44 protein-coding genes, 1 tRNA gene and 1 pseudogene (1 of these 46 running past the window's edge) are annotated in these 57671 nt (G+C 59.3%); 30 read left to right on the forward strand and 16 right to left on the reverse strand.

Annotated features, from left to right (window positions below; genetic code table 11):
- Positions 1–282: 282 nt before the first annotated feature.
- The 5 genes and pseudogenes from DWW12_RS05500 to DWW12_RS09750 form a co-directional block, all read right to left on the reverse strand.
- Positions 283–1431, reverse strand: a pseudogene (locus DWW12_RS05500) (tyrosine-type recombinase/integrase); the annotation flags it as partial.
- Between the two features lie 45 nt (positions 1432–1476).
- Positions 1477–2127, reverse strand: a complete 651-nt coding sequence (locus DWW12_RS05505) for an ABC-2 transporter permease (protein ID WP_117855396.1) — start codon at positions 2125–2127, stop codon at positions 1477–1479.
- Positions 2120–2980, reverse strand: a complete 861-nt coding sequence (locus DWW12_RS05510) for an ABC transporter ATP-binding protein (RefSeq protein WP_004611597.1) — start codon at positions 2978–2980, stop codon at positions 2120–2122. The genes DWW12_RS05505 and DWW12_RS05510 overlap by 8 nt, the downstream gene beginning before the upstream one ends.
- Complete coding sequence (locus DWW12_RS05515; protein WP_015564335.1) at positions 2973–3356, reverse strand: GntR family transcriptional regulator; 384 nt, start codon at positions 3354–3356, stop codon at positions 2973–2975. Before DWW12_RS05515 ends, DWW12_RS05510 begins: the two co-directional genes overlap by 8 nt.
- Positions 3357–3383: 27 nt before the next feature.
- On the reverse strand, positions 3384–3860 hold the full coding sequence (locus DWW12_RS09750) for a hypothetical protein (RefSeq protein WP_147345469.1): 477 nt from the start codon (positions 3858–3860) through the stop codon (positions 3384–3386).
- Positions 3861–4135: 275 nt separating this feature from the next.
- On the opposite strand from DWW12_RS09750, the gene DWW12_RS05520 reads away from it, so the two are divergent.
- Positions 4136–4567: an Hsp20/alpha crystallin family protein gene (locus tag DWW12_RS05520; protein ID WP_055251783.1), complete on the forward strand. Its 432-nt coding sequence runs from the start codon at positions 4136–4138 to the stop codon at positions 4565–4567.
- 81 nt (positions 4568–4648) lie between these two features.
- Here DWW12_RS05520 and DWW12_RS05525 read toward each other — a convergent pair whose 3' ends face one another.
- Complete coding sequence (locus DWW12_RS05525) at positions 4649–5458, reverse strand: MBL fold metallo-hydrolase (RefSeq protein WP_089573686.1); 810 nt, start codon at positions 5456–5458, stop codon at positions 4649–4651.
- A gap of 48 nt (positions 5459–5506) precedes the next feature.
- Between DWW12_RS05525 and tilS the strand changes: the two genes are divergently transcribed.
- The 5 genes from tilS to DWW12_RS05550 all read left to right on the forward strand — a co-directional run bounded on the left by tilS (position 5507) and on the right by DWW12_RS05550 (position 12236).
- Positions 5507–7048 (forward strand): tRNA lysidine(34) synthetase TilS, encoded by a 1542-nt coding sequence (gene tilS / locus DWW12_RS05530; RefSeq protein WP_199407901.1) that lies wholly within the window; start codon positions 5507–5509, stop codon positions 7046–7048.
- A gap of 147 nt (positions 7049–7195) precedes the next feature.
- Positions 7196–7744, forward strand: a complete 549-nt coding sequence (hpt, locus tag DWW12_RS05535) for a hypoxanthine phosphoribosyltransferase (RefSeq protein WP_055251779.1) — start codon at positions 7196–7198, stop codon at positions 7742–7744.
- Between the two features lie 61 nt (positions 7745–7805).
- Positions 7806–9875 carry an ATP-dependent zinc metalloprotease FtsH gene (gene ftsH, locus DWW12_RS05540; protein WP_255413281.1) on the forward strand — a complete coding sequence of 690 codons (2070 nt, stop codon included), beginning with the start codon at positions 7806–7808 and terminating at the stop codon, positions 9873–9875.
- A 189-nt stretch (positions 9876–10064) separates the two neighbouring features.
- A complete protein-coding gene (locus DWW12_RS05545; protein ID WP_117736948.1) occupies positions 10065–11249 on the forward strand; it encodes a pyridoxal phosphate-dependent aminotransferase in 1185 nt (394 codons plus the stop codon).
- A gap of 126 nt (positions 11250–11375) precedes the next feature.
- Complete coding sequence (locus DWW12_RS05550) at positions 11376–12236, forward strand: phosphatase (protein ID WP_233544241.1); 861 nt, start codon at positions 11376–11378, stop codon at positions 12234–12236.
- A gap of 77 nt (positions 12237–12313) precedes the next feature.
- Here the strand turns inward: DWW12_RS05550 and rlmD are convergent, their stop codons facing one another.
- Positions 12314–13528, reverse strand: coding sequence for a 23S rRNA (uracil(1939)-C(5))-methyltransferase RlmD (rlmD, locus tag DWW12_RS05555; RefSeq protein ID WP_369832421.1), 1215 nt, complete (start codon positions 13526–13528; stop codon positions 12314–12316).
- A 578-nt stretch (positions 13529–14106) separates the two neighbouring features.
- Between rlmD and DWW12_RS05560 the strand changes: the two genes are divergently transcribed.
- From DWW12_RS05560 to DWW12_RS05575, 4 genes are all read left to right on the forward strand, one after another.
- Positions 14107–14967 carry a transporter substrate-binding domain-containing protein gene (locus DWW12_RS05560; RefSeq protein WP_117855403.1) on the forward strand — a complete coding sequence of 287 codons (861 nt, stop codon included), beginning with the start codon at positions 14107–14109 and terminating at the stop codon, positions 14965–14967.
- A 139-nt stretch (positions 14968–15106) separates the two neighbouring features.
- The gene (locus tag DWW12_RS05565; RefSeq protein WP_233544242.1) at positions 15107–15760 is read left to right on the forward strand and encodes an amino acid ABC transporter permease; all 654 of its coding nucleotides are present in this window, start codon (positions 15107–15109) and stop codon (positions 15758–15760) included.
- A 188-nt stretch (positions 15761–15948) separates the two neighbouring features.
- Positions 15949–16698 carry an amino acid ABC transporter ATP-binding protein gene (locus DWW12_RS05570; protein ID WP_192934565.1) on the forward strand — a complete coding sequence of 250 codons (750 nt, stop codon included), beginning with the start codon at positions 15949–15951 and terminating at the stop codon, positions 16696–16698.
- Between the two features lie 319 nt (positions 16699–17017).
- Positions 17018–19093 carry a translation factor GTPase family protein gene (locus DWW12_RS05575; protein ID WP_117855408.1) on the forward strand — a complete coding sequence of 692 codons (2076 nt, stop codon included), beginning with the start codon at positions 17018–17020 and terminating at the stop codon, positions 19091–19093.
- Between the two features lie 130 nt (positions 19094–19223).
- Here DWW12_RS05575 and DWW12_RS05580 read toward each other — a convergent pair whose 3' ends face one another.
- Together DWW12_RS05580 and DWW12_RS05585 are read right to left on the reverse strand one after the other, a co-directional pair.
- Complete coding sequence (locus DWW12_RS05580; RefSeq protein ID WP_117855409.1) at positions 19224–20201, reverse strand: DNA/RNA non-specific endonuclease; 978 nt, start codon at positions 20199–20201, stop codon at positions 19224–19226.
- Positions 20202–20330: 129 nt separating this feature from the next.
- Positions 20331–21341, reverse strand: a complete 1011-nt coding sequence (locus tag DWW12_RS05585; RefSeq protein ID WP_233502874.1) for a LacI family DNA-binding transcriptional regulator — start codon at positions 21339–21341, stop codon at positions 20331–20333.
- 415 nt (positions 21342–21756) lie between these two features.
- On the opposite strand from DWW12_RS05585, the gene DWW12_RS05590 reads away from it, so the two are divergent.
- The 6 genes from DWW12_RS05590 (at position 21757) to DWW12_RS05615 (ending at position 27749) form a co-directional block, all read left to right on the forward strand.
- The gene (locus DWW12_RS05590; protein WP_117779441.1) at positions 21757–23229 is read left to right on the forward strand and encodes a PTS fructose transporter subunit IIC; all 1473 of its coding nucleotides are present in this window, start codon (positions 21757–21759) and stop codon (positions 23227–23229) included.
- 144 nt (positions 23230–23373) lie between these two features.
- Complete coding sequence (locus DWW12_RS05595) at positions 23374–24642, forward strand: class II D-tagatose-bisphosphate aldolase non-catalytic subunit (protein WP_117646321.1); 1269 nt, start codon at positions 23374–23376, stop codon at positions 24640–24642.
- Between the two features lie 125 nt (positions 24643–24767).
- Positions 24768–25451, forward strand: coding sequence for a fructose-6-phosphate aldolase (gene fsa / locus DWW12_RS05600; RefSeq protein ID WP_006235616.1), 684 nt, complete (start codon positions 24768–24770; stop codon positions 25449–25451).
- 64 nt (positions 25452–25515) lie between these two features.
- Positions 25516–26346 carry a transketolase gene (locus tag DWW12_RS05605; protein WP_089573497.1) on the forward strand — a complete coding sequence of 277 codons (831 nt, stop codon included), beginning with the start codon at positions 25516–25518 and terminating at the stop codon, positions 26344–26346.
- Positions 26346–27284, forward strand: a complete 939-nt coding sequence (locus DWW12_RS05610; protein WP_117855411.1) for a transketolase family protein — start codon at positions 26346–26348, stop codon at positions 27282–27284. The genes DWW12_RS05605 and DWW12_RS05610 overlap by 1 nt, the downstream gene beginning before the upstream one ends.
- Before the next feature lie 12 nt (positions 27285–27296).
- Entirely contained in the window at positions 27297–27749 is a 453-nt protein-coding gene (locus tag DWW12_RS05615) for a PTS sugar transporter subunit IIA (protein WP_117646319.1), read from the forward strand.
- A gap of 128 nt (positions 27750–27877) precedes the next feature.
- Here the strand turns inward: DWW12_RS05615 and DWW12_RS05620 are convergent, their stop codons facing one another.
- Positions 27878–28756, reverse strand: coding sequence for an ATP-dependent sacrificial sulfur transferase LarE (locus DWW12_RS05620; RefSeq protein WP_117655773.1), 879 nt, complete (start codon positions 28754–28756; stop codon positions 27878–27880).
- Between the two features lie 173 nt (positions 28757–28929).
- Between DWW12_RS05620 and DWW12_RS05625 the strand changes: the two genes are divergently transcribed.
- On the forward strand, positions 28930–29580 hold the full coding sequence (locus DWW12_RS05625) for an HAD family phosphatase (RefSeq protein ID WP_117655774.1): 651 nt from the start codon (positions 28930–28932) through the stop codon (positions 29578–29580).
- A 234-nt stretch (positions 29581–29814) separates the two neighbouring features.
- Here DWW12_RS05625 and DWW12_RS05630 read toward each other — a convergent pair whose 3' ends face one another.
- On the reverse strand, positions 29815–30948 hold the full coding sequence (locus DWW12_RS05630; protein ID WP_233502682.1) for a LacI family DNA-binding transcriptional regulator: 1134 nt from the start codon (positions 30946–30948) through the stop codon (positions 29815–29817).
- 558 nt (positions 30949–31506) lie between these two features.
- Here DWW12_RS05630 and glmS point away from each other — a divergent pair.
- Positions 31507–33354 (forward strand): glutamine--fructose-6-phosphate transaminase (isomerizing), encoded by a 1848-nt coding sequence (glmS, locus tag DWW12_RS05635; RefSeq protein ID WP_117582939.1) that lies wholly within the window; start codon positions 31507–31509, stop codon positions 33352–33354.
- A 287-nt stretch (positions 33355–33641) separates the two neighbouring features.
- On the opposite strand, the gene DWW12_RS05640 is transcribed toward glmS, so the two are convergent.
- Positions 33642–34343: a GntR family transcriptional regulator gene (locus DWW12_RS05640; RefSeq protein WP_233540229.1), complete on the reverse strand. Its 702-nt coding sequence runs from the start codon at positions 34341–34343 to the stop codon at positions 33642–33644.
- A 193-nt stretch (positions 34344–34536) separates the two neighbouring features.
- Here DWW12_RS05640 and DWW12_RS05645 point away from each other — a divergent pair, with 193 nt between their 5' ends.
- From DWW12_RS05645 to DWW12_RS05655, 3 genes are all read left to right on the forward strand, one after another.
- Positions 34537–35571 carry a YeiH family protein gene (locus DWW12_RS05645; protein ID WP_117855414.1) on the forward strand — a complete coding sequence of 345 codons (1035 nt, stop codon included), beginning with the start codon at positions 34537–34539 and terminating at the stop codon, positions 35569–35571.
- A 273-nt stretch (positions 35572–35844) separates the two neighbouring features.
- The gene (locus tag DWW12_RS05650) at positions 35845–37062 is read left to right on the forward strand and encodes a helix-turn-helix domain-containing protein (protein ID WP_117855416.1); all 1218 of its coding nucleotides are present in this window, start codon (positions 35845–35847) and stop codon (positions 37060–37062) included.
- A gap of 84 nt (positions 37063–37146) precedes the next feature.
- Positions 37147–37722 (forward strand): hypothetical protein, encoded by a 576-nt coding sequence (locus tag DWW12_RS05655; RefSeq protein WP_147330885.1) that lies wholly within the window; start codon positions 37147–37149, stop codon positions 37720–37722.
- Positions 37723–37785: 63 nt separating this feature from the next.
- Here DWW12_RS05655 and DWW12_RS05660 read toward each other — a convergent pair whose 3' ends face one another.
- The gene (locus tag DWW12_RS05660) at positions 37786–38307 is read right to left on the reverse strand and encodes a nitroreductase family protein (protein ID WP_117638091.1); all 522 of its coding nucleotides are present in this window, start codon (positions 38305–38307) and stop codon (positions 37786–37788) included.
- Positions 38308–38601: 294 nt separating this feature from the next.
- Here DWW12_RS05660 and DWW12_RS05665 point away from each other — a divergent pair, with 294 nt between their 5' ends.
- From DWW12_RS05665 to DWW12_RS05680, 4 genes are all read left to right on the forward strand, one after another.
- Positions 38602–38892, forward strand: a complete 291-nt coding sequence (locus DWW12_RS05665) for a hypothetical protein (RefSeq protein ID WP_055251737.1) — start codon at positions 38602–38604, stop codon at positions 38890–38892.
- 180 nt (positions 38893–39072) lie between these two features.
- Positions 39073–39573: a MarR family winged helix-turn-helix transcriptional regulator gene (locus tag DWW12_RS05670; protein WP_117582944.1), complete on the forward strand. Its 501-nt coding sequence runs from the start codon at positions 39073–39075 to the stop codon at positions 39571–39573.
- Complete coding sequence (locus tag DWW12_RS05675) at positions 39573–41297, forward strand: ABC transporter ATP-binding protein (protein ID WP_117855417.1); 1725 nt, start codon at positions 39573–39575, stop codon at positions 41295–41297. The genes DWW12_RS05670 and DWW12_RS05675 overlap by 1 nt, the downstream gene beginning before the upstream one ends.
- Position 41298: 1 nt before the next feature.
- The gene (locus DWW12_RS05680; protein ID WP_199570711.1) at positions 41299–43305 is read left to right on the forward strand and encodes an ABC transporter ATP-binding protein; all 2007 of its coding nucleotides are present in this window, start codon (positions 41299–41301) and stop codon (positions 43303–43305) included.
- A gap of 111 nt (positions 43306–43416) precedes the next feature.
- Here DWW12_RS05680 and cysE read toward each other — a convergent pair whose 3' ends face one another.
- The gene (cysE, locus tag DWW12_RS05685) at positions 43417–44121 is read right to left on the reverse strand and encodes a serine O-acetyltransferase (RefSeq protein ID WP_117855419.1); all 705 of its coding nucleotides are present in this window, start codon (positions 44119–44121) and stop codon (positions 43417–43419) included.
- Positions 44122–44345: 224 nt separating this feature from the next.
- Here cysE and DWW12_RS05690 point away from each other — a divergent pair, with 224 nt between their 5' ends.
- Entirely contained in the window at positions 44346–44993 is a 648-nt protein-coding gene (locus DWW12_RS05690; RefSeq protein ID WP_117582947.1) for a DedA family protein, read from the forward strand.
- Positions 44994–45281: 288 nt separating this feature from the next.
- On the forward strand, positions 45282–46334 hold the full coding sequence (locus DWW12_RS05695) for a branched-chain amino acid aminotransferase (RefSeq protein ID WP_117855420.1): 1053 nt from the start codon (positions 45282–45284) through the stop codon (positions 46332–46334).
- Between the two features lie 560 nt (positions 46335–46894).
- On the opposite strand, the gene DWW12_RS05700 is transcribed toward DWW12_RS05695, so the two are convergent.
- Complete coding sequence (locus tag DWW12_RS05700) at positions 46895–47446, reverse strand: LemA family protein (RefSeq protein ID WP_082421874.1); 552 nt, start codon at positions 47444–47446, stop codon at positions 46895–46897.
- 211 nt (positions 47447–47657) lie between these two features.
- Here DWW12_RS05700 and DWW12_RS05705 point away from each other — a divergent pair, with 211 nt between their 5' ends.
- Positions 47658–48242 (forward strand): TetR/AcrR family transcriptional regulator, encoded by a 585-nt coding sequence (locus DWW12_RS05705; protein WP_158564413.1) that lies wholly within the window; start codon positions 47658–47660, stop codon positions 48240–48242.
- A 3-nt stretch (positions 48243–48245) separates the two neighbouring features.
- On the opposite strand, the gene DWW12_RS05710 is transcribed toward DWW12_RS05705, so the two are convergent.
- A tRNA-Ser gene (locus DWW12_RS05710) sits at positions 48246–48335 on the reverse strand.
- 51 nt (positions 48336–48386) lie between these two features.
- Here DWW12_RS05710 and tadA point away from each other — a divergent pair.
- Positions 48387–50168 (forward strand): tRNA adenosine(34) deaminase TadA, encoded by a 1782-nt coding sequence (tadA, locus tag DWW12_RS05715; protein WP_117855422.1) that lies wholly within the window; start codon positions 48387–48389, stop codon positions 50166–50168.
- Positions 50169–50569: 401 nt separating this feature from the next.
- Positions 50570–57671, forward strand: the 5' portion of a protein-coding gene (locus DWW12_RS05720) for a Spy0128 family protein (protein WP_117855424.1). Its footprint extends 512 nt past the window's final position; only the first 7102 of its 7614 coding nucleotides appear in the window; the start codon lies at positions 50570–50572; the stop codon falls past the right edge of the window.

The raw sequence follows: 57671 nt of genomic DNA on the forward strand, positions 1-57671 counted from the left end.
GCAGAAGGGGGAGGCCGCGAGGCCTCCCCCTTTTTTGCGTTTACGGGGCGTGAATGACTCAATTACACCAGACGATCTTGTTGTTTTCGGTATTGAGCCTTTATTTAAATAATTTAATAGATTTCTAATTATCTCTTTAGATGTTCTTATATGCCGGTATAGCCCGTTACTTCGGGCTTTTCCGGCACTTTTCATATCGGAAGAACCTCACAAATCTTTTTATTACCCCTCATGTTTTCACTCTCAAAAGTAGTAAAAGTAGTAGTAAATTCTGCGTACTACTTATGCCGCCTTGGTTTCCTCGGCGTTTTCCGCCGCAGTTTCCGGCTTGGCCTCTGTGGTGGTTTTTGCCTTGGCTTGCAGCCGTTCCATTTCCTCCTGTGCGGAATGGAAAGTAGCGTGGGCGTAATAGTTCAGCGTCATTACAATGTTGGCGTGTCCCATGATGTACTGCAATGCTTTGGGGTTCATGCCCGCGTTTGCCATTCTGGTACAGAATGTATGCCGCATGGTGTGCGGCGTCATCACATCGGGCAGCGGCTCCTTGTGGCACTTGTTGTACTTCTTGGCAAGGCACTTGAACATGGCGTCATAGTTGACGGCGGTTTTGGGCAGGCCATCCCGGTTCAGGAACAGGAAGTCCTTATAACCATCAACCTTAATGCACCTGCCGTCCCTGCGCTTCTTCAACACGCGCTCAAACGCTTCATAGGCGGCTGCGCTCATCGGCACTTGACGGAATCCGCTTTCTGTTTTTGGCGCTTCGATATAGTAGCCGTCCTCGGTGCTTCTCAAAAGCTGGTGGTCTACATTCACAAAGCGCTTCTCAAAATTCAGGTCGGCTGGCGTCAGGCCGCAGAGTTCGGAAATACGAAGCCCGGTTTCCAGCAGGATCACCACCTCGTCATAATACTTGGCATAGACAGGATCGTTCTGCATGAAGTCCAAAAGCTCGTTTTCCTGTGTAGGGGTAAGCGGCACCTTTGGTACGGTATCGTCGTTGATAACCTCATTGATCTGGAAGTCAAAAGGATTCTTGCGGAGGCAATCGTCCTGTACGGCCATATAAAAGATGGCTTTTAAGGAACGCTTGCTGTTGCAGATGGTGTTGTAGGCAACGCCCTTTTCCTGCATACGCAAGGCCCATTCTTTTGCGTCGGACAGCTTCACGCTGTCAATGCTGGCCGCGCCCAGCTTATCTTCGGACAGAAGTTTCATTAACTGCTGGCGGCTCTTTTGGGTTCCTTTCCGCACATTCCCGCGCTGCCGGGTGTACTTTTCATAAAGCTGGCACACGGTCATTTTCTTGCCGATGGTGTCTATCCCGTCGTCAAGGTCTTTCTGTATCTGCTTGATCTTCTCGCGCAGGGAAAGACAGGGCCGTTTCCCGGCAGGTACTTTGTCGGTAGGTACTAACTTCCATGAGTAAACAATCAAAAGCACAACTGCCAAAATTGTGAAATCCATACAATCACCTCACATTTCCTTATTCTTCATAACCCGAATGGACAAGAAGATTGAAACCGCATACATCACGACAATAGCAAAAACCGCAAGGAAAACGAGAAGTATCGGAGAAGATTCAACGACTGAAATAATTGAGTTCCCGATAGCTGGCATTTTAGAGAGAAGAAGTAAAGTCACCAAAAAACCGGCCACTGGAATATACATAAATACCCGTCCTTTGATTGAGCCGTACTTGTAATATCCCGGAATCTGGAACACGGTATAGAGTGCAAATAAGAATACTCCTGCAATAGCGGCAGTTACAATATCAAATACGCCAACTGTTTCACCCAGCACTTTCAAGACAAGCGGCTGTGCAATCAAAGAAATAATCAAGGAAAGAAGCCCCATTGCAAGGACAAAAACATAGCGTTCGATCACAAGCTCGCTTTTACGAACAGGTAAAATACCAAACAGACGATCCATGCTGTTTTTTTCTGTGATGGAAAAGGTATATCCCGTCGTCATGGCAATAAAGCACATAGCAAATGATACCCCTGTCAGCAAAGAACGATTGATTGCGGCAAACACAATCGGCAGGAGCAGGGTAAAGCAAATCGTCTTAAAATATGGTTTTACCAATGCAATATCTAATTTTGTGGATTTCAAAATATTACTCATAATCGTCACCTTTCTTGCTTGTAAACACTACAATTTCATCAATGGTGGCAGGATCAACGGTCAGGTTAGGGAAACCGCTAATATCTTCGGTTTTCATCAGAGCCTCAAATCCCGTAGGGAATGTACGAATACCAGCCGCCTTATTTTTCAGATCATCGGACAGTTCCTCAATTCCACCTTTTACAATGCGGAACATATCTACAAAATCATCTTTGCTGCCAGTAAAGTACAGCTCGCCATAACTGATGTAGGTAATATAATCGGCTGCACGCTCCAAATCGCCTGTGATATGGGTGGAGAACAAAACACTATGCTCGCCATCTTCAATATACTCTGAAAGAATTTTCAAAAGTTCATCTCTGGAAACCGGATCAAGTCCACTGGTCGGCTCGTCGAGGATCAGCAGCTTGGCGTCGTATGAAAACGCACAGGCAAGCATTAACTTCATCTGCATACCTTTGGAAAGTTCTTTTACCTTTTTGGTTGGTGCAATGTGAAATTTCCGTAACATATCCGCAAATTTCTGGCTGTCCCAATTTGGATAAAATACCGAAATGGATTTTTCAACCTGCGACACTTTCCAATCATCACTGAAATAATTTGTATCGAAAACAACGCCCAGCTCTGATTTTACTTTTTGTTCTTCTGCGATATTATCCAGCCCCATCACTTTGACTGTGCCACCGGTGCGCTTGAGCATATTCAAAATCAGTTTGATTGTCGTTGTTTTGCCAGAACCATTCGGGCCAATCAAGCCCATAATATATCCCTTTGGCAAAGTAAAGCTGATATTGTGAAGCTGAAAAGAATCAAAAGATTTTGAAAGATTCGTTACCTCTAAATAATTAGTCATCTGTTTTTACCTCCGTTAAAATGTCCAAAAGGCGATGTAATTCCTCTGTGGATAGATTTGCCATTCTTGCAGCTTTTATTGCTTCGGTGAGATTGTTTTCTACTTTGCAAATAAGCTGCTCCTTAATCAGTTCTGAACCAGACCCCATTACGAAACATCCACGCCCCTGCACATTTTTAACAAAGCCCTCTTGCTCTAATTCTGTGTATGCCTTTGTCACTGTTAAGACGCTGATCTTTAAGTCTTTGGCAAGTGTTCTAAGGGAGGGCAAAGTTTCTTCGGCTTGAAGCTCGCCAGATAAAATAGCCGCCTTGATCTGCTGTTTAATCTGCTCGTATATGGGGATGCCAGATACATTTGAAATAATCAGTTTCATTGCTGCATCCTCCGTGTGTTTTAACTGTTATGCTGTTTTGTATAAGAAAATAAATCGTATAACAAGGGCAACTGCTATGGCCGCAATGATCATAAGCAGGATTGTCAGCTGATGCTGCTTGCGTCGTTTACTTGACGAAACGAAGATTGATTTTCCCTGTTTTGGAGTCTCGAGATAGCGAGCCGAATGCGTCAAGGTTTGCTTGGGTCGAGGCCCTCTTTGTTGATGAGCGGCGGATGCTTTCATCGGCTCATCACTAGCTGCGCTGTTTTTAGATAATGGTGCGTCTTTCAGATATACAGGGTCTCCCGAGGCAACGCCCATATGTTTACGTCCCGTTTGGGCTTCTTCGAGCGTTTGATATCGGTTTCTTGTCACATATTTGGGCTCTGGGCCATTGATGGGCTCTTGCGAGATGTGGGGGCGATGGAATCGAATCGGTTGCGGGCTGGATGCTTCGTCCTGCTCCGGCATAAACGTGTTGTCCTGTTTTTGATCGTTCATGATGCCCTTAGCTCGTCATCAATATCGTGTATGCGCCCATTGTAAGCCAGCCGTCTAGTTTTGATGGGATTGCATACATTATTTAAGCCTTCGTTCAAATTCCGATTATTAGACAAAACCTTAGTCAACCAGACTTAGATATGCTTATATCAATAGACTCAAAAAACTTTATAGTCGATGTATATATAAGAAGCGGCTGGGCATATATAACAGCGTCAAAAGAAGTCCCAGTCACCTAGAAGATGACTCGGCAGTCCTTAAAAGGAGTGGTAAACATGGCAAGCATGGTTCCTTATCGTTCGGTTTTTGGCGTTCGTCCTTCTGCTAGCTCGCTGTTCGATTTGTTTGATGATATGACCGATCTTGCAAACAACTCGATTGCTTCCAAGGCGTTCCCCGTTGATGTCGAGGACAAGGGCGATGGTTATGAGGTCAAGGCCTATCTGACCGGCGTCGCTAAGGATGATATCGACGTTGAGCTTAACGAGGGTCGCCTGTCGATTAGCGTGAACGTTGTGGAGGACGAGGAGAACGAGGGCAAGAACTTCCTGCAGAAGGAGTTTAGCTCGTACAGCGCGACGCGCGGCGTGTATCTGAAGGACGCTTCGAGCGAGGGCCTTTCGGCTAAGTATGCTGACGGCATCCTGACCGTTACGGTTCCCAAGATTGTCGAGAAGAAGAACGTTACGAAGATCTCCATCGACTAACGATGGCTCTGCTTCAATCGAGAGTATGAGTTAAGGGGGCTGGGAAGTGATTCCCAGCCTCCCCTTTGTTGTCTTGAGGGGCTATTGAATGGTTGTCGGTTGATATTGGCTTGCAGGGCGTATCGAGAGCTTCCGCGGCCCTTGAAGACGGGTGGCAGAACTGCCGAGTTCATCATCGAGACTTGCATCAAGCGCGTTGGCATAGCTTTTGACGGTAAGGCTTGGACGATTATTGTCCTGGCTGATGTGCATGGCGATGAGTTGTTCGGTGCGATCGGTAACAAGTTCGCGCGCGGCTTCGGCGGCCTGGTTGTTGGAGAGGTGCCCCTTTGTGGACAGGATGCGCTCCTGAAGAAAGCGGGGGTACGCTCCTTCGCGCAACATAGTTACATCGTGGTTACTTTCGAGCGCGAGAACTCGACAGTCTTTGAGGATGCCTATGGCCTTGCTCGATAACTCTCCGGTGTCGGTGGCAAACCCAATGGAATCATCGAGAGCATTAAATCGATAGCCGACAGGATTGATGACATCGTGCGATGTTGAGTAGGTTTGCACGTGGATGCCGGCAATGGGGAGCGTGTCGCCGGGGTCAAATTCCTCTACGGGCAGGTGCGCGAGGTTTTCTTTGCATGAAAGGGTATCCCTGCTGGCAAAGAGGGGACCATGCCAGTGCTTGCACCATACATCGAGCCCCTTGATATGGTCACCATGCTCATGGGTGATTACAAGAGCGGCGACGTCGTCTGCCGAGAGGCCAAGCTCCGCCATGCGTTTAAGTGTCTCGCGGCGGGACAGGCCGTTGTCGATCATGATGAGCCCCTGAGGCCCCTCGACGAGTGCGCAGTTGCCTTTTGAGCCGCTGCCGAGGATATGAAGGTGCAGGCGAGACATAAGATTCCAAAGGATACAATGAGTGCGGACGAATAGAGGAGGAAGCGAATGCCAACGGTATCTCAGCACTATGGACATCATGCCGCGCCGAGGACGGATAAGAGCGTCCTGGCAACGCGGCAGGCCGCTGCCCCCGTAGTGCTCATGGTATCAGGCGGTGCGGACTCGACGGCGCTGCTCCTTATGGCTTGCACATCAAAGCTGGATATCCAGGACGGGCGCGGCGTCGCTCCCATTGCGCGCGAGCGATTGCACGTGCTGCATGTAAACCATCATCTGCGCGGGGAGGCATCCGATGGCGACGAGGCCTTTGTACGTGACCTGTGCGCGCAATACGGCTTGCCGCTGTGTGTTGAGCATGCCTATTTTGATGACGAATCGGGCAATATCGAGGCTGCGGCTCGCGAGGTGCGCTATGCCGCGGCACGGAGATATGTTCGCGAACTTTGTGCCGAATCGGGCGCACCGCGGACGGCGGCTCGTATCTGTACCGCGCATACTTCGTCGGACCGCGCGGAAACATTTTTGATGAATGCCATTAAAGGGTCGGGTCCCGCGGGTCTATCGAGCATTCCGCGCCGTCGGAACATTGTGGTTCGCCCCTTGCTCGACCTCACGCACGATGAGCTCGTGAGCTATCTGCAGGTGCACGGTCAGCCATGGCGGGAAGATGAAAGCAACGAGGACGTTTCGTACCTGCGCAACTATGTACGCCATCGGGTGATGCCGGTGGTGGCACAGCGCAACGCGAGCGTCTGTAAGACGATTGGCGCCGCTTGCGAAATTCTGGGCGACGAAGACGCCTTTCTTTCCCAGCTTTCGGCACAGGCGTTTCGAAGCTGCCTGCGCAAGGAAGCGGCGGGCGCACTTGTGCTCGATGCGCGCCGTCTTGCCGCCGCTGAGGTTGTGATTGCACGGCGTATCGTGCGATTGGCGATTAAGCGCATCGATCCCGACGCGCGACCGGAGATGCGGCACGTGGAGCGCGTGCTCGCCTGCGTCGCTGCGGGCTCGGGCTCGGTTACGCTTCCTGCGGGAATTGATGCCCGTGTGGAGTTTGGCACGCTGGCGTTCAAGGCCCCGGCGGCGCGCGAGGGTTTAGTGGCCGATTGGATCTCCGTTCCCGGTCGTCTGCCGCTGGGGGCGGGGCATATGCTGACAGCGGAGCCGATGGCTGTGGAGCCGGGGTGCAATATCGTGCACCGTGCCCGCGAGCTTGCTGCTGCCGGAAAGGTTGCGGCCTTGGTGGATGCGGCGGCCCTGGGGTTTGCCGACCGCGATAGCGAGCGGATGTTAGCCGGCTCGCGCGGGGAGATTCCCACCGAGGCACGATCGGCGCGCCTGTGGGTGGATAGCCCTGTGCCGGGAGACGTGATGTGCCCGTTGGGGATGAACGGCCGAAGCAAGAAAGTGTCAGACCTGTTGAACGAGGCGCGCATTCCTGTTTCAGACCGCTCTGGCGTACCCGTGGTAAGAACGGCTCCGGGAGGTGCCGTAGTATGGGTCGCGGGCGTTCGCGCGGACGAGCGTTTTAAATGCACGGCCGCAACGCGCGTGGCATATCTGCTTCGTGTGGTCGATGCGGAATAGCGCTTCGCGCCAGCTATTCTGTGCGACGTTGACGGTATTCCCGCGCTGATGGCGCACGTGCTGGTAAATATACCCCGTGCGCTGCTAGAATGTGTAGTTCGCGTCCATGCGGCGGTGCGTGGGCGATAAGCACAAGAAAGGGTTGTCATGGCTTCTCAACATCCGGATATCGAGAAGGTTCTGTTTACGCAGGAGGATATCGACGGTATCGTCTCTCGCCTAGGCGAGCAGATTACTCGCGACTACGCGGGTAAGGATCTGGTGCTGATTGCGGTCCTGCGCGGCGCCGTGGTCTTTATGGGCGACCTGATGCGCAAGATCGAGCTGCCGACCAACATCGATTTCATGGCTGTTTCGAGCTATGGCGACGGTGTGAAGTCCTCGGGCATCGTGCGTATCATTAAGGACCTGGATATCGACATCCGTGGTCGCGACGTGCTGATCGTCGAGGACATTCTGGACTCGGGCCTGACCCTCAAGTACCTGATGAAGAACCTCGAGAGCCGCAAGCCCGCTTCTCTGGAGGTCGCCGCCTTCCTATGGAAGGACGTTGAGGACCGTACCTCGGCCGTCACGCCCAAGTATGTTGGAACCCATTGCCCCGATGCCTTTGTGGTGGGCTACGGCCTCGACTATGCCGAGCGCTATCGCAACCTTCCGTATCTGGGCATTTTGAAACCGGAGGTTTATTCGTAAGATGCCCGACGACCGTAACGATAACAATTCCCAGACTCCCCGGGAGCCTAAGATCCCGGGGATGCCCGGAGGCAAGAAGCCCACGCGTACGGGCTGGCTGTATTTTATTTTGGCTTGCGCGCTTCTGGGCTACGCCTTCTTTAACATGGGCTCCGGCTTTGCCAGCTCCAGCAATACCGTTAAGCTCGCGACGAGCGAGATGGTGAGCGCCATTAAGCAGGATCGCGTCGAAGATTTGACCTATACGGTTCAAGACGGAAGCGTGGCTGGTCATTACTGGAAGACGAAAAAGGACAAGGGTGATACGAGCGAGCTCAAGAGCTTCTCCTCGACCTATGTCGGCTCCGATTCGCTTGCCGAGCTTATGGCGGAGCACCCTGACACCAAGTACATCGTCAACACCAACGACCCCGATTTTTGGGGCGACTTGGCGATGAGTGTGCTGCCGACGATTGCCCTGATCGCCATCATGTTCTACTTTATGCGCCAGATGATGGGCGCCAATAATAGGAACATGCAGTTTGACAAGACCAATGCCAAGACCAACGAGGCTACGCGTCCCAAGGTCAAGTTTGAGGATGTCGCTGGCGTGGATGAGGCGGTCGAGGAGCTCGAAGAGATTCGCGATTTCTTGAGCGACCCGGACCGCTATCGCAAGCTGGGCGCCAAGATTCCCCGCGGCGTGTTGCTGGTGGGCCCTCCGGGTACCGGTAAGACGTTGCTGGCCAAGGCCGTTGCCGGCGAGGCGGGCGTGCCGTTCTTTAGCATCTCGGGCTCTGACTTTGTTGAGATGTTCGTGGGCGTCGGCGCCAGCCGCGTGCGCGACCTTTTTAAGGAGGCCAAGTCTCAGGCTCCGTCAATCATCTTTATTGACGAGATCGATGCCGTGGGACGTCAGCGCGGAGCTGGCTTGGGCGGCGGTCACGACGAGCGCGAGCAGACGCTCAACCAGCTGCTGGTCGAGATGGACGGCTTTGAGGAAAGCGAGTCGGTCATCCTGATCGCTGCGACCAACCGTCCTGACATCCTGGATCCGGCATTGCTGCGTCCCGGCCGTTTTGACCGTCAGGTTACGGTCGACCGTCCGGATGTGAAGGGCCGCGAGCAGATCTTGCGCGTGCATGCCGAGAACAAGCCGATGGACGAGGACGTTAAGTTTGAGAAGCTCGCCCAGATGACCGTTGGCTTTACTGGTGCCGATTTGGCGAACCTGCTCAACGAGTCTGCGTTGCTGGCCGCTCGCCGTCATCGTTCCGTGATCTCGATGGACGAGGTCGAGGAGTCGATGGAGCGCGTGATTGCCGGACCGCAACGCAAGGGTCGCGTGATGACCGAGGCCGAGCGCACCACGATTGCTTACCATGAGAGCGGTCACGCTTTGGTGGGCCACATCCTGGAGCACTCCGATCCGGTTCATAAGATCTCGATCGTCAGCCGCGGTCAGGCCCTGGGCTACACACTGCAGCTTCCGCAGGAGGATCACTTCCTCAAGACCAAGAACGAGATGCTCGACGAGCTCGCCGTGTTCTTGGGCGGTCGCGTTGCCGAGGAGCTCATGTGCGACGACATCACGTCGGGCGCGAGCAACGATCTGGAGCGCGCGACCAAGATGGCGCGCGAGATGGTCACGCGCCTGGGCATGAGCGAGGAACTGGGTACGCAAGTGTTTGGTGAGGCGCAGCATCAGGTATTCCTTGGTCGCGATTACGCCGATCACCAGGATTACTCCGAGGAGACGGCGCGCCGCATCGATATCGAGGTTCAGCGCATTATGCGTGAGGCCCATCGTCGTGCGGTCGAGATCCTGGACGCCCGTCGCGATCAGCTCGATCTGATGGCGAAGGTGCTGCTTGAGCGCGAGACTGTCGAGGGCGATGTCGTGAATGCCCTGCTCGATAACGAGTGGGACGCCTACCTTGAGCGCGAGGGCGATATCCTGGCGGCCAAGGAGGAGCGCAATGCCAAGGCGGCCGGCATGCCGACCAAGAAGCGCGCGCCTCGTATGAGCGAGGAGGAGCTGGCGGCTGATGCCGCGGCCTTTGCGCAGGCGGCCATGCAGGAGGATGCCGAAGCCGCATCCGATGATGCTGATGATGGCCATGCCGTCGTCGATGCCGACGCCGACAAATAGCCTTTGTGGCGAAAGTCTCCGCGGGGAAACCTGCGGAGGCTTTTTCTTTTGAGCGATATGGGGCCGTCTGTTGATTGGGGACAGACTTAAATGAGCGTTTTCACGCATTTAAGTCTGTCCCCAATCAACATTGCTGCGGCACTTTGCTCAGCTAAAGCGTACAATAGCGCCTATGCGAAAGGGGAACAGATGATCAATGAAACTATGTATGCTCGCGGTGCGGAAAGCTCCATCATCCGTGAGATCTTTAGCTATGGCCTTGAGCGCAAGGCACAGATCGGCGCGGAGAACGTATTCGATTTTTCGCTGGGTAACCCGAGCGTTCCGGCACCTGCCGCCGTGGCTGAGTCCATTAAGAAGGCCTTGGAGCTGCCGAGCGACCAGTTGCATGGATACACGCCTGCGCCGGGTCTGCCGCAATGTCGAGCGGCCGTCGCCGACTCGCTCAACCGTCGCTTTGGCACGAGCTATGAGGGCAAGGACGTCTTTATGACGGTGGGTGCCGCGGCTTCGCTCACCTGCACGCTCAATGCCGTTACGAACCCGGGCGATGAGGTTGTTGTTATCGCCCCGTACTTTCCGGAGTATCGCGTGTGGATTGAGAAGGCCGGCTGCACGTGTGTTGAGGCGCTCGCCGATGAAGATACGTTCCAGCTGAGCGTGAGTAACGTGCTCAAGGCGATTACCGATAAGACGGCTGCCGTCATCATCGACTCGCCCAACAATCCGACCGGTGCCGTATATACACGCGACACGCTGACGCGACTGGCCAATGTTCTGCGCGAGGCCAACGCTCAGCGCGATCCCGAGAATCCGATTATGCTCATCTCTGATGAGCCGTATCGCGAGATTGTCTATGGCGCCGAGGTGCCTTGGGTGCCTTCGATCTACGAGCACACCATCGTGTGCTACTCGTATTCCAAGTCGCTTTCGCTACCGGGCGAGCGCGTCGGGTGGATCCTGGTTCCCAATACGAATCCTCAGGCAGCTCGTCTAATGCCCGCCGTTGCCGGTGCCGCCCGTACGCTGGGCTTCGTGTGTGCACCGGCGCTCTTCCAGCGCGTGATCATCGATTGCATCGATGAGCCGAGTGATGTCGAGGCCTATGCTCGCAACCGCACCGCGCTTACCGACGCACTAGCGGAGTACGGCTACACCTATGTTGAGCCGGATGGTGCATTCTACCTGTGGGTGAAGGCACTGGAGCCCGATGCGAATGCGTTCTGTGAGCGCGCGAAGAAGTATGAGCTGCTTGCGGTGCCCTCGGACAGCTTTGGCATGCCTGGTTGGTTCCGCCTGGGCTATTGCGTGAGTTACGAAACGATTATCAATTCGCTACCCGCTTGGAAACAGTTGGCGGACGAGTATCGTTAAAAGTAAAGCGCTCTGCTTACAATGTTTTACGTGAAACGGGGTTTGGTGTTAAGCCAGACCCCGTTGTCTATGCCGTTGTGTGATTGGGATGAAGCAGTTTTACGACTGCCGAAAGCTATGCGTACAATGAATATACGCGACGGCCATGCTGGACAAGGAGACCTGATGCCCTACCTGCTTTCCTGTGATATCCATACTCATACGATGTTCTCCGCGCATGCGTACTCAACCATTGAGGAGAACATCTATTGGGCGGCGGAGCGTGGCCTTCAGGTGCTCGGTTCCGCCGATCATTTCAGCTCGATGGTTACGCCTTGCCCCAATGACCTGTGCAGTTTCCAGTTCTTTATTAACCAGGATATCTGGCCGCGCATTTGGAGCGGCGTGCTGGTGCTCCGCGGCGCCGAGGCCGATATCGTTTCGCTGGACGGAAGCTTGTTTGGCGAGGACATTCCCGTTTCGCTCAATATCGCCGGCGATTCGTATAGTCGTGAGCATTCGCTGTTCGATTTGGTGACGCGTAATTTGGATTATTTGGTGGCAAGCGTGCATAACCCGCAGTTTGCCGAAGGCGCGACGCTCGCCCAAACGACCCAGATGTACATCAATGCCCTGGAGCACCCCAAGGTGTTCATGCTGGGGCATGCGGGGCGCTCGGGCGTGCCGTTCGATATCGACGAGGTGCTGTTGGCGGCTAAGGCCAAGCACAAGATTATCGAGATCAACAACCATAGTCTTGAGCACGGTGCCGACACTGAGCATTGGGCCGTATGCCGCAAGATCGCCGAGCGCTGCGCCGAGTTGGGCGTTGGCATTGGCGTGTCGACCGATGCCCACATTGGCATGGCCATTGGCAAGCTCGATCACGCGCGCAAGATGCTCGACGAGATTCACTTCCCGCTGGATTTGATCGTGACGCGCGATCGCGAGACGCTGCTGCGCGAGATGGCGGCAGCCGGCGTGTGCGACCTGCGCAAGGGCATGTAACGGCGTTCATAAACCAAGTAAAGGGGGCGGCCCAGATGGGTCGCCCCCTTCTTGTCCCAAAAATCTACTGGGGTGGATTAGCGGCGCTCGAGGACCACGACGGTTTCGGTGTGGTCGGTATGGGGGAACATGTCGACCGGTGTGATCTTGAGCAGGCGATAGCCTCCATCGAGGAGCTGGTGCAGATCGCGCTCTTGGGTCACGGGATTGCAGCTGATATAGGTGATGCGGCGTGGCTTGAGCGCGCAAGCGGCTTCGAGGAACTCGGGTGTGGAGCCGGCGCGCGGCGGGTCGATGGAGAGAACGTCAACACGCTCGTTGTTGTCGGCGGCATCGAGGATATGGTCAGTGGCATCGTCAGCCATAAACCACGCGTTACGGGTAAGGCCGTTGAGCTCGGCGTTGCGACGTGCGTCGGCAATGCCGGCGGGGTTGCGCTCTACACCGAGCAGCATAATGCCGGCACCTTTGTCCTGGGCATCTTTAGCTGCGCACAGGCCGATAGTTCCGCTACCGCAATAGGCGTCCATGAGTACGTCACCCTGCTGCAGATCCATACCGTCAATGGCGAGTTGATAGAGCAGTTCGGTCTGCTGCGGGTTGGTCTGATAAAACGCGGTGGGGGAGATGTCGAAGTCGCAGCCGAGCAGTTGATCGCGCATGCATTCGGCTCCATAGACGATACGGGTCTCCTCGCCCAAGATGGCATTGCCGGGGCGTCCGTTGATGTTTTGGGCGACGGTGACAATATGCGGATCGAGTGCGGCGACGGCCTCAAAGAACTCCTGCGCATGCGGCAAGTCGCGCTGAGCGGTCACGAGGGTGACCATAATCTGGTCGGTGCGCCAGCCGCAGCGAACGACGGCATAGCGAAGCAGCCCCAGATGCTTGTCTTCGTTAAAGGCGGGAATGTGCAGACGTTCGGCCTCGCGAGCGATGCCGTTGAGAATCTGACGAGCGCCCGGCGCCTCGACAGGGCACTCGGGTACGGCAACGATCTTGTGCGTGCCGCGCTCAAAGAAGCCGCAGCGGACAGCACCCTCCTTACCGGGAGCAAACGGAGTGGCAGCCTTATGACGAAAACCACGCGGCGCAGGATATTTACCCGGGTCTCCCAGGGTGACTCCCATACCGCGAATGGGGTCGACGCTAATGCCCTCGCGCTCGCAGAGCTCAGCAAACAGCTCCTCCATAGCAGCCTGCTTGGCCGCCAACTGCTTCTTATAAGGACGATTGAGTGCCGTACACCCACCACAAGCCCGCATGATGGAACAAGGCGACTTGGGATCCACAGCCTTACGCGCAGACGAAGCTGGATCTTTATGCGAGCGCTTGGAGCGAGTCTGAGATGCCTTATCCTCGCCTCGACGAGAGCCAGAACGCTTGGCCTTAGCCCTGCTCTTAGTCGATTTGCTTTTTGCAGCTTTAGAAGACTTGGATTTCGTAGAAGATTTCTCCTCCTTTGACCCCTCAGCCGCCTCGATCAAAGCACGACGAGCCTTACGCTCCGCACGAGATTCTGCCATCAATAACTCCACTAATTCATGAATTAAAGCTGCAAGTATTGTACCGTGCCAAGCCAGCAGACGATATACAAGCGCCCATTTCCTGTCAGTGATAAGCCCAACGTCGTTTGCCCGGCGCGGGCGGGGAGCGGCGCGTAATTAAGTTTATCGCGAGTTCCGCACGCAAAGGAAAGCACTTAATGTGCTTTCCGTCTTGCGCAGGACTGTAGAGCAGGAAACTTAACCCCCCCACACCCCTCACGCGGCGGGCAAACTCGCCTTGTGCTCTATCACGCTAAAGTGTATGATTCTGAACGTTACATGACTCACTTTACTTAACTAAAGTGCCATCAAGGGGGAATACCATGAACACCGATATGTCTCGTCGTCAGTTTGTTGGTCTAGCCGGCTCGCTCGCCGCGGTGCTTGGCCTTGGTCTTGTCGGTTGCGGCGGTGGTGCTGGCAAGGGCTCCGCTGCTGGCTCTGCCGCGGCCAAGGATGTGAAGGGCGCCGCGGAGTCCAAGAAGCTCGTGGTGGGCTTTGATAAGTCCTATCCTCCGTACGGCTTTGTGGGCGACGATGGCGAGTACACCGGCTTTGATCTCGATCTGGCCAAGGCTGTTGCCGATAAGCAGGGCTGGGAGGTCAAATACGAGGCCATCGACTGGGACGCCAAGGATACGCTGCTCAACTCCGGCGCCATCAACTGCATCTGGAACGGCTTTACCATGGAGGGCCGTGAGGACGGCTACACGTTCTCCGAGCCGTACATGCTCAACGAGCAAGTGCTCGTGGTCAAGAAGGACGCGGGTATCAAGAGCTGGGACGATCTCGCTGGCAAGACCGTGATCACTCAGACCGATTCCGCTGCGCAGGATGTGCTCGAGGGCGATCAGAAGGATCTGGCCGCGACGTTTGCCATGCTCGATACCATCGGCGAGTACAACACGGCCTTTATGCAGCTCGAGAGCGGCGCGGTCGATGCCGTGGCTTGCGACCTTTCGATTGCCCAGTATCAGCTTGCCGCCAAGCCCGATGCCTATACGCAGCTCGACAAGCCGCTGTCCAGCGAGCACTACGCCGTCGGCTTTAAGAAGGGCGACACCAAGTCCGCCGATGCCGTGACCGAGTCGCTCAAGGCGCTCTACGAGGACGGCACGGTCAAGGACCTGTGCGACAAGTATGCAGAATACGGTCTGTCCTTCGACAACTGGGTTCTCAAATAGCCGCAGCACCCAACCTTGCGGCTCCAACCCTCCTCGCGTACCAAAGTACGCTTCGTCGGGCTTGTCGCTCGCAATCTTGGGCACTGTGCCTATTTGAGAGTAAAAACCGCTGTACTGTTGCTGTGAAAGAGAGCTTAGGTTGTCTATTCAGGTCATGATGCAAATGCTTGGCCAGGGCTTCTTGGTCAGTTTGCAGTTGTTTGTGCTGACGCTGCTGGGGTCGATTCCGCTGGGAATCCCCGTGGCGTTTATGCGCATGAGCAAAATTGCGCTGCTCCGCTGGATTGCGCGCATCTACATTTCGGTCATGCGCGGTACGCCACTCATGCTGCAGATGTTTGCCATCTACTTTGCCCCGTACTACGTGTTTGGCATTTCGCTCACGCCCGATTCCAAGTGGACGGCGTGCGTCGTGGCGTTCATCATCAACTACGCCGGTTACTTTGCCGAGATCTATCGCTCGGGTCTGCAGTCCATTCCGCGTGGTCAATACGAGGCAGCCGAGGTGCTGGGCTACTCGCGCGTGCAGACGTTTCTGTATATCGTGATGCCGCAGGTCGCCAAGCGTATTCTGCCGGCGATGGGCAATGAGATCATCACGCTGGTCAAGGACACGTCGCTGGCGTTTGCCATTGGCGTGGGTGAGATGTTCTCGACGGCCAAGGCGCTGGTCGCCTCGCAGGTGAGCATGGTGCCGTTTGCGATCGCGGCGCTGATTTACTGGGTCTTTAACTTTGTGGTCGAAATGCTGCTGGGTGCCGCCGAAAAGAAGCTGGACTATTATCATGACTAGATCGTTCCGCCGTTCTAGCGAACGGCGGACTGCTCGACGCTGCGCGCGTGCCTGACGGCCAATCTGCTCCTCAAACCGTCGCTTGCGTACAGAAGTACGCGGCGCTCCTCTTTCGAAGCACATTGTCTCGTCAGCCACACGCTCGCTGACTTCTCAAACACATGGAGGTTCCCGTGTCCGGAACGGTAATGATGATAACGAACGCGCGCAAGGCGTTTGGCGGCAATGAGGTGCTCAAGGATATCTCACTCGAGGTCAAGCGCGGTGAGGTCGTGGCGATTATCGGACCTTCGGGCGGCGGTAAGTCCACGCTGCTGCGGTGTGCCACGCTGCTCGAGACACTCGACGGAGGCTCGCTCTCGTTTGGCGACCTTGCCGTTGCGACGGATGCGGGTTCGGGCGCGGTCTATGCGAAGGGCGATGTGCCCAAGCAGGCGCGCTCGCGATTCGGCCTGGTGTTCCAAAATTACAACCTGTTCCCGCACTATACGGTGATGAAAAACATCACCGATGCACCGATTCGCGTGCTTAAGCGTCCGCGCGAGCAGGCGGAAGCCCGCGCTCACGAGCTGATTGCGCAAATGGGGCTGACGGGCAACGAGAACAAGGTGCCGTGTGAGCTTTCGGGCGGTCAGCAGCAGCGCGTGAGTATTGCCCGCGCCCTGGCACTCGATCCGGAAATCTTATTCTTTGACGAGCCGACTTCGGCGCTCGATCCCGAGCTGACGGCCGAGGTGCTGCGTGTCATTAAGGACCTGGCGGCGCAGAATATGACGATGGTAATCGTGACCCACGCAATGCAGTTTGCGCGCGATGTTGCCGACCGCGTGGTCTTTATGGACGGCGGTCGCATTGTCGAGGAGGGACCTGCCGAGCAGGTTATCGACCATCCGCGCGAGCAGCGCACGCGTGAGTTCTTGAGCCGTATCGAGGGATAGACTCAGGTATTTACTCAACTATTAATTGAGGCAATTGAGGCGAAGCCGCCACAGGTCTTACGGTCTGTGGCGGCTTTTTGTTTACATCGACGGGGTTCAATAATTGCCTGAAAAGCCTGTCTCTTCCTCTCGCCGCCTGTATCCATACGCGTGCCGAAAGGTCTGCATGGACAGCCGCCCGTGAGGGTAGGGTGGTGGCATAGGACATTTGGAGGGTGAGTCGGCTCGGCTGCCGACCATGCTGCTCCCGGGATGGCACCGACCGCGAACTCTCCCCGTTGGCGTCGCGCATTGCGCGCGGCCCTGCAAGGAGGTCATCATGGGTGCTCCCAAGACCGGTAACGTAAGGAACGTGGTGCTCGTAGGCCAAGGCGGGGTGGGCAAGACTTCACTCGCCGAGGCCATGCTCCACCTTTCCGGCAAGACCGCCCGCCTTGGCGGCCACGACGGCACCAAGCCCACGCTCGACTATGACCCCGAAGAGGTCAAGCGTGCATTTTCCATTTCGACGACCATTGCGCCGATCGACTGGAAGGGCGCACGCATCAATGTGCTCGATGCCCCGTGTTATCCCGATTTTATCGGCGACGCCTTTGCCGCGATGAGCGTCTGCGAGACGGCCCTGTTTGTGGTCGACGCCGAGGCCGGCCCGCAGCCTACGACGGTTAAGCTCTGGTATGCCGCCGAGGATCTGCGCCTGGCGCGTGCGGTGTTCGTAAACCGCCTGTCGCGCTCCGAGGCCAGCTTTGCGACCACGATGGACCTGCTGCAGGAGCGCTTTGGCACGCGCCTGGGCGCCGTGACCCTTCCCTGGGGCGAGGGCGAGGACTTTGACGGCATCATCGACCTGGTGCGCATGAAGGCGCGCCACTGCAACGGCGCCGAGGCCGTTGAGTCGGAGATTCCCGATGAGTATCGTGCCCAGGCCGAGGAGGCCCATGACCATCTGTGCGAGCTGGTGGCCGAGGCTGACGACGAGCTGATGATGAAATACCTGGAAGGCGAGGAGACGCTGACGCAGGAGGAGCTTGAAGGCCTGCTGTCTAAGGCGATCGCCGAGCGCATCTTTGTGCCGGTCTTTGCGGGCGATTGCATTAAGGAGCAGGGCGTCAACTCGCTGATGGACGACATCGCCACGTACTTCCCGGCGCCGACCGACTACGGCGAGATGCCGCTCATCGACGGTGATTCGCTTAAGATTTCGAGTGACGATGACCGTCCGGTGGCGTTTGTGTTTAAGACGCTGGCCGATCCGCAGCAGGGCCGCATCAGCTTTATCAAGGTGCTGACGGGCACGCTTGAGCCGGGTCTTGAGTTGGTCAACGCGCGTACCCGCAAGAGCGATCGTTTGGCTCACCTGTATGTGATGTGCGGCCGCGACATGACCGAGGTCGGTCACGCCTATGCCGGCGACATTATCGTGGCGCCAAAGTTGGCGGCAGAGACGGGTGACACGCTCTCCATTACCGGTAAGGTCGAGGCAGCGGCGTTTAAGTTCCCCAACTCGCAGTACCGCATTGCCATCGAGGCCGAGAACCGCGGCGACGAGGAGAAGCTCTACACGTTTATCGAGAAGGCGTGCAAGGCTGATCCGACCATGAGCATCGATCGTGACGAGGAGACGGGCCAGACTATCATCTCCGCCGTGGGTGAGGCGCAGGTTTCGGTGCTGCTCAACCGTTTGGAGGATCGCACCAAGGTCGCCGCCAAGAGCGTGCCGATCCGCATTCCGTATCGCGAGACCATCCGCCGCACGGCGAGCGCCCAGGGTCGCCACAAGAAGCAGACCGGCGGCGCCGGTCAGTACGGCGACTGCTGGCTGCGCGTGGAGCCGCTCATTGGGCCCGACGGCACGAGCGACGGCTATGAGTTCGTGGACGAGGTCGTGGGTGGCCGCATCCCGCGCTCGCTGATTCCCGCCGTGGACAAGGGCGTCCAGGAGACCATGAAGGACGGTATTATTGCCGGCTACCCGCTCACGGGCATTCGCGTGGCTGTGTACGACGGCTCGTATCACAGCGTCGACTCCAACGAGATGGCGTTCCGCGCGGCGGCTCGCATCGGCCTGCGCAAGGCATGCGCCGATGCCGACCCGGTGGTGCTGGAGCCCATCGAGGAAATCACGGTGACGATCCCCGAGAGCTACGCCGGCGCCGTGATGGGCGACATCTCGGCCTCGCGCGGTCGCGTGACGGGCATGGAGACCGATGAGCGCGGAGACACCGTGGTCATCGCTCAAGCGCCGCTGGCCGAGCTGACGGATTACTCGACGCGTCTGCGCTCCATCACGCGCGGCACGGGCGACTTTACCATGAAGCCCGCCGGCTACGAGCAGGTTCCCTATGACGTTCAGGCCAAACTGGTCGAGCGCTATGAGGAGAGCCGCGCCAAGTAGCGTGGGACTTTGCCTGCAACATACATGCCGATGCAAGGGCCGCTCCGGGTAATCCGGGGCGGCCCTTTTTGATCCCTGGGGGGGCGGAGGAAAACGGATCATTTTAGGTTTTGGGGCAGCTTGGTCGGCCCTAGTCCCCCGAGGCCTGGTTGCGGCCGGTGGCGTAGTCGATCTGCACGTGCGGCTGCAGATTGTAGCAATATACGTGGAAGCAGAGGGCCTTGCCGTGGTCCTCGACCGATTGCGCCTCAAGGCGCACGCCGCGGCAGACGAGCTCCTCTTCGTTATACATGGGCGTGACGCGGTAGAGCACATGGTTGCCTGTGTCGTGGATGTAGTCGAGGATCTGCTCTTCAAACGGCAGCATACCCGTTTCGTTGAGATAGCGCGTGCCGGTGAGCAGATTCTTGCGGTTGGCGTTTTCGCCGCAGAGCGACCAGGCGATAAGGTGGCAGCGGTTGTAGAGGCTCTGACCCGGAATAAAGCCGTAGCGCTGCTGGTGCCACCCGGCGGGATGGATACGCGAGATATCGCCGCGCTTGCCCTGACCGAGCGATTCGGGACCCACGCAGGCGAGTGCCTTGCGGGTGCGGCCCAGGCTATCGAGCTTGGAGAACTTCTTAAAGCAGCCCTCTTCGGTAGCTCGCTCGTATTCGTCGAGCGTGAATGATGGCGTGCCCAACGGGTGCGTGCTGTCGGCGCGAAGGGCAACGTAGGGGTTGCCGGCGTAGTCGGGAATGCTGCTGAGATATACGCCGCGGGCGCGGTCGAGATCGGGGTTTTCGACCTCGTCGATGGGGGTGACGTTTGAAGAGGCATCGTCAGCGGTGTCGGTCGTGGCGGATTCAGAGCCATCGCCGGAGTCCTGATCATCTTCGGAGTCCGTGGAGCTCGCTGTTCCCGATTCGAGCCGGGCGACCAAGTCCGCTTCGTCGTCGGTGCGGTTGGGGCTCTCGCTTTGCTTCTCGGCCAGAGCAGCCGCCTGCTCATCGCTTTGCGGCGAGAGCAGCTTGGGCGCTCCGTCGAGCGACCCTGTGAACAGCGCAAACCCCAGCACCACGGCGGTGCCGATGGAAAGTACTTGCTTGTAGGCGGACTTGCGCGACATTGAGGCTCCTGGATGGACGGTTGGGAATCTACCAGTCTAGCAGGAGCCGGCAGAGGCCGTTCTGTCGAACAAATACTTAAGATTTGGGACAAACGCTACTGGTTCATTTGCTTCATATTTGACGTATGGCTAGATCGAGGTGGAGTCGAGCCAGTTGAGCTTGCACTCGAGAATGCGCTGCTCGCCGGGTTGGCTGCTGCCATCAAGCAAGGCGAGCAGCATCTCGGCCGCCTCCCTGCCTTCCTGGTCGACGGGCTCGATGATCGTGGAGACGGTCGGCGTGGTGAGGTTGGTCCAGTCTTCGCAGTTGAGTCCCAAAAGACCTATTTGCTGCGGAAGTAGATGGGCCATGGGTTGGAGGGCCTTGTAGACACGGGGAAGCGCCCATTGGTTTTGTACGAAGATGAGCGTGCGCTTGGCGGGGTTGAACTTGTATTTAAAGTATTCGGTAAGCTCGTTGATTGACGGCTTGTTGTGATCGATGGGGATGGCTTTGTAGAGCTGCCCATTCGCGGCCAATGCCTCGGCATATCCCTGAAAACGTTCCATGCGAGTGCGCATTTCGGTCATGTTGGCGGCGATGGAAAAGAAGTCTTCGTAGCCGGCGTCGAGAAGCGCCTGCGTGGCATTGTACACGCCGTCGTAGAGGTTGGTTTTGATCCAGCTGGTGCCTGGGCTGTAGATGGCCGCGTCAAAAAAGACGACGGGCTTGTCGGCGCGCTTGATGCGGTCGTGGACTGCCTTGAAATTTGCCGTGGGCTGGATGATAAAACCATCGACGCCCAGTGAGAGCATTTTGTCGACATACATGAGCTCGGTCTCGGGATTAAAGTTGCTCGTGCAAACGACCGTCTGGTAGCCCGCGGGGAGCATGACCTGCTCCATGCCGTTGAGGACGAGGCCTGCCCATTTGTTGGTGTTATCCAAGATGATGATGGCGATGACGTGGGTTTGCTTGCCGGTGAGCGTTTGCGCTTGGGCGTTGGGAACGTATCCGAGTTCCTTGATGACGCGCGCAATCTTTGCCTGCGTCTTCTCGCTAAGCTTTTCTCGTTTGTCGTTGAGGTAATACGAGACGCTTGCCGTCGAGGTTCCCGCCTCTCGAGCGACGTCTGCGATCGTAACGCGCTGTTTTGCCACAGCGACTCCTTCCGACAGATGAGCATTTTCCAACATGATGACTTTGAGTCTTGGTGAGGGATGCGCTTTGGTGAGCGACTTTTTCCTTTCATATGAGTATGCAACAAATGCGGTATATGGGTGGGGTCGAAATTTGTGACCGGCATGCGCATCTGCCGTCTACCGAGAAAATCAAATACTTCTTGACTTTTGAAATCGAGGGTAAAATCGCAGGATTCATTTTTAGTTAAACGCATAACTAAATAGCGTAACCATCGCTCTGACCTGCGCGTTTACCGAAATAAACTGGCATTAAGAAAAACGAGCACCTATATTGGTCTTGTCGAAAAGACAGCAAGTCCAAACGGCAGGGGATGCTCCGGAGGCCTCCGCAAACGGTGTCTTGCGCACGCAACTCTATGAAAAGAGGGAAGCAATGAAGATCGTAGGCGTTGCCGCCTGTACCGTGGGTATCGCCCACACGTATATGGCCCAGAAGGCGATTCAGGATGAATGCGCCGCTCGTGGCATCGAGTGCAAAGTCGAGGCTCAGGGTGGTCTGGGTATCGAGAATGAGCTCACGCAGGAAGACGTTGATTCCGCCGACCTGGTGCTCGAGTCCGTCGACGTGGGTGTCGAGAACGAGGACCGTTTTGAGCAAAAGATGGCCGAGGGCAAGTTCCTCAAGGTCGGCACCTCGGATGTAATCGCCGATCCGGTAAAGATTATCGACCAGGCTGTCGAGATCATCAAGGCGACGGGCGGTGCCGTTGACGCGTCCAAGGCCGAGGCCAAGGCAGAGAAGAAGGCCGTCTCCGCTGCCCCGCAGGCCCCGACACCGGCGTCCAAGCAGTCCATCTTTGCCGACCCTGGCAAGACGCTGCTCAATGCATTCAATACCGGCGTTTCCTATTTTATCCCCATCGTCGTTATCGGTGGCGTGTTCCTCGCCTTCTCGTTGGCATCCGGTACTGCCGGTGCTAGCGGCATGGAGGTCACCAACCCGTTGATGGTGAGCCTTAACACTATCGGCATGGCCGGCATCTCTATGATGATTCCGGTGCTTGCGGCATACATCGCCTACTCGATGGCCGGTAAGCCCGCACTTGCCCCCGGCTTCGTCCTGGGCTACTTGGTTAACAACGCCGTCGTCACCCCGAGCGGCAACAGCGTTTCGACCGGCTTCTTGGGCGCCATGATCATGGCTGTCATCTGCGGTTACTTTGTCCGCTGGATGAAGACCTGGAAGGTCAACAACACCATCCAGACCATCATGCCCATTCTGATCATCCCGATTCTGACCTCGCTCGTCCTGGGCATGGCTTACATCTACATCCTGGCCACGCCGCTTGGCTTTGTGATGGATTGGCTCACCAGCGTGCTCGGCAGCCTGCAGGGCGGCTCCGCCGTCGTCCTGGGCCTGGTCATTGGCGTTATGACCGCTTTCGATATGGGTGGCCCCATCAACAAGACCGCTTCGACCTTTACCATGGCCATCATGGCCTCCGGCATCTACGGCCCCAACGGTATGTTCCGCGTCGCCGTCGCCATTCCCCCGATTGCTTGCGGCCTCGCTGCGCTCATCGCCAAGAACAAGTTCGATGACGCTGACCGTCAGATGGGCATCTCTGCGCTGTTCATGGGCTGCATCGGTATTACCGAGGGCGCTATTCCCTTCGCGGTCAAGGATCTTGGCCACACCCTGCCCGGCATTTGCATCGGCTCTGCCGTGGGCGCGGCGCTTGCCGCCTTCCAGGGCATCGACTGCTATGTTCCGCATGGTGGCTTTATTGTCGCCCTGGCCACCAACAACGTCGCGCTGTTCTGCCTGGACATCGTGATTGGCTCCTTGGTCGCCGCTGCAATCCTGATTGCCATGAAGCCCACGCTCGATAAGCAGGCCAAGTAAACCTTTAAGGACTCCGGTTGTGCGGGGGGATGGATTTGACTCCGCACAACCGCCCCTACACAACAAAATCCATCCGCACTGATAGGGCCCACATCTGGGTCCCAGGGAACTTTTGTCAAAAATCCTCTGGAGAAGGAGAACAAAATGTCCAACCTCACCATCCGCCAGGCCGTTCAGGGCATGCTCAAGCTGCAGGACAGCGGCGATCACGCAACCATGGTCGGCATTGGCCCCATGAGCCCCAACCTGATTCAGGCCGTGTTCGAGCTTGCCAAGGACGAGGATTTCCCGCCCATGTTTATCGCTAGCCGCAACCAGGTCGATATGGACGAGATGGGCGCCGGCTACGTCAACGGTTGGGACCAGACGCGCTTTGCCGCCGACATTAAGAAGGTTGCCGACGAGGTGGGCTATACCGGTCCGTACTACCTGTGCCGCGATCACGGCGGTCCGTGGCAGCGCGACGAGGAGCGTAACGCCCACCTGCCCGAGGACGAGGCCATGGAGCTCGCCCGCAAGTCCTTTGTCGCCGACATGGAGGCAGGCTTTGACCTGCTGATGGTCGACCCCACCAAGGACCCCTATCAGATCGGCAAGGTTATTCCGCTCGACGTGGTGCTTCGCCGCACGATCGATCTTATCGACTATCTTGAGCAGTACCGTCGCGAGCATAACCTGCCCGAGGTTGCCTATGAGGTCGGTACCGAGGAGACCAATGGCGGCCTGACCTCCACCGACAAGTACGAGGAGTTCATTTCTCAGCTGCAGCCCGAGCTCGAGAAGCGCGGCTGCCCCATGCCCACCTTTATCGTCGGCCAGACCGGTACGCTCACCCGTTGGACCGAGCAGGTCGGTCATTACAACTTTAAGAATGCCCGCGAGCTCGCCGACATGGCCAAGCGCTACGGCGTGGGCCTGAAGGAGCACAACGCCGACTACCTGGACGACGCGACGCTGCTCGAGCACATCCCGGCACACGTGACCGCTTCCAATGTCGCCCCTCAGTACGGCACCGAGGAGACCCGCGCTTACCTCAAGCTCTGCGCTACCGAGCAGATTCTGGTCGACAACGGCCTGTGCGACGATCCCTCCGATCTGTATCACACGCTGCTGGTCAAGGCCATCAAGACCGAGCGCTGGCGCAAGTGGATGACCGGCGACGATGTCAACCTGCAGGTTGACGACATTCTGGCCGACGACGAGCTCAGCCTGAAGATTCTGGATGTCTCCGGCCACTACGCGTTCAACGATCCCGAGGTCAAGGGGCAGGTCGAGAAGCTCTATCGCAACCTCGCTGCCCAGGACATTGACGGCAAGCGCTTTGTGATCGAGCACATCAAGCGCCCGATCAAGCAGTACGTCGTCGGTCTTAACCTCAAGGGCGTCACGAGCCGCATCGAGAAGGCTCTCTAAGTAGCTTTTCCTACACGACGCCGGGCCTGGGGCATGTCCCAGCTGCAGGCCCGGCACATAGGACAAAGGGACATCCCCTTTGTCCTATTTTTTGAGTTTTGGATTCCTTAGAAGGAGTTTGCACCATGAAGTTCTTTATCGATACCGCCAACCTTGACGAGATCGCCGAGGCCAAGAGCTGGGGCTGCCTTGCCGGCGTCACCACCAACCCGTCCCTGTACGCCAAGACCGGCGGCAAGCTCGCCGACTTTGAGCCCCATATGCTCAAGATTGCCGAGCTCTGCGAGGGCCTGCCCGTGTCTGCTGAGTCCACCGCGACCACTGCCGAGGGCATGATCGAGGAGGGCAAGCGTCTTGCCGCCCTGGCTCCCAACATCGTGGTCAAGCTTCCCGTGTGCGAGGCCGGCCTCGCCGCCTGCCGCGCCCTGGCCGATGCGGGCGTGCGCGTCAACATGACGCTTGTTTTCTCGCCGACGCAGGCCCTCATGGCCGCCAACGCCGGTGCCCGCTACATCAGCCCGTTTGTCGGCCGCTTTGACGACATCGCCGAGGACGGCATCTCGCAGCTCGACAATGTCGTGACATGCATCAAGAACTATGACTGGACCGGCAAGAACGTCGACGACACCGTCGAGATCATCACCGCTTCGGTCCGCACGCCCAACCACGTGACCCAGGCGGCTCTTCTTGGCGCCGACATCGCGACCGTGCCCATGGCCGCTCTCAAGAAGTGCCTGCATCACCCGCTGACCGACCAGGGCCTCGCCTCTTTTGAGGCTGACTGGCAGAAGGTCGTCGCTCAGGCTTAACGACCGGGTTGCCCTCGGCATCGCGCCATCCGGTGCCGGGGTTGTTCTCAAGAGAGGAATTCGTATGACCAACCAGGAGCTGGCGAAGGTCGCCAATGAGGTCAGGAAGGGTGTCGTGACTGCGGTTCACGCGGCCAAGTCGGGACATCCGGGTGGATCGCTCGGTGCAGCCGACATCATGACGTATCTGTACTTTGAGGAAATGAATATCGATCCTGCCGACCCTCACAAGGCCGATCGCGACCGCTTTGTGCTCTCCAAGGGTCACGCGGCGCCGGGCCTGTATTCGGTGTTGGCAAATCGCGGCTATTTTCCCGTCGAAGAGCTCGAGACGCTCCGCCATATTGGCAGCCGACTGCAGGGCCATCCCAACATGAACGATACCCCAGGCATCGATATGTCCACCGGCTCGCTCGGTCAGGGCATCTCTGCTGCAGTTGGAATGGCGCTTGCCGCTAAGCACTGGGGCGACAGCTACCGTGTCTACACGTTGCTGGGCGACGGTGAGTGCGAGGAAGGCCAGGTGTGGGAGGCGGCTATGTTTGCCGGCAACCATGCGCTCGACAATCTTGTTGCCGTCGTCGACCACAACGGCTTGCAGATTGACGGCACGATCGATGAAGTCAACTCGGCCATGCCGCTTGCCGACAAGTTCCGCGCCTTTAAGTGGCATGTGATAGAGCTAGCCGATGGCAACGACATGGCGCAGATTGAGGCGGCTTTCGCCGAAGCTCGCGAGGTGACCGGCGCGCCCGTCGCTATCATCGCCGAGACGGTGAAGGGCAAAGGCGTCTCCTTTATGGAGAACCAGGTTGGCTGGCATGGCAAGGCGCCCAATGACGAGCAGTTTGAGCAGGCCATGGCCGAGCTCGCGGCAGCAGGAGAGGAACTCTAATGGCAGAGGTCAAAAAAGTCGCCACGCGCGTAAGCTACGGCGAGGCACTCGTCGAGCTGGGCAATGAGCACGATGACTTTGTAGTGCTCGATGCCGACCTGGCTGCCGCTACGCAGACGGGTAAGTTTAAGACTGCCCATCCTGAGCGCTTTTACGATGCCGGCATCGCCGAGAGCAACCTGATGGGTCTTGCCGCCGGCATCGCGACCACGGGCCGCGTTGCTTTTGCGAGCACCTTTGCGATGTTTGCCGCCGGTCGCGCCTACGAGCAGGTCCGCAATTCCATTGGCTACCCGCACCTCAACGTCAAGATTGGCGCCACCCATGCCGGCATTTCGGTGGGCGAGGACGGCGCCACGCACCAGTGCTGCGAGGATATCGCACTCATGCGTACGATTCCGGGTATGACGGTGGTCGTTCCCGCCGACGATGTCGAGGCCCGCGCCTGTGTGCGCGCCGCCTATGAGTTTGAGGGGCCGGTCTACATGCGCTTCGGCCGCCTGGCAACACCGGTCATCAACGATCACGAGGACTACGAGTTCAAGATCGGCCGCGGTGTTGTTGTACGGGAGGGCTCTGATGTCACGATCGTCGCGTGCGGTCTCATGGTCGCTGAGGCACTCGCTGCTGCCGAGGCGCTCGCTGCCGACGGCATCGATGCTGAGGTCATCAACATGCATACGATCAAACCGCTCGATGAGCGTTTGGTGGTTGCCAGCGCCAAGAAGACCGGTCGCGTGGTCACCGCCGAGGAGCATTCGATTATCGGTGGTCTTGGCGAGACCGTTGCCTCGGTGCTCGCGGAGCAGCATCCAGTGCCGATGCGTCGCGTCGGCGTGCGCGATGTGTACGGCGAGTCCGGCCCTGCGGTCGATTTGCTGCATAAGTACGGTTTGGACGCCGACGGCATCGAAGCTGCGGTCAGGTCCGTGTTGTAAGGAAGGCTTTCCATGGGGTTTGTATCTGCCAACCAAGTGACGATTGGCCACGCCGCCGCCTCGCGCGAGGACGCGCTGCATTATCTGTCCGAGCAGGCTGTTGAGCTTGGTTTTGCCGATGACGCGTCTGCTGTAGAGGCGGCTTTTATTGCTCGCGAAAACGAGGCCGAGACTGGCCTCGTCGCCGGTTTTGCCGTTCCGCATGCCAAGAGCGATGCGATCCATACGCCGGGCGTGGCCGTGCTCAAGCTGTCCGAGCCTGTTGAGTGGCCGAGCTTTGATGGCGTGCCCGTCGATGTGGCGCTCGCGCTGTACGTGCCCGCCGGCGAAGCGGGAACCACGCACCTGCGTCTGCTCTCCAAGGCTGCCGTGATGCTGATGGATGCTGGCTTCCGTGACAGGGTGCGCGAAAGCACCGATCCTGTCGAGATTGCCGAGCTCATCAACGCCGGGCTCGAGGGCTAGAACGGGCTCTCCGTTCCATTAATCGATCCTTCTCCAAGGAAAAGGGCCGCGACGCTATAGGCGTCGCGGCCCTGTCTGCGTTTCCCCAGATAAAACCTGCCAAAATAAACCCGTCCCTTTTTGGTAGGTTACTGGTTCATGTTGCCGTGGATGTAGGGGGTGACCTCGGGGGAGATATGGCCGCAGCCCAGCTCGCGCAGCGTGGACTCGATGGCGGCGGGCAGCGGGGTCTTGCCTTCGGCGTCGACGGCGGCACCGCTGAGGGCGGCGATCTTGGCGACGTCTGCCGGCGCGGCCTCGATATGCATGCAGCCGCCGACGAGGCGTGCGCGGACCTGGTCCAGGCCAAGGTCGTGCAGGTAGTCCTCACAGGTGCGGATTACATCGACCTTCTCGCGCGTGAGCTCCTCGCCCGTGGGGACTCGCGTGGCCAGGCAGGCTCCTGCCGGCAGGTTCCAGACGGGATAGCCCCAGGCGCGTAGCAGCTCGCGCTCCTCGTCCTTGGTAAAGCCGACCTCCATAAGCGGCGAGCGCACGCCGAGCTCCTGGGCGGCGCGCATGCCGGGGCGGTAGTCGCCGCGGTCGCTTGCGTTGCTGCCGTCGATGACGGTGGGAAAGCCCAGCGACCTTGCGTGGTTGACGATGGCGGTAAAGCCGGCGCGCTTGCAGTGGTAGCAGCGGTCGGCGTCGTTGCAGGCTACCTGGGGGAGCTGCAGCTGATCGACCGAGAGGTTGAGCACGGGGAGCTTGAAATGTGGCCCCTCATCGGCCTGCCCGTCAACCGCCCGCTCAAACGAAGCCTGCTCGGGCGTGCCGATGAACGGCGTGGTGAGGTGAACGAGAAGCGTGCTGGCGGGCATGATGCGGGCGCAGACCGCGGCCAAAAAGCTGCTGTCGACGCCACCGGAAAAGCCGATGGCGACGCGTCCGTATGCTAAAAGCAGCTGCTCGAGCGCTGCGAGTTTGTCCTGAAGCCCCTCTGCGGGTGCGGTGGTGTCTGAAAGCATGAATTGATCCTTACCAATATGTACTCGGTCGAAAACTATAATCCTACTGGACTGCTTGTCATAAGACTTCTATCTATGTAACGGAAGTGCAATATGCTATATACGTTATATACAAGTTTACAGGTGCGGTAAAGTTGCGGGAGTACAGCAGTGCGAAGAGATGGGGGACCGATATGATCAAGGCCGTTATTTTTGACATGGACGGAACGCTGGTCGATACCGAGCGTTTGGGTATCAAGGCGTGGAAGGCGGGCGCGGCCGAGCTGGGATTCGCGATTGATGATGCGCTGATCCATCAGTTTATCGGTCGCACGCTGCCCGATGTCATGGAGATCCTTGATGAGCATTACGGCAGCTGCGAAACCGCTGAGGCAATCTATCGTCGCCATAGGGAGATTCGCGACGAGATGGTCAAGACCGATCTGGAGCTTAAGGACGGTGCCGCCGAGTGCATCGACGAGCTGCTGGCTGCGGGCTATCACGTGGGCCTTGCGACGTCGTCGCGCCACGTTACCGCCGAACGCAACCTTAAGACGGTTGGCCTCTTTGACAAGTTTGAGACGGTGACCTGCGGCGAGGACGTCGTGCACGGCAAGCCCGACCCCGAGATGTACCTGCTCGCCTGCGAGCGCGCGGGCTTTGCCCCCGAGGAGTGCGCCGTGGTCGAGGATTCCCGCAACGGCTGCGTCTCGGGCATCACGGCCGGCTGCCACGTCTTTGCCGTCCCCGATATCGTGCCGCTGCCGCAGGACGTGGTGGACGGCTGCGAGGCCGTGCTCGATACGCTGTTCGATCTGCCGGCGGCGGTCAAGGCTGTGCGCTAGCGTTTGCCGCGAGTCGCCATGCCCCGCGCCCGATCCCGCAGGACGGTGACGGTAACGGCGCCTGCGCGGAGGCACTGTTCTAAAAATGGAATTGAATACATTTTTGCAAAAAAGTTAATGAAAAATGGATTACATTCCATAAATATCCGTAGCTGCAGGTCCGGCTAAACGGGGAGGGCACATGGGGCCAGTAAAAAACGCCGCAGCGGGCCTGTTTCGTTGCGGCGTTTTTTGTTACAAGTAGGCGCCCAGGTTGATGTCGGTTATAGGGGCCGCGGATGGGCCCGTCGGGTGCTGCTCGGCCTTTTGGGTGCTTACGCGCTCGAGCAAGAAGGGGCGCACGAGCTCCTGACGGTTAATGTCCTCGGTGGCCGTGACCGTGGTGACGGTGCGCGCGGCGGAGCCGATGCGGACTCGTTTGGTCTTGGCGGCAGGTTTATCCTCGATTTGTTCCATGAGCAGCTGCACGCCCTTGCGGCCGATCTCGTAGCCCGGTGGTGCTACCGTGGTGAGGGGGACCGATCCGCTCCAGGCAAGCGGGTTGCCATCGCAGCCGGCAACAAGAATCTGGCCGGGGACGGAAATGCCCTTGTCGGTCAGCGCCGAGATAACGCCCGAGGCCAATACGTCGGTCAGGCCGATGACAAAATCGGGGCGCTCGTCAGCAGGGCGTTCGGCAATCTGGGTACCGATGCTGTAGCCGTCGGCTGCGGTATTCCACTCTCCGGCATCGATGACCTCAATTTTGATATCGGGATGCAGGGCAAGTGCCTTGTGGATGCCAAGGACGCGCAGGGTGAGCTGCATAAATGCCGCTCGGCCTACAACGACGATGCGGTGTGCGCCGCGGGCGATGGCGAGCTCGGCGATAATGCGCCCCTGTGCCTCGTTGTCGGCGGCCACGTAGTAACCGGGTTCTGAACAATGGACGTCCAGATGGACGATGGGGACGGGAATCTTGGTCATGGCGGGGTGCCAATCGAGGGACGCCATGGGCTGAACCATGACGCCGGACATCTGCGTGCCCATAAAATAGCGCAGGTAATGATCCTCGAGAATATCGTCGTTATCGGCATTGGCGATGAGCAAGTCATAGCCGTGCTTGCGTGCCTCGTTGTGGGCACCGCTGGCAATCTGGAGCGAAAAGCCGTGATCGAGACGGGGGAGGACAAGGCCAAAGGACTTAGTGGTGCCGCCGGCCAGCTGGCGAGCGCTTTGGTTGGGCAGGTAGCCAAGGCGATTGATGGTCTCGTTGATGAGCTTGAGGGTCTCGGGGCGCAGCTTTTCGGGGTGGTTGAGCGCGTTGGAAACCGTGCCCAACGAAACCCCGGCCTCGCGCGCGACGTCGCTGATTTTTACCTTTGCCATGGCGGCCCCTTTGATGCGTTTCAAGTACAAGTCCGATTGTAGCATCGCCCGCCCCCAGGGTGTCAAAACCTGCCAATTAGGGACAGGTTTATTTTGGCAGGTTTTATCTGGGGAAACGCCGTTGCCAGCGCGACCACCACGAAGGGGGCAGGCACCTTTGTGGTGGCTTGAGCTGCCCGGGCCTTCAATTGTCTCGATCTGTAACATCTGGACGGCAAAACCGGCTCTACCTGTTACAGATCGAGACATAGTGCAGGGGCCGAACCGTAATGTCTCGATCTGTAACACTAAGCCGGCTTATTGCGGCCCAGATGTTACAGATCGAGATCTTTCGCCGGGATAGGCCGCCGCCCCGGTCCAAACCACCACAAAGGTTCCTGTCCCCATTGTGGCGGTTTGGACCGGCTGGGCATGTGTGCATCGGGTGGTATCTAAGTTGAGATACCACTTCTGGTATATCAGCTTGCGCTTGCGTGAGTACAATACTCGAACGTTATACGTCTCAGCGCCCCCTGTGCGTGGACGTCTTGCAGTCACGCGAACGAAGGGATTTATCCTATGTGCGGAATTGTCGGCTACACCGGCTCTGATATTGCAAAGAACATCCTGGTCACGGGCCTCAAGCGTATGGAGTATCGCGGCTATGACTCCTCGGGCGTCGCGCTCGAGGTGGGTGAGGGCGCCGCGGCGCACCTCGACGTCATCCGCCGCGTGGGCAAGGTCGCGGGCCTGGAGAGCGAGCTTTCCAACATCGACAGCGACGCTACCTGCGGTATCGGCCACACCCGTTGGGCCACCCACGGCAAGCCCTCCGTCGTTAACGCCCATCCCCACACCAGCTGCGACGGTCGTATCGCCATCGTCCACAACGGCATCATCGAGAACTTCGCCGAGCTGCGCGAAGAGCTGGAGGGCCGCGGCCACCACTTTAAGAGCGAGACCGATACCGAGGTCTTCGCGCATCTGATCGAAGAGGCTTATGCCGAGACGCACGACCTGATGGCCTCCGTGCGCGAGGCTTGCACCCACGTGGTCGGTGCCTATGGTCTGGCCGCCGTGTGCGCTGACGAGCCCGGCGTGATCGCCGTGGCCCGCAAGGATTCCCCGATCGTAGTCGGCGTGGGCGAAACCGGCTCCTATGTTGCTTCCGATGTCATCGCGCTCATCGACGCCACCCGCGATGTCGTGGTGCTCGAGGACGGTCAGTTTGCCAAGCTCACGCCCGCGGGCGTCGAGTACACCGACGAGGCCGGCAACGTTATCGAGCCCAAGGTCACCCACATCGACTGGGACCTGGACATGGCAGAAAAGGGCGGTTATCCCGACTTTATGCTCAAGGAAATCCACGAGCAGCCGCGCGTCGTGCGCGATACGCTGGTGGGCCGTATGACCCCCGCCGGCGAGCTCGATATCGACGAGCTGGGCCTTTCGCTCGAGGAGCTCAACGATATCGACCGCGTCTACGTGATCGCTTGCGGCACTAGCTATCACGCTGGCCTCATCGCCAAGAACCTTATTGAGGGCTGGGCTCGCATCCCCACCGAGGTTGAGGCGGCCAGCGAGTTCCGCTATCGCAATCCCATCATCACGCCGACGACGCTTGTCGTGGCTGTGTCCCAGTCGGGCGAGACGGCCGACACCCTTGCCGCCATTCGCGACGCGCGCATCAAGGGCGCCAAGGTCTTCGGCATCACCAACGTGGTGGGCAGCCCGGTGGCGCGTGAGAGCGACGGCGTCATCTACACCAAGGCCAACAAGGAGATCGCGGTCGCCTCGACCAAGAGCTTTATCGGTCAGGTCGTGAGCCTTACGCTGCTGGCTCTGCTGCTGGCGCAGGTTAAGTACCGTCTGACCACCAAACAGGCGCGCATGCTGTTCCGCGAGCTTTCCGATACGGCCGAGCAGATCCAGTGGATTTTGGATACCCAGACCGAGGCCGTTCATGAGGCCGCCCTGCTGTGCAAGGACGCGCAGTCGGCGCTGTTCGTGGGCCGCGGCATGGGTGCCGCTATTTCCTACGAGGGCGCGCTCAAGCTCAAGGAGGTCAGCTACCTGCATGCCGAGGCCTACGCCGCCGGCGAGATGAAGCACGGCCCCATTGCCCTGATCGACCCGGGCTTCCCTGTCATCGCTGTGGCCACCAAGAGTGCCACCTACGACAAGACCGTGTCGAACCTCATGGAGTGCAAGGCGCGCGGCGCCAAGGTTATCGTCGTTGCCACCGAGGGTGACGAGGAAATCAACAAGATTGCCGACTGCATCATTCGTGTGCCGGCCGTCCGCGACGTGTTCAGCCCCATCACGGCGAGCGTTCCCCTGCAGCTGCTCGCCCGCGAGGTCGCCATCCTGCGCGGCTGCGACGTTGACCAACCTCGAAACCTCGCTAAGAGCGTGACCGTCGAGTAATTGTTGTTCCGGCGTTTTACCAAACGCCGGAACTGCTCGACGCTGCGCGAGCCGCATTCACGCCAATCTGACGTTCAATTTCGAGGGCGCGACCAGAAGGTCAGCGCCCTCTCATTTCACGTCACCTTGGCGCAAATGCGGCTCGCTCGCTGTTGGTGACTGACATCAGGTGCTCCGTTGTCGAAACGCGCTAACAAGAAGGGCCCGGCTCCGTTGCAGCGGAGCCGGGCCTTGTTGCATTTGCCCAGATAAAACCTGCCAAAATAAACCTGTCCCTTTTTGGCAGGTTAGCGGAGCTTGCTGGTCTCGAAGTACTCGGGGAACTGGTCCAGAACCTCGGTTTGGTTGCGGAACATCATGTGCAGGTGCTTGCTGACCAAAAAGCTCGCTTCGATGGGGTCGCGACCGGCGATAGCGCGGCGAATCTGCTTGTGCTCGTTCACGATGTCCTGATTGTCGAGAACCTGCGTGGCGGCGCGCAGCCAGCGGAAGCGCTCCAGGTCGGCATTGGTCTCTTCGAGCCACGACCACACGGTGCTGCGACATGCGATGCTAAAAATCATGTGATGCATGAGGTTGTCGCTCAAAAAGAAGCCGATGCGATCCTCTTCGGCCATGGCCTTTTCCTGCAGCACGATGGCGCGGTCGAGCTGCTCGATGCCGGTCGACGTGGCGCGCGCACAGCACTCCACAATCACCTGCTTTTCCAGATGCTCGCGGATGTAACAGGCACTCTCGGCAAGGGTGAGGTTGATGGGTGAGACGTAGGTGCCGCTCTGGGGCACGGTGCGCACCAGGCCTTCCTGCGCCAAGCGAACCAAAGCCTCGCGCACGGGCGTGCGACCCATATCCAGGTCGTCGCAAAGTTGCTTGACGCCCAGCTTTTCGCCCGGCTTGTAGTCCAGGTAGACGATTTTGCGTCGAATAGTGTGGTAGGACTGGTCCTGTAGGCTCGTTTCCTGCTCGCCGACGTGCATCGATTCTTCCATAGTGCCTCGCAACCGTTGTATCACACTGATATGTCAGCTGTTAATTATGCCGCGAATCAGCTCTCCGCGGTGGGTAATTCGACTGTTGCCCAAGAACTATTGCGGCATCTTGGTCTGTGTTTGCGCATGGATGTGCTCAACGTTGCCGTATCATAAGCCGTCGCAAACGTGAAATAGAAAGAAGGAATCCCATATGCAACTGGCGAATACCGTACGCGAGCGCTGGAAGGGCGTCTTATTCTGCCTGATCGTCGCCATTCCCGCGACGTTGCTCGGCAAACAAATTGAGGTGGTCGGCGGGCCGGTATTTGCCATCCTCTTTGGCATGGTCCTGGCGCTCGTCTTTCCCAAGAATCGTCGCGAACAGCTCGCCGCCGGCGTCACCTATACGTCCAAAAAAGTCTTGCAGTACGCGGTTATCCTGCTTGGCTTTGGCATGAACCTCTCCCAGATTCTGTCCAAGGGTGCCCAGTCGCTGCCGATTATCGTGGCGACGATCTCGACCTCGCTTGTCATTGCCTTTGTGCTCTGCCGCGTCATGAACGTGCCGGGTAAGATCGCGACGCTTGTGGGTGTGGGTTCGTCGATTTGCGGCGGTTCTGCCATCGCCGCGACCGCGCCCGTCATCGATGCCGACGATCGCGAGATTGCCCAGGCTATTTCGGTCATCTTCCTGTTTAACGTTATCGCGGCGCTCGTGTTTCCAACGCTCGGCGGTATGCTCGGACTGACCAACGAGGGCTTTGGCCTGTTTGCTGGCACCGCCATCAACGACACCTCGTCCGTAACGGCTGCGGCGAGCGCTTGGGACAGCATGCATCCCGGCGCTAACGTGCTCGAGAGCGCCACGGTGGTCAAGCTCACCAGGACACTGGCCATTATTCCCATCACGTTGGTCCTTGCGTGCTGGCAGATGCATCTGGCGCGCAAGGCCGGGGGCGACGCCAAAAGCACGTTCTCGCTTAAACGCGCGTTTCCCATGTTTGTGCTGTTCTTTGTGCTGGCAAGCGTGGTCACCACGGTGTTTCAGCTTCCCACGTCCATTACGGCGCCCATCAAGGAGCTTTCGAAGTTCTTTATCGTGATGGCCATGGCGGCTATTGGCTTTAATACCGATATCGTCGAGCTGGTCAAAAAGGGCGGCAAGCCCATCGCGCTGGGCTTTTGCTGCTGGATTGGCATTGCGTGCATGAGCTTGGGAATGCAGCACGTGCTGGGAATCTGGTAGAGAAGTAGCTTATTCGCGTGCTGGTTGCTGGTTGCTGGTGAGCGCAAGCCTGCGGTGGAGCGATAGGAGCTCTTGCGGGTATGGCTTGTCCGCAGGTTTATAAGTCCCGAAGAGCTCTTATCGCCCCGCCAGGATGGCGATGCGGGGCAACACCTATACTCGCAGGACGGCGCTTTCTGCCCTATAGTGTTTGGTGAGCAATATCGTTCAATTTTGAAACACTCGGTCGTGCGACCGTCGGCGGTTGCACGTCGCCGCGGACAGGGGCAAATCATGGATAGCGATGCCAAGCTGAACATCTTGACCGAGGCCCTGGCTGCTGCCGGGGCCTCGGCATTGGCAATCGATGCGCGTGGGGACGTCGCGATTTCGACCATGAATGACGCGGCGCTTGAGCGGGATGTGGCAGCTTTTGTTGCCGAACGCCTCGACCGTATAGGAGACGGCGCGCGTCTGGTTATGGGGCGTGCGGGTACGTGCCTGAGCCTGACCGTTCGCCCCGCCGACAAAGAGGGCGGGGGCCTTTGGGTCGTCGTGGTCCGCGAGGTGCGCGGCGCCGCGGCGCACGCGGGCATCGAGTGGCTCAACGCCGACGAAGTTGAGGCCCGCTACGAATCGAGCGCGTACGGCATCGTTGAGGGGCCTGCCTCGGTGGCTGCGCCGGTCGCCGAGAGCTACGCGCGCGGTGTGCCCCTTATGCTCGAGGGCGAGCTGGGAACGGGTCAGGTCGAGATTGCCATGCGTCTCTATCTGGACGGTCCTTTTGTCGATCAGCCCTTTGTTGCCGTTGCGCTCGATGAGCTAACGGATCGCGGCTGGCGCCATCTGCTCAAAAGCGCCGAATCGCCGTTGTTCCAAACGGGGCTGACACTTTGCATTGAGGGCTGGAACACGGTTGGCCCCCAGCGTCTCCGCGAGCTCGTTTCCACGATGGCCGACACCGCGTTGGCGACGCGCTGCCATGTGGTGCTGACGGCGAATGACATGCCGGGCGGCAGCGAAAGTGATCAAGCCGCCTTTGTGACCGAGCGCTTCGCCTGTGCGGTGAGCGTGGCGCCGGCAATCGTCGAGCAGGGAGCCACGTCGCAAAAGATTGCGCGCTATTTGGAATATCTCGCTGGTGCATTTGGGACGGCAGCGCCCACGCTGTCTGCCGCGGCGACGAAGGCGCTCGATGCTTACCGCTGGCCGCGCAATTATCTGCAGCTCCGCGAGGTCTCGGAACGACTGTATATATTGGTGGGGGCGGGCACGGTGGATCGCGCTGTGGCGGAGGAAGTGCTAGCCCAAGAGGACGTGATTAAGACCGCAACCTTTGGCGCCCCGACACTCGAAAGCGACCTGTATATCCTGCGACCGCTGGCCGATACCGAGCGAGATATCGCGCATCTGGTTGTAGATCATCTCCACGGCAACCGAACCCGTGCGGCGGAGGTGCTGGGCATAAGCCGAACAACGCTGTGGCGCTTACTGAAGGACGATGACCGTTGAGCGAGGCGCCCGTGACCGCGCGCGACGCGTGTGCTACAGTCCAAAGCGTTATTGTTTCGATTTGGTTACGGCGTGCGGGGGCGTATGGCTGAGACTACAAAACCGAGCCGCAGAAGGCGGAGCGCCGCGCCGGTTAACCGACGCACAACATCGGTGACGTGGGGCAAACACGCCTCGGGGTTTGACGGCTCGTTCAAGCGCACTAAATACGGCTATCCTTCGACAGGTGCCCGCTTGGCAATGCAGGCAGAGTCCTCGCTGTGGGACCGCAAACGCGTGGTGGGCTCAAAGCTCAAGCACGACGGCACGCTCGGCTACATCAGCCGCGGGGCGGCTCGTCGCAGCGGACTCAATCCGGCTGGTTGGCATCGTTATGTTCCGATCGCGGTCGTCGTTGCAGTGATCGTCATCGCACTCGCTGCGCTTGGCTACGCCGGCGACGGTGCCAACTTGGACGCGATGTTTAAATCGCCCGAGCTCGCGCATGCAGGCACAGAAATTGTCGAGGGCGCTCAGACCCAGACGGGCGTCGCGCCCCAGCGCGGTATCGTTGCGGCGGCCTCCACCATCGCCGATGCGCAAAAGGACGAGGGCGAACAGGGCGACGGCGCCGAAACGACCCACACGAACGAAACGACGACAACTCCATCGGCAAGATAAGTTGCGAGTGGGGTGGCTAAAATAGCCCCGTCCCAAATTAGCTACCCCTATGACGCTCCTGGGTTACCTTACGTAGACGACGTTGTCGCGGCGGGGTTTGGGCTCGGGTAGCGTGTCCTCGGCATAGCCCAGAATGCAGTGACCGACACCGCGCAGGCTGCCGTCGGCGGGCAGGCTCCAGCTGGCCAGCAGCTCCAGGCCCTCGGGTGAGTCAAAGACCTCATGCGCGCGGTGAATCCAGCATGAATCGACACCCAGTGCATAGGCGGCGTTGAGCAAGTTGCCCATGGCGAGCGAGCCGTCTTCCAGATGCGTGGGCACGTTGCGGTCGACCAGTACCACCACAACCGTTTTGGCTCCGTAGAAGGGGTCGCCGTTGCTACCCATGACTTGGGCGTTAAGCTGCGAGAGACGCTCGACGGTCGCGGGATCGGTGACGGCGACAAACGTCACCGGCTGGCGGCCCATGCCGCTCGGTGCATATTGGCCGGCTTCGATAATACGTGCAAGCTTTTCGGCCTCGACGGGACGATCGCTGTATTTGCGGCAGCTGCGGCGGTGAATGAGCGCTTCGATAGTCTCCATGGTGCCTCCTTGTAGTGGCGTTGCAGATGCCCCGTTCATACCCGTCGGGCTCAAACGATAGACGGTCAATTGCCCGGCCAAAAGGATAGATTCCAATTGGGAAAGTAGGTTTGCATAAAAGTACCTTCAGAATGTGACAAACAAATGGGATGGTTAAACGTTTTATCCCGTCTACCCTGCGGTTTTTTACCACTTGCCTAAATGACGAACGCATAACCTCTGATAAAGGTTTTACTAAAGGAGTACCAACGTTTATCAATGCGCCGTGGTGGCGCCGGGCCAGGAGGTAACATCATGTTCCAGGCTGGAGATGTCGTCGAGACCGACTTCGAAGGATTTCTGAAGCTGCTGCGTTCCAAGACGCGCGCTTTTGTGACGATTGACGATCACGAGTACTACATCACGCACACCGATGGCTATTGGCGTGTTCAGGATTGCGAGGCCCTCAACGACAAGGGCCACTTTACTGACTGCTCCGAGCTGGTCAACACGGTCTGCGAGGTCGTCGAGCTGCCGTGGATTGCCGGCAAGAGCCTGCATGACAGCTTCTCGGGCGCTACGGTCTATGAGGCCGTCGCCGCTTAACGGGCAATAAAACCCGATTTTCACGTGACCGCTGGCGCTGCCCCCGCGCCGGCGGTCTTTTTCTGCCGATAGGCCATAAAAGTGCAAGCATTTGCGGAGAGCCTGTTGACGATAGTCAAAACTCGGACTAATATAGAGATATAAATTGGTCAAAAATCGGACAATCGAATGGTGGGATAGATGAATAGTGCGGTTACGCTGGTCGATTTCGACCGGTTGCTCAATGGACTCGACCATATTTATTCGGAGTTCTCGCGCGCCTGCGGTCTTTCGGACTGCGCTTACTGGATGCTCGTCGATACCAGCACGGCGGGCGGCAGCGTCGCCGTAAGCCGTCTGACAAGCGAATGGTTCTACAGCAAACAGACCATCAACTCGGCAATTAAAACCTTGAAGGCGCGGGGTTTCGCCACGCTGGAGTTTGCCGAAGGCAGTCGCAAGAACAAGGTTGTGTGCCTGACCAAAGAGGGTAGGCAATTTGCTGAGCGCTATGCGTTGCCGGCACTTAAGGCCGAACAGCGAGCATTTTGCGCGCTTGAGCCGTGTGAGCAACGCGAGATTATGCGCTTGATCGGCAAATTCTCCCAGGTGCTCGATGAGGAGTGCGAGACATTTAAGCAGCAGGTGGCAGCTGCAAGCCAGACGCAGGATCAATGTGAGGGGGAGTCGTGCGACTGTTAATGAGGTTTCTGAAGCCCTATCGAGGGCTTGTCGCAGTGACGCTGCTGGTGCTGCTGGTTGATAACGTCGGCACGCTGTTGGTTCCCACGATGCTGGCGAACATGGTCAACACCGGTATCACCACGGGTGATGTCGACTACATTTTGCGCAATGGCCTCTACATGCTTATCGCGACCGGCATGGCCAGCGGTGGCGCGGTGCTGGGCTGCTATCTTTCGGCGCGCTTGGCCGCCAACGTGGCCTGCGATATCCGCAATGCCGTGTACGACAAGTCGCTCGAGCTCGCGGCCAGCGACTTTGAGCGCTTTGGCACCGGATCGATGATCACGCGCTCGCTCAATGACATCAACGTGATTCAGCAGGCGATTCTGCAGACCATTCAGCTGGTGCTGCCCGTGCCGTTTTTGGCTGTGGCGGGCATCATCTTCGCCTGGTTTATCGATCCTGCCATGGGCACGCTTCTGGGCGTCGTGGTTGCGATTGTGCTGGTGGCGGCGGTCTTTACGGTTGCCAACGCGGCTCCGATCTTTATGCGCTTGCAGAGCTTTATCGACCGCATGAACGTGGTGCTGCGCGAAAACATCGTGGGCGTGCGCGTCATCCGTGCGTTTAACAAGGAGCGTCACGAGGAGCGGCGCCTGGACGAGGTGTTCATCGACTACGCCGCCAACGCCATCAAAGTCAACCACCTGTTTGTGGGCCTCGACAGCTCAAGCTTCTTTTTGATGAACATCGCCGAGGTAGCGGTGCTGTGGGTTGGCGGCAACCGCGTGGGCGCCCACGCCATGCAGATCGCGAGCATCTCGGCGGTGCTGGAATATGCGCTCCTGATCCTGTTCTTCGTGATGATGGCGCAGATGGTAGTGCTGACGCTGCCGCGCGCCGCGGCGTGCCTGAACCGTGCGCAGCAGGTGTTGGAGATTGAGCCGAGCATCGTGGACGGCGAGCGTACGCTGGGTGACGGGGCGCCTGCCTCCGGGGGCGATGCGGATGCGGTCGCTGAGTTCGATCACATGTCGTTTCGCTTTGACGATGCCGACGAGGACACCCTGTGCGACCTGAGCTTTGCCTGTCGTCGCGGTCAGACGACCGCGATTGTGGGCTCGACGGGCTCGGGCAAGTCGACGGTGGCAAAGCTTCTGCTGCGTTTTCACGATGCCACCAAGGGTGCCATTCGCCTGGACGGCGTCGACCTGCGCGAGCTTTCGCAAGACGAGATTCGCGGGCGCATTGCCTACGTCCCGCAGAAGGCATGGCTGTTCTCGGGCACCGTGGCAAGCAATTTGCGCTTTGGCAACGAAGACGCGACCGAGGCCGATATGCTCCACGCGCTCCAGGTTGCCCAGAGCACCTTTGTGCTCGATCAGCCGCAGGGGCTCGATACCCCGGTGGCGCAGGGTGGCACGAACTTTTCGGGCGGTCAGCGCCAGCGCCTGGCCATTGCCCGCGCGCTCATGAAGCATGCCGATCTGTATATCTTCGATGACAGTTTTTCGGCCTTGGACTTTAAGACCGATGCAGCGCTGCGCCATGCGCTGCAGGAGGAGACGCGCGACGCTGCGGTGCTCATCATCGCGCAGCGCATCTCGACGATCTTGCATGCCGACCAGATTGTCGTGCTCAAGGATGGCGAGGTCGTGGGCCTGGGCACGCATGGCGAGCTTATGGAAACCTGCGAGGTGTACCGCGCCATCGCGGAATCGCAGATGAAGGGAGGTGAGTAGCATGACCGAGGAGCTCGAGAAGCAGGGCGGCGTTGATGACGCCGTTGCCGCGGGGCTGGTCGAGGAAACGGCTGTCACGTCGACCGAGCTGGATGACGCCGCCAAGGCTGCAGTCGAGCGCGAGGCTCGCCGCCAAGCGCTCTACGAGGAAAACGAGCGTGCCGAGGACGAGCGTGCCCGCGCCGAGGCAGAGCGTATGCGCGACGTGGACGACGAAGAAGAGGGCGAGACGCCCCGGGATACCTGGGCGACGGTGCGCCGCCTGTGGAGCGAGGCCGTCGGCGACCATTGGCGCTTCTACATCGTGTTTGCGAGCATTGTGTTCTATGTTATCTTTAACACCGCTGCACCGGCATATAGCGCCCGCGTGATCGATGAGCTGTGGGGCCACATTCAGGTGGCGTTTGCCAACGGAACCACCTTCAACATCACCTGGGAGAACTGCGGCAAGACCATCTTCGTCTACTTTATGATCTGGACTGCCGCTGCCTCGTTCTATGCGCTCCAGAGCTTTTTGATGTCGAGCGTGGCCGAACGCCTCAACCTGCGTCTACGCAACCGCATCGCACAAAAGCTCAACCGTCTGCCGCTTGCCTTCTTTGACGCGCATCGTCCCGGTGAGGTCGTCAGCCGTGCGACCAACGACTTGGACAAGATGTCCGAGAGCATGCAGCGCGGATTGCTGCAGCTGCTTGTGTCGATCGGCACCGTGGTGGGCGCCGTGGGCGTGATGTTCGTGTTTAGCGTGCCGCTTACGCTAGTCTTTTTGTTCTTTACGGCGTTGTCGCTGCTGGTGACCAAGGTGGTTTCGCGCCGTACGCATGATGTGACGGGCGAGCGTCAGGAGTGGGTGTCCAAAATCACGAGCGCGGTCGAGGAAGGCTATTCGGGCCGTTTGGTGATTCGCGCATTCAACCGCGAGCACCAGAGCTCTGCCGAGGTGCACGAGGCCTCGGGCGAGCTGGCGCGCGTGAGCACCAAGGCCGACTTTATGATTAACGCCGTCGGACCCGCGGTTCGCTTTATCGGTCGCCTGGCGCAGATTGTGATTGCGCTCGTGGGCTGCAGCATGCTGGTCGCCGGTCACATGACCGTCGGCGTGTTCCAGGCGTTCTTCCAGTTTATCTACGAGGCGTCCGAACCCATGACGCAGCTGTCGTTCACTTTTAACTCGCTGCAGAGCGCGCTGGCGAGTGCGGAGCGCGTGTTCGACCTGCTTGATGAGCCCGAGATGGAGGCCGATCCGCTGCCGGACGAGGCCGCCAAGCTGCCGGGTCGCATTGAGGGCCGCGTCGCTTTTGAGCACGTGCGCTTTGGCTATGCGCCCGACAAGCCGCTCATGCGCGACGTGTCGTTTACCGCCGAGCCGGGCCAGAAGATTGCCGTGGTGGGAACCACGGGCGCAGGCAAGACGACGCTCATCAACCTGCTCATGCGCTTCTACGAGATTGACGGCGGGCGTATTACGCTCGACGGCGTGGATACGAGCCGCATGGCTCGCGGCGAGCTGCGCCAGCAGTTTGGCATGGTGTTGCAGGACGCCTGGCTGTTCGATGGCACCATTGCCGAGAACATCGCCTATGGCTGTCCCGAGGCGACGCGCGAGGAGATTGTCGCGGCCGCACGTGCCGCTCAGGTCGACTTCTTTGTGCGCACTATGCCGCAGGGCTACGACACACGGGTGGCTAACGATGCCGAGAGCATCAGCCAGGGCCAACGTCAGCTGCTGACCATCGCGCGCGTGCTGCTCAACAACCCGGCGATCCTCATCCTGGACGAGGCGACGTCGAGCGTGGACACGCGCACCGAGCTTGCCATCGGCCGCGCCATGGACGCGCTCATGCGCGGGCGCACGAGCTTTGTGATCGCGCACCGTCTGTCGACGATTGTTGATGCCGACCTCATCCTGGTCATGGATCACGGCAATATCATCGAGCAGGGTACGCACAAGGAGCTGCTGGCTGCCGAGTGCGCTTACGCCGACCTCTACCTGAGCCAGTTCGCATAACGCGACAAAGGGGCAGTCCCGCATGTCACATCGAAAAGAAGGCGCGCCGGGGGCGGATTCCCTGGCGCGCCTTTTGTGCTGGCGTTCATGCTGTGGCGGTTGCCCGCGGCCCTAGCGCTCGTCCACGAGCTTGGTGACGAGGGCCTTGAGCTCGGCCACCTCTCGCTCGAGTTCCTTGACGCGGCGGGCATTCTCGGTGATGCCCTGGCGGTTGAGGGCACTCTGCTCGGCGGCATCGTCGGGCATGTATTCGCGGTGCTGCTTGGCGTCGAAGCTTTCCTCGAATACGCGGCAGCCGTTGCGCTTGATGACGCGGCCCGGCACGCCCACGACGGTGCAGTTGTCGGGTACGTCCTTGACGACGACCGAGTTGCCGCCGATTTTGACGTTGTTGCCAATGCGAATGTTGCCGAGCACCTTGGCGCCTGTGCCCACGGTGACGTTGTTGCCCAGGGTGGGGTGGCGCTTGCCGGTCTCGTTGCCGGTGCCGCCAAGTGTGACGCCCTGATAGAGCACGCAGTTGTCGCCCACAATGGCGGTTTCGCCGATGACAACGCCCATGGCGTGGTCGATAAAGAAATGCTTGCCGATCTGTGCGGCAGGATGAATCTCGACGCCAGTGATATGGCGGGTGATTTGCGAGAGCACGCGGGCGAGCGAGCGATGTCCATGTTCCCACAGCCAGTGCTCGGGCACGTGGTTCCACTTGGCGTGCAGGCCGGGGTAAGAAAGGAAGATGACTAGGCCGTTTTGCGCGGCGGGGTCCTGTGCCTGGACGGTCTTGATGTCCTCGCGAATGGTATTGATAAAGCTCACCGGCCGCCCTCCCTTAGCGCCGCGACAATGCAATTCAATAAAGTATAGCGATTCGCTAGGGATTAGGAAGAGCAATCTTGCTCGGCTTTGCGCGACAGGTGTCAATTATGCAAACTTGCTGGTAATGAAGTCACGCTTTTGTAAGGTCGTGTGCGTTGCCGCGTCACAACCGTATACTGGTCAACTTGGACGTGTCCGCGCCCACAACTGAGAGGTTTTACTTCATGGGTTTCATCAATTTTATCGCCGAGCTGCTTAAGGATCCGCGCACCGCGATCGCCAGCTGGATCGCCGCCGGCCCGCTTATGGCCTACGGCTGCGTGTTCCTGATCATCTTTATCGAGACGGGCGTGGTGTTCTTCCCGTTCCTTCCCGGCGACTCGCTGCTGTTTGCCTCGGGTTTCTTTGCCCACAACGGCGGCTTTAACATCGTGGCTCTGCTGGCCGTCGCATGGACGGCTGCCATCTTGGGCGATCAGTGCAACTTTATGATCGGTCATTTCTTTGGCCAAAAGATCATCGCCTCGGGCAAGGTGAAGGCCATGACGCCCGAGCGAATCAAAAAGTCCGAGGACTTCCTGGACAAGTGGGGCCACCTGGCCATCTTCCTGGGTCGCTTCTTCCCGTTTATCCGCACCTTTGTGCCCTTCATCGCCGGCATGGGCGGCATGCATTGGCGCAACTTTGTCATCTTTAACGTGTTGGGCGGCATTACCTGGTCGACGGTCTTCACTCTGCTGGGCTACTTCTTTGGCGGCATCCCCTTTGTGCAGGAGCACTTTGAGCTGCTGATTATCGGCATCGTCGCCGTGTCGATCATCCCGACCGTGGTCGGTCTGGTTAAGGCTAAGCTGGGCAAAAAGAACGCGTAGCTCGAGCCAGCGCGCAAACCGTGCCGTTGAGGCCCGTCACCCTTTACGGTGGCGGGCCTTTCTGCTTCGGTCAAATGAAAATACTTTACTTAGTTAAAGAAAAGCGTTTTATCAGACGCGTACGGGGAGTACAATCTCGTGCATGCGAATCGACGTGCCATCGGCTTTGATGCCGTTCGCGTGTCCCGTCCGGCTCTACGCTCCGGGCGTGCGACGTTGCGACGCGGTCGGCTTCGGTCTTTGCGTGCGGGTTCGCGAGTATGCAACTGTGTATGTAAGGAGCGACATATGACTGTCGAGAAGAAGGATATCGATTGGGGTAGCCTCGGCTTTGGCTACATGAAAACCGATTACAGCTACGAGGCTCATTGGAAGGATGGCGAGTGGGACGAGGGCGGCCTGACCACCGACCACACCCTGCATGTCTCCGAGTGCGGTGGCATCTTCCATTACTGCCAGGAGGTCTTTGAGGGCCTGAAGGCCTACACCGCCGAGGACGGCAGCATCGTCTGCTTCCGTCCCGACATGAACGCTGAGCGCATGTACAACTCTGCGCAGCGCCTCGAGATGCCCCCGTTCCCCAAGGACAAGTTCGTTGAGGCCGTCAAGCAGGTCGTTTCTGCCAACGCCGCCTGGGTTCCGCCCTTCGGTTCCGGCGCGACCCTGTACGTGCGTCCGTTTATGATCGGCTCCGGTGACGTGATCGGCGTGGCTCCCGCTCCTGAGTACACGTTCCGCATTCTCGTGACCCCGGTCGGTCCGTACTTTAAGGGTGGCCTCAAGCCCGTCAAGCTGCGCGTTTCCGAGTACGACCGCGCCGCACCGCACGGCACCGGCAACATCAAGGCCGGCCTGAACTACGCCATGTCCCTCAAGCCCACGATGGAGGCTCACCGCGAGGGCTATGCCGAGAACCTGTATCTCGACTCCGAGTCCCGCACCTATGTCGAGGAGACCGGCGGCGCCAACGTGCTGTTCGTGAAGGAGGACGGCACCCTCGTCGTTCCGCAGTCGCACACCGACTCCATCCTGCCCTCTATCACCCGCCGTTCGCTCGTTCAGGTTGCTCAGGACCTGGGCATGGCCGTTGACCAGCGTCCCGTCGAGTGGGCCGAGGTCAAGGCCGGTACCTTTGTCGAGTGCGGCCTGTGCGGCACCGCTGCCGTCATCTCCCCGGTCGGCGAGATCGACAACAAGGTTTACGGTGCCGACGAGACCGTGACCTTCCCGGCTGGCTACACCGAGATCGGCCCCGTGATGAAGAAGCTCCGCGAGACCCTGACTGGTATCCAGTCTGGTGCTGTTGAAGATAAGCACAACTGGGTCTATACCGTCGCGTAAGCTGCCATAGCTGTTCGGCCCGAGGGCAACCTTCCTTTCCGGCGCGTCCTCGGACATGAAAGAACCTCCGCTGCGCACTTCGTGCGGCGGAGGTTCTTTCGTCCTGCGGAGTGCGCCGGAAAGGAAGGTTGCCCTCGGGCCTGCGTTACCTCGGCGCTGCCGTTACGGGCAATATAGATCTGAATTAAAGATGGCGCATGGCCTTTTAGGCCGCGCTTTTGTTTTGGTTCGCGCCATGTGGGGGTGGTGGCGACGTGCATTTTTGCGAGTATTCTGCAATCGAAGGCCCCTGTATACCGTCGTTCGGGCAAAACCCGTGCTCGTCGATGCTTTTCGCGAATAATAGGCGGGGTTATGGGCTGCTGGGTCGCGAGCTGCAGAGGTATTCGCTATCTAACGCCTCTGCTGCGGCGCCCAAAACTCTTGGCTGTGCTGAATACTCCCAAAAATGTACGGCGCCTTGAGGGGGACCTTCGCGATAAGGGAAACCGCCCCGTCGAAGTATGCATTCGACGGGGCGGTTTATGCATTTGGCCGATTAAAGATGCGCTGTCAAACTACTAGAACTTGACGGTCGGGGCCTGGCGGGCTGCTTCGGCGGCCTCGAAGCCCTGGCGCTCCTTAAACTGGAAGATGCCGGCAAAGATGACAGCCGGGAACGTCTGGATGGCGTTGTTGTAGCTGAGCACGCAATCGTTGTAGCTCTGGCGTGCATAGCTAATCTTGTTCTCGGTATCCTCGAGCGATGCCTGCAGCTGCGTAAAGTTGGTGTTTGCCTTAAGATCGGGGTAGGCCTCGGCCACGGCGAAGAGCTGGCGTAGCGCACCGGTCAGCACGTTGTCGGCCTCCATCTTGGCCTCGGGCGTGGTGGCCTTGACGGCGGTGTTACGCGCGCTGATCACGGCGGAGAGCGTCTCTTGCTCGTGCTTGGCGTAGCCCTTGACGGTCTCGACCAGGTTGGGGATCAGGTCGTTGCGGCGCTGCAGCTGCGTATCGATGTTCTGCCAGGCGTTATCGATGCGGTTACGCTTGGTGACCATGTTGTTGTAGATGCCGGCGATGGCGCAGACAATCACAATGACAACAACGATGCCGATGATGACGGTAATCATGATGTCTCCGTTTCGAATGGCCGCGGCGGCATGCGCCAGCTGCCGTTGGTATAACGCTACTAGTATACCCGCAACGTTTTGCCGTGCCGAACTTTCCGGTAAGCGTTATGTTTTCGGCGGGGTCGGCACCGGGGTAAAACGCGCGAGGTACAGGTGTAAGATATGCGACAGATTGACGAGTGTTGTCTTTGCCCTGAGGATGGCGATACCAGTGGACCTTCGCATCAAGAAAACCTACCGCGCCCTGTTCGATGCCTTTACCGAGCTTCTCGAGGAGCATCGTTTTGAGGACCTGACGGTTGCCATGCTGTGCGACCGCGCCATGATTCGCCGCACGACGTTCTACAAGCACTTTCGCGACAAGAACGATTACTTTGCCTTTTATATCGATGAGCTCATGTCGAGCTTGCCGCAAAAACAGCCCGATGAGGCCGGCGCAGTGTCTGCCGAGGACGTGCGCGCGCTTCGGCACGCGATTTTGGACGATGCCATGGATTTGATTCTGGCGCACGAGCAACTCATGGATAACATTTTGGCAAGCAGCATGTCGGGCATGTTGACCAACGTTATTTGCGACCGTATTGCCCGCTCCATCCGCGAGCGTGTGATGAACGTGCTTGCCGAGGATGCTCTGGCCCCCGTGTCACTCGAGACGACGTCTGAGTTTGTCGCCGGCGGTATTATTCGACTTTTCACGATATGGTGGGAATCGGGCCACGATCTTGAGCGTCGACCCGAGATGGCCGACGTGGTCGATGCGCTGTTCGAGCGGACCATGACGCCGGTGCATCACTAAAAGTGGCGGAGAGAGGGGGATTCGAACCCCCGGAACGCTCTCGCGCTCAACGGTTTTCAAGACCGCCGCATTCAACCGCTCTGCCATCTCTCCGTGAGTCGTAATGATAGCATCGTTTTGAATTTGCAACAGGGAAGGCGAACGATGACGATCACCGAAATCGACGAGAAGTTCATGCGCGAGGCGTTGGCGGAGGCGCGAGCCGCCGCGGCGGTGGGCGAGGTACCGATTGGTGCCGTGGTGGTGCGCGCGGGCGAGATTGTCGCGCGGGCGCATAATCGTCGCGAGCTCGACCAGGATCCTTCGGCGCATGCAGAGTTCGCGGCCCTGTGCGCCGCCGCCCAGGCGCTTGGCCGCTGGCGCCTTTCCGACTGTACGGTCTACGTAACGCTCGAGCCCTGCTGCATGTGCGCAGGCCTTATGGTTAACGCGCGCGTGGGGCGCTGCGTGTATGGCGCGAGCGACGCCAAGGCGGGCGCGCTGGGTTCGCTGTATGACCTGAATGCCGATTCGCGCCTGAATCATCGGTTTAACGTACATGCCGGCGTGCTGGCGGAGGAGTGTCGTGAGGTGTTGAGCGACTATTTTAGTGGGCTGCGTGACGTCGATGGTGCTGGCTGCGGTTGCGGGGCCGATCTTGAGGCGCATGTCGCTCATGCTGAGGCGCTCGCGTGTGCCGAAGAGGATGCTGGCGCGGCGGTTGACTTTGGCCCCGCGTGCCGCCGGCCTCGCCGTGTGCTGCTGGCGATTGATTCCTTTAAGGGCAGCGTTTCGAGTGCGCAGGCAGAGGAGGTCGTTGCCGAAGGCGTGCGCCGCGTTTGGCCCGATGCCGAGGTGTGCACATTGCTGCTGGCAGACGGCGGCGAGGGAACGCTCGACGCCATTGCCGCGTGCGGCGGTGAGGTTGTGACCTGCGAGGTAGCGGGTCCCTTGGGCAAGAGCGCGTCTGCCCGGATGCTGGTTGATGTCGAGCGCGAGTCCGCGGTCATCGAGATGGCCGAGGCGGCTGGCATTGGGTATTCGCCTTGCACGGAGTCGTCGGCGCTGGCTGCTACAACCTATGGCGTGGGCGAGCTCATGCTTCGCGCGGTTCGCAAGGGCGCAAAGACACTCTATATTGGTTTGGGCGGCAGTGCCACCAACGACGGTGGCGCCGGCATGCTGCAGGCGCTGGGCGCGCGTGTGGTCGATGATCGGGGCTGCGATATCGCCCCCGGTCTTGCCGGCCTTGAGCAGGTGGCGAGCGTTGATTTGGCGCCCGCGCTGCAGGCTTTGGATGGCGCTCGTATCGTTGTGCTTTCGGATGTCGAGAACCCACTCGTGGGGCGTCGCGGCGCGCTTGCGGTGTTCGGCGGACAGAAGGGTCTGCCGGCTGATGATGCCGAGGCGCTGAGCAGGTGCGACAGCTGGATGGTCGGCTACGGCCGCTTGCTCGACGCTGCGATTGCCGGAGCTCGAGTCCAGGGATTGTTGCGCGCACCCGAGGGCGCACGGACATTTGGCTCGGTGCTCGGCGTGCCCGGCGCAGGTGCCGCCGGCGGCCTAGGTGCCGCGCTGCTGGCGCTCGGTGCCGAGTTGCGCTCGGGCGTGGAGACGGTGCTCGATCTCGTGGGGTTTGACGAGCGTGTACGCGATGTCGACCTGGTCATTACAGGCGAGGGCAATATGGATGAGCAGTCCGCCGCCGGTAAGGCGCCGGTGGGCGTGGCACGCCGTGCCAAGCGGTGTGGCAAGCCGGTGATCGCTGTCGTGGGCGGTCGCGCTGTCAACCTGGATGCGGTATATGGGCAGGGTATTGACTTGGTTTTGCCGATCTGCCGCAAGCCCATGGACCTGGAGCGGGCACTCGATTCGCAAGAAGCCACAACCAACCTCATCTGTGCCGGCGAGTCTGTTGCGCGAGCCTACGACCTCGGCCGCATCTAGAAAAGTAGTCTTTTTGCACTTCAGGTGTTGACGCCGCCATTTATGTGCCATTAGTAGATTGCTCTTCGTTCAGTTGTTCGCCAATTAATCATGCCAATTAATTACCATTTCGGGAGAAGACGTGGATTATCTCCATGATGGGCCTCTTTGGTCATAATGTTGTCTTTAACTGTCCTTAATCAATAGATCGCTCGTGGGAAGAGAAGGCGACACCAGAGGGGGAGAAGGGAATTGGAGAGGAAAGTTTTCGGCGGGGGGGGCAGAGAGTCGCTGCTCTCTGCCTTGCGCTGGTTCTCGGCTTCGGATGTTTATCCGTTGGCGCGACGGCCGGTGTCGCATATGCGGCCACGGAATCGCGGACTGCGTATACTGCGGAGGAGTTTGAGATCACCCAGGACGGCGTGACCTATTCGTGCGAGACCACGGATAAGGGCACGGCGGAAATCACAGGTATTGTTGCCGACGACAGTGTGACCGCGGTGAGTGTGCCCAGCTCCATCGAGCATGGTGGCCAGACCTACAAAGTCACCAAACTTTATTTCTCGTCTGGTATCGTGGCCAAGAACGTTGAGCAGCTGACGCTTCCCGACACGCTCGAAAAAATGTACGGAGGGAATTTCCGGAGGTTCGCAAAGGTCAGGGAGCTCCATATCCCTGGCTCCATCAAGAACTTCGCTTGCTCGCTGCAAAACGCTGGCTCGCTCGAAAAGCTCTATTTCGATGAGGGCGTCGAGGAGATTAGCGCCAACATGATGGTCTATGGCTGCAGCAACCTTTCGGAGATCGATCTCCCCTCAACCCTCAAAATGATTTCGGGCTCGGGCGCCTTCGAGGGGGCTACGGCCCTCACAGGCATCGAGTTTCCAAAAGATGTCGCCTTCTCCGACACCATAACGGGCGTGTTCGAAGACTGCACGTCTCTGACAAGCGTGTCGTTGCCCGCTTCGGTTACCAAGATCCCCTCGCACATGTTTGACGGATGCACCTCTCTCACGTCCGTCACCGCGCTGAGCGAAATCGAGTCCATCGGGGATGGGGCGTTTCGGACTTGCTCGAGTTTGACTGGGATCGATTTCCCAGGCACATTGAAGAGCATCGGATCCTCTGCTTTCCAGGGGTGCGCCAGCCTGGTGAGCGTGCCCAATCTAAGCAAGGTGACAAAGATGGGCTGGGGGGCTTTTTACGAGTGCAAAAATCTGCAGGCGTCCGTGGATCTGTCCTCGCTTCAGAACATTCCGGACAATGCGTTCTGCTACACACCGGTTAAGATCGTGGGGCTTTGCGACAGCCTGAAGAGTATCGGTGAGTGGGCCTTTATCCAGAGCAACGTCGCCGTCCAGCTTCCCAGGACACTTGAGACAATTGGCAACTACGCCTTCTATTACGGCACGTTGCCGGAGCAGCTTTCCATTCCGGATTCCGTGACTTCCGTTGGCACGGCGGCCTTCTCGGGCGTAGGTGGCGTGAAGGATGTGACGATCGGGCGCGGCCTCACCGAAATACCCTCGGGTATGTTTGAAGGCAGCACGGTTAAAAAGATCACAATCGAAAACAGCATGGACGACATCAAAGGCTCGGAGAACCTCCCGTTCTTTGGCGTCGATATCGTCTACACGCGCGAGTCCATCGATGACGGCGTCGGCGGTACCGTGAGCGATGACAGCACCAAGACCCTTCAGGATCTGGTCGACGAGGCCCCCTATGACAAGGAAACCGTCATCACCCTGAAAAAGCACGTGAAGCTTGGCTCCACGCTCACGATTCCTGCCGGGAAGATGATTAAGATCACGTCGGATGAGCCCTATACCATCTTGGCAAAGAAAAGCGGCTTCTCCGTACTGGTCAATGTTGCCGAGGGGGCATCCCTCGAGCTGTCGGGGAAAGTGTCCCTGAGTGGTCGCTACAACAAGGGCGCCATTATTTCTAGCAGGGGAGCGGTTGTGCTCTCTGACGAGGCCGTTGTGTGCGACGGCGCTGCGAACACCGTCAATACGGGTGTCATCGACGTGTCGGGAGACAAGGCTTCGCTTACCATGACGGGCGGCGTTATCGAGCAGTGCGAACTTAAGGACGCGTATTGCGGCGCTGTCCACGCGAAAGACGGCGCTCATGTTGTCATGAAGGGCGGCGTTATCCGTAAGAACGGAATCGTCGTTACCGGAGACACTAACGGCTATCACCTCACATCTTCTGGCGTCATGTTGATGGGCAATGCCCGCTTTGACATGAGTGGAGGCAGCATCGAGGGCAACAGCGGCTATCGAGGCAGCGCGGTCCTTGCGTACAGCGAGGGGGAGGGCGATAGCCAAAGAGCCAAGTTCACGATGGCTGGTGGTCAGATTTCCGGCAACAGGAGCAGTAAACTGGAGGCGGGTTCCCTCGATCCCTCTGGAGCAGTTCACATTGAGGGCAACGCCGAGTTCACCATGACGGGTGGTGAGATCAAGAACAACGTAGTGACTGGCAACGGCAAAGGCGGCGGAGTGTGTGTGGTCGACCCGGGCTGTCAGGGCCGCGAAAACGGGAATACTGCTTTCACCATGCAGGGCGGCTCCGTATCTGGCAACTCCGCTTCCGCCGGCGGAGGCGTCTATAGCTATTCGGATGGCGTCACGCTCAGCGCGGGCGAGATTAAGGACAATACTGCTTGGAGCATGGGCGGCGGCGTGTATAGCGAAGGCAACGAGTATCTTGGCTATAGTACGCTCCATATCGAAAACGCTTGCGTTGTTGATAACCATGCGGATGGGCAGGGCGGCGGCATGTGGTTCTGTCCGACCGGAGATGCCAAGGTCTACGTCCAGGACGGCGGCCTGATCGCCAGGAATACGGCCTATGAGGCGGGAGACGACTTTGTCTTCACCGGCTTCAAAGACGCCAAATACAAACTGACCTTGGCCAACCGCGCTCCGGGCGGCGGAAAGGTCAGCTGGTACAGAGACGGTGGGCTGTTTAACCCCGAAGGCACTTTTGCGAAAACAAACCCCAAAATCCCGCGATTCACGCCCGATGGTGACAACGGCGAGCCACTGTCCTTTACCGACGCCACGCCGAACGTCGCGCTTAAATCTGTGATGAGCGAGGATGTGTATAACCTCGGCAAACGCCAGACGTCGCTGACGATCTCCGGCAATAAGGCCAAGCGGGGAGGCGGCATCGGCGCCAACGGCGGTGTCATCATCGGCAAGTCCGAGAACATCGACATTCGCATCAAAAAGGTCTGGGAGAACCCCAGGATTCCCCATCCTGATAAGGTAAAAGTAAATCTCAAGAACGGCGATACCGTCATCGATTCGATCACCCTGAGTGAGTCTGACGGCTGGAAGGGCGTCTTCTCTAACCTGCCGAAGTACGATGCCTCCGGCGCCGTGATCAAGTACAAGGTGGCCGAGGTCGCCGTCGAGGGCTACAGCTCCGAGGTCTCCGGCGACGCCGAGCACGGCTTCACCGTGACCAACACCTCCACGGCCGAGGTCTCGGTGCCCGTCGAGAAGAAGTGGGTCGGCCCGGCGGCCAAGAAGGCCACCGTGCGCCTGCTCGCCGACGGCGAGGACGCCGGCCAGTCGATCGAGCTCAACGAGTCCAACGGCTGGAAGGGCTCCTTCAAGGGCCTGCCCAAGTACTCCGAGTCCGGCTCCGAGGTCCGCTACACCGTGGCCGAGGACGCCGTCGAGGGCTACAGCTCTAAGGTCTCCGGCGACGCCGAGCGCGGCTTCACCGTGACCAACACTGTGAAGACGGGCGGGCTCGATGTCTCCAAGACCGTCGTGGCGCGCGAGGGCCTGGCGGTCGACGCGGACAAGACATTTAAGTTTGCGGTTGAGGCCACCGATGCCGCGGGCCGCAAAGTGTCCGGCACCTACGGTGACGCGACGTTCGAGGACGGCAAGGCGACCCTCAAGCTCAAAGATGGCCAGACGGCGAGGATCACGGGGCTGCCCGCGGGAACTGCCTACACGGTGACCGAGCGCGCCGCCGCTGGCTACAAGGCTGCGGTGAACGGAGCCGAGGGCTCCAAGGCCGAGGGCTCCATCGCGGCAGACCAGGTCTCCTCCGCCGCCTTCACCAACACCTTCGACCCCGCCCCCGCCACGGCGTCCGTCCCCGAGCTCACCAAGGTGCTCGCGGGCGGCCGCAAGCCCGGCCTCCAGGAGGGGGAGTTCGTCTTTGAGCTCTCCCTCGCCGACGGCGCGGGCAATGTGCTCGAGGGCTACCCGATCGAGGCGAAGAACGACAAGGACGGCAAGGTTTCCTTCGGCGAGCTCAGCTTCGCCAATCCGGGTGCCTACCACGCGACCGTGACCGAGAAGGCAAGCGGCGATGTCCTGATCGAGGACGATGCGCACGCCTACACCTTCGACGTCACGGTGACTCAGACCGGTTCCGGCCTTAAGGCCGAGATCTCCAACGAGCGGGGCAAGAAGACCTTCACCAACACCTTCACGCCGCACGACAACACCAAGACCGTCACCAAGGCGGACGTCTCGGGCGCCAAGGTCGATGTGGACGGCAAGCCGGTGGGCGTGGGCGATACCCTCACCTATACCATCGGCTGGGCCAATAACAGCGTCGACGACAGGGGCGCCGCGCAGGCGGCCGACGTGACGGTGACCGATGTCCTGCCCAAGGGCGTTAACTATGTTGAGGGTTCTGCCGACGGTGCCACCTACGATGCCGCGACGCGCACCCTTACCTGGTCTCTCGGTCAACAGAATGCGGGCGCCACGGGCACGCTCAGCTTCGACGTGAAGGTCTCCGCCGAAGCCGCCGTGGTCGACGACATCGCCAATACCGCAAAGGTCGAGGTGGGCGAGAACGAGTCGCAGACCAACACGACCCACAACAGCGTGTCCCGCAAGGGCAGCCTCACCGTCAAGAAGACGGTCGTCGGCGGCGACAGCCAGCGCGAGTTCGGCTTTACGGTCGCGCTGACCGACGGGGACGGCGAGCCCGTCTCCGGCACCTTCGGCAAGGGCGAGCATGCCGTGACGTTCACGGACGGCAAGGCGACCTTTACGCTTAAGGACGGCGGGGAGAAGACCGTTGCCGGCCTGCCCGTGGGCGCGCACTACACCGTGACCGAGGACACCGCCGAGGGCTACACGACTGCTGTTAACGGGGCTGACGGCTCCAAGGCCGAGGGCACCGTGACCGAGGACGGCGCGACCGTCGCGTTCACCAACACGTACGGAACGGCCACCGAGGGCAGGGACGTCTCCACCGCGGGACTCTTCACCAAGACGCTCGAGGGCCGCGACTGGGCGGAGGGCGATAGCTTCCAGTTCACGCTCGCGGGCGAGGGCGGCGCTCCCATGCCCGAGGGCTCTGCCGACGGCTCCAAGACCGTCAGTGTGACGGCCGCCGCCGGCACCAAGGCGGGCGATAGGGTCGCCTTTGACTTCGGCTCCATCCGCTACACGCTCAATGACATCAAAGATGCCGGGTTCGCCGAGGTCGGCGGCAAGCGCGTGCGCGCCAAGACCTTCACCTACACGGTGTGCGAGGTCAGGCCCGATGACGGCTCTGCCATCGCCGGTGTGGCCTACGACGGCCACGTCGCCACGATGACGGTGACCGTGACCGACGACGGCTCCGGCAACCTTACGGCCACGACGCCCGCGATCGCGCAGGCGAGCGGCGGCGACTTCATCAACACCTACACGACCAAGCTCGACTACTCGGCCCGCGCGGGTGTGCGCCTGTCCAAGACGCTCTCCGGCCGCTCCATGGAGGCGGGGCAGTTCGCCTTCACCGTGACCGCCGACGCCGAGACGGCTGCCAAGCTCGGCCTCAAGACCGACAGGGACGCCTACGCCGCGGCCGCTGCCGATGACGGAGAGGCCGACTTGATGGACATCATCGGCGGGACCGCGGGCGGCGACGTGAAGTTCACCGACGCCGACGCGGGCAAGGTCTACAGCTTCACCGTCGCCGAGACCAAGCTCGGCGGCGAGGGCTACACCAACGATACCGCGCCGCGCACGGTGACCATCGCGCCCGCCTACGACGCCGCGACGGGCAAGCTCACGGTCACGACCACAGTTGCCAAGGACGGTGTCGAGGTCGCCCGCAGCGAGGTCTCCACGGCAGATGACGCCATGGCGACGCCCGCGCCCGTGACGGTCGCGTTCCAGAACTCCTACGAGGCCACTGGAACGCTCGGCGGCGAGGGCAACGTGGCCATCAACGCCACCAAGACGCTGACGGGCCGCGCCGCGGCGGCGGGCGAGTTCTCGTTCTCCGTCCGCGATGCCCGGGGCAACGTGGTCGCGACCGCGACCAACCAGGCCTCCGGCGACGGCGAGGCCGCGGGACTTGCGTTCTCGCCTATTGCCTACACTACTGACGCGCTCGAGCGGATGGTGGGAGACGGCACCGCTACCAGGGCCGCCGACGGCTCCTGGGTCATTCCCTATACCGTTTCCGAGGACGGTACGGACCGGCTGCCTGCGGGCGTGACGGCGGCCACGTCGAGCTTCGGCATCACGGTCAAGGTGACCGATAACGGCAAGGGCGGGCTGGATGTGGCCGTGACCTACCCCGAGGGCTCCGACGGCACGCTGTCGTTTGTGAATGCCTATAGCGCCGGCGAGGCGACGGTCGACCTCGCTGGCACCAAGACGTTGGCGCTCGGCCAGGCCGGACTCGGCCTCACGCAGGCCGACATCGCGGGCAAGTACACCTTTAAGATTGAGCCGCTGGACGGCGCGCCCGCACCGGTTGACGCTTCGGGCAAGACGGTGGCCGAGGCGACCAACGACGCCACCGGCAACGTCGCGCTGGGCCACGTCACGTTTAAGCAGCCGAGCGACCTCGACGACGCCGAGATCGACGGCGACGGCCTGCGCACCAAGACGTTCGCCTACCGGGTGAGCGAGTCCGGTTCGGTCGACGGCGTGGTCAATGACGCGACGGCGACCAGGACCTTCACGGTCAGGGTGGTCGAGGACACCGCCGCGGGCACGCTTGTCGCGAAGGTCCTGCCCGCAGAGGGCACGCCCGAGGGCAAGGGCGCGTTCGAGTTCACCAACACCTACGGCGTGAATCCGACGCCGAGCTCCGTCACCGACCAGATCAAGGTGAACAAGAAGCTCAAGGGCCGTGACCTGGCCGAGGGCGAGTTCGAGTTCCAGCTGGTCGAGATCGCCACCGACGGCAGCGAGAGCGTCGCGGTGACGGGCAAGAACGCCGCCGACGGAACGGTCGAGCTCAGCCCCGTCACCTACACCGCGCCCGGCACGCACAGCTACGAGCTGCGCGAGGTCGCCGGCACGGCGGGCGGCGTGACGTACGACAGGGCGACGTACCGCGTGCGCACGACGGTTGCCGATGCCAAAAACGGCACGCTTACCGTCAAGCACGAGCTGGCGGATGCCGAGGGCAATGCTGTGGGCGACACCTCGGTGACCTTTACCAACGGCTACGAGGCCGCGCCCGTCACCCTCAGGCTGGGCGCCGCCAAGGTGCTCAAGGGCGCCGAGCTCAAGGCGGGCCAGTTTAGCT

The sequence above is a fragment of the Collinsella sp. AF14-35 genome (assembly GCF_003464565.1).
GTDB lineage: Bacteria > Actinomycetota > Coriobacteriia > Coriobacteriales > Coriobacteriaceae > Collinsella.

Bases quoted from the DNA above. Each gene is read 5' to 3' on its own strand.
- DWW12_RS05620 (WP_117655773.1), bottom strand. From the start codon at position 28,756: ATGCTTTCAGACACCACCGCACCCGCAGAGGGGCTTCAGGACAAACTC.
- DWW12_RS05615 (WP_117646319.1), top strand. From the start codon at position 27,297: ATGGGGTTTGTATCTGCCAACCAAGTGACGATTGGCCACGCCGCCGCC.
- DWW12_RS05580 (WP_117855409.1), bottom strand. From the start codon at position 20,201: ATGTCGCGCAAGTCCGCCTACAAGCAAGTACTTTCCATCGGCACCGCC.
- DWW12_RS05545 (WP_117736948.1), top strand. From the start codon at position 10,065: ATGATCAATGAAACTATGTATGCTCGCGGTGCGGAAAGCTCCATCATC.
- DWW12_RS05670 (WP_117582944.1), top strand. From the start codon at position 39,073: ATGAATAGTGCGGTTACGCTGGTCGATTTCGACCGGTTGCTCAATGGA.
- ftsH (WP_255413281.1), top strand. From the start codon at position 7,806: ATGCCCGGAGGCAAGAAGCCCACGCGTACGGGCTGGCTGTATTTTATT.
- DWW12_RS05510 (WP_004611597.1), bottom strand. From the start codon at position 2,980: ATGACTAATTATTTAGAGGTAACGAATCTTTCAAAATCTTTTGATTCT.
- DWW12_RS05680 (WP_199570711.1), top strand. From the start codon at position 41,299: ATGACCGAGGAGCTCGAGAAGCAGGGCGGCGTTGATGACGCCGTTGCC.
- DWW12_RS05630 (WP_233502682.1), bottom strand. From the start codon at position 30,948: ATGGCAAAGGTAAAAATCAGCGACGTCGCGCGCGAGGCCGGGGTTTCG.
- hpt (WP_055251779.1), top strand. From the start codon at position 7,196: ATGGCTTCTCAACATCCGGATATCGAGAAGGTTCTGTTTACGCAGGAG.
- tilS (WP_199407901.1), top strand. From the start codon at position 5,507: ATGCCAACGGTATCTCAGCACTATGGACATCATGCCGCGCCGAGGACG.
- DWW12_RS05590 (WP_117779441.1), top strand. From the start codon at position 21,757: ATGAAGATCGTAGGCGTTGCCGCCTGTACCGTGGGTATCGCCCACACG.
- fsa (WP_006235616.1), top strand. From the start codon at position 24,768: ATGAAGTTCTTTATCGATACCGCCAACCTTGACGAGATCGCCGAGGCC.
- DWW12_RS05550 (WP_233544241.1), top strand. From the start codon at position 11,376: ATGAATATACGCGACGGCCATGCTGGACAAGGAGACCTGATGCCCTAC.
- DWW12_RS05605 (WP_089573497.1), top strand. From the start codon at position 25,516: ATGACCAACCAGGAGCTGGCGAAGGTCGCCAATGAGGTCAGGAAGGGT.
- DWW12_RS05625 (WP_117655774.1), top strand. From the start codon at position 28,930: ATGATCAAGGCCGTTATTTTTGACATGGACGGAACGCTGGTCGATACC.
- DWW12_RS05700 (WP_082421874.1), bottom strand. From the start codon at position 47,446: ATGATTACCGTCATCATCGGCATCGTTGTTGTCATTGTGATTGTCTGC.
- DWW12_RS05560 (WP_117855403.1), top strand. From the start codon at position 14,107: ATGAACACCGATATGTCTCGTCGTCAGTTTGTTGGTCTAGCCGGCTCG.
- DWW12_RS05515 (WP_015564335.1), bottom strand. From the start codon at position 3,356: ATGAAACTGATTATTTCAAATGTATCTGGCATCCCCATATACGAGCAG.
- DWW12_RS05645 (WP_117855414.1), top strand. From the start codon at position 34,537: ATGCAACTGGCGAATACCGTACGCGAGCGCTGGAAGGGCGTCTTATTC.
- DWW12_RS05695 (WP_117855420.1), top strand. From the start codon at position 45,282: ATGACTGTCGAGAAGAAGGATATCGATTGGGGTAGCCTCGGCTTTGGC.
- DWW12_RS05525 (WP_089573686.1), bottom strand. From the start codon at position 5,458: ATGTCTCGCCTGCACCTTCATATCCTCGGCAGCGGCTCAAAAGGCAAC.
- DWW12_RS05610 (WP_117855411.1), top strand. From the start codon at position 26,346: ATGGCAGAGGTCAAAAAAGTCGCCACGCGCGTAAGCTACGGCGAGGCA.
- DWW12_RS05640 (WP_233540229.1), bottom strand. From the start codon at position 34,343: ATGGAAGAATCGATGCACGTCGGCGAGCAGGAAACGAGCCTACAGGAC.
- DWW12_RS05520 (WP_055251783.1), top strand. From the start codon at position 4,136: ATGGCAAGCATGGTTCCTTATCGTTCGGTTTTTGGCGTTCGTCCTTCT.
- DWW12_RS05655 (WP_147330885.1), top strand. From the start codon at position 37,147: ATGGCTGAGACTACAAAACCGAGCCGCAGAAGGCGGAGCGCCGCGCCG.
- DWW12_RS05575 (WP_117855408.1), top strand. From the start codon at position 17,018: ATGGGTGCTCCCAAGACCGGTAACGTAAGGAACGTGGTGCTCGTAGGC.
- DWW12_RS05650 (WP_117855416.1), top strand. From the start codon at position 35,845: ATGGATAGCGATGCCAAGCTGAACATCTTGACCGAGGCCCTGGCTGCT.
- tadA (WP_117855422.1), top strand. From the start codon at position 48,387: ATGACGATCACCGAAATCGACGAGAAGTTCATGCGCGAGGCGTTGGCG.
- DWW12_RS05595 (WP_117646321.1), top strand. From the start codon at position 23,374: ATGTCCAACCTCACCATCCGCCAGGCCGTTCAGGGCATGCTCAAGCTG.
- DWW12_RS09750 (WP_147345469.1), bottom strand. From the start codon at position 3,860: ATGAACGATCAAAAACAGGACAACACGTTTATGCCGGAGCAGGACGAA.
- DWW12_RS05675 (WP_117855417.1), top strand. From the start codon at position 39,573: ATGAGGTTTCTGAAGCCCTATCGAGGGCTTGTCGCAGTGACGCTGCTG.
- DWW12_RS05665 (WP_055251737.1), top strand. From the start codon at position 38,602: ATGTTCCAGGCTGGAGATGTCGTCGAGACCGACTTCGAAGGATTTCTG.
- DWW12_RS05570 (WP_192934565.1), top strand. From the start codon at position 15,949: ATGATGATAACGAACGCGCGCAAGGCGTTTGGCGGCAATGAGGTGCTC.
- DWW12_RS05505 (WP_117855396.1), bottom strand. From the start codon at position 2,127: ATGAGTAATATTTTGAAATCCACAAAATTAGATATTGCATTGGTAAAA.
- glmS (WP_117582939.1), top strand. From the start codon at position 31,507: ATGTGCGGAATTGTCGGCTACACCGGCTCTGATATTGCAAAGAACATC.
- DWW12_RS05660 (WP_117638091.1), bottom strand. From the start codon at position 38,307: ATGGAGACTATCGAAGCGCTCATTCACCGCCGCAGCTGCCGCAAATAC.
- DWW12_RS05690 (WP_117582947.1), top strand. From the start codon at position 44,346: ATGGGTTTCATCAATTTTATCGCCGAGCTGCTTAAGGATCCGCGCACC.